This is a genomic window from Burkholderia sp. 3C, from assembly GCF_054589155.1.
Genome location: NZ_BAAILN010000112.1, coordinates 30,402 through 71,225, shown reverse-complemented (window position 1 = coordinate 71,225; position 40,824 = coordinate 30,402). Strand labels below are relative to the sequence as shown.

Genomic DNA, 40,824 nt, shown 5'->3' with positions numbered 1-40,824 from the left:
GTCGAGAACCCGGCGGCGCTGTACGGCTTCGCGGCGGACTGAACGCCGCCGCGACGGGGCTGCGGTCAGTCGGCCTGACGACCCGCCACCATCGGATACAGCACGCCCGCGATCGCCGCGCCGATCAGCGGCGCGACCCAGAACAGCCAGAGCTGCCCGATCGCCTCGCCGCCGACGAACAGCGCCGGGCCGGTCGAGCGAGCCGGGTTGACCGAAGTGTTGGTCACCGGGATCGAGATCAGGTGGATCAGCGTCAGGCACAGGCCGATCGCGATCGGCGCGAAGCCGGCCGGCGCACGCTTGTCGGTCGCGCCGAGGATCACGAACAGGAACATGCCCGTCATCACCACCTCGCAGACGAACGCCGCCGCCAGCGAGTAATGGCCCGGCGAGCGCTCGCCATAGCCGTTGGTGGCGAAGCCGCTGCCCACCACGTCGAAGCCGGGCTTGCCGGTGGCGATCAGATACAGCACGAACGCGCCGAGCGAAGCGCCCACCACCTGCGCGATCACGTAGGGCAGCAGGTCGCGCGCCGGGAAGCGGCCCGCCACGGTCAGCCCGAGGCTGACCGCCGGATTCAGATGGCAGCCCGAGACATGCCCGATCGCGAACGCCATGGTCAGCACCGTCAGGCCGAACGCGAGCGCGACGCCCGCGAAGCCGATGCCGAGCCCGGGAAACGCCGCCGCCAGCACGGCGCTGCCGCAGCCGCCGAGCACCAGCCAGAACGTGCCGAACACCTCGGCTGCGAGACGATTGGAAAGCTTCATTGAAATAACCCCTGATTTGAATCGAAAATCTTTAAACAAAATCAAATACCGCGCCAATTCGATTGATCGAATCGGGCAGGATTATAGGGCTCACGGAAAGGCAGAGCGTTAATGATTGTCAGGCGAAAGCGCCTTTGATATGCGCTGGATCACGCTTCCTGCATACGCGCGATGATTTGACATGAATTAACGTAATTCGATGAAATCCAATTCAATCAGATTTAACCTAATTTCACTTATTTGAATCTGATTGATCTGAATCGATTCGGCTGAATTCCACTCGATGCAATCGAATGCGATTGAATCGGGCCGCCTGCGCGCTTGCCCGGGCCAAGCATGCATTTGCCCGACGAAATGCTGTCGAACCGCTTCAGTTGTCATAATTTAACCGTATGGTTCACGCTCCTCGTCACTCCCCGGAGCCTTGCAGTGTCCGTCTCGTTCTTCAGCCGCCCCCGCACGCACGCCTTCGCGTTCGCCGCCTCGATGTCGTTCCTGCTCGCCGCGTGCGGCGGCGACGATTCCACCGGCAACGCGCCGGCCGCCGTCGTCTCGCAAGTGCCGGCCGCCCCGGCCGATCAAGGCTTCACGGACAGCGCGCCGGCGCCCTCGGTGGCAGCGTTCGTCGACAACGCTTACACCAACCAACGCGGCGACGCGCGCTACGCCACCCTGAGCACCAATGCCGGCGTGCGCGTGCTGGCGGGCTTCCGCGACCTGTGGCAGCCGCTGACCGACATCGTCGATGCCGGCGTGAGCGCGCCCGCCGTGACGGGCTTCCCGGCCGTGGTCGCCTCCACCTGGACCGGCCTGCCAAACGACGGCACCGCCAACGGCACCGCGCTGAACGCCGCCGTGCTCAACGCCAACGTGCAATACGTGGTGACCGCCACCACCACGCGCACCGCCGCGCAGGCCGACGCCGCCTATTACGACGACCGCCGCGGCAAGGGCTACAGCGTGACCGACGGCATGGGGCCGCTGACCTCGCTCTGGCGCACCGCCGCGCAGCAGACCACCACCATCACCACGATTCCGGCCGACGCCACCACCGTCGCCTACAACGACGGCGGCAACAACACCGGCGTGGGCGGCACCGCCAACGCCGGCTTCGGCGGCGTGGTCGATTTCATCAACACGATGGGCAACAACGCGTCGACCGAGCCGGCCAAGCGCTTCTACAAGTACGAACGGCCGTTCCGCTGGAGCAGCAGCGTGGCGGTCGTGCCCGCGCTGGTGCCGGCCGAGAGCACCACGCCCGCCACCGATGGCGGCTTCCCGAGCGGCCACTCCGCCGAAGCGATGCGCGATGCCGTGGCAATGGCATACGTGCTGCCCGAGCGCTTCCAGGAGATGCTGAGCCGCGGCCTCGAACTCGGCGAGAACCGCATCCTGGCCGGCATGCATTCGCCGCTCGACGTGATCGGTGGCCGGATTCTCGGCGAGGCCTCGGTGGCCGCCAACCTGGCCGACGCCGCCAATGCCACGCTGAAGGCCACCGCCGTGACGCAGGCGCACACCGCCCTGTACGCCGCCACCAACACCACGTCGGCCGGCTTCCTGGCGCTCGCGCACTCCGGCACCACCGCCACCGACCGCTTCGCCGACTACGCCACCAACAAGGCGAACTACCTGCGCCGCCTGACGTTCGGCTTCGCCCCGATCGCCTCCACCGCGAGCCCTGCCGTCGTGCCCAAGGGCGCCGAGGCGCTGCTGGAAACGCGCCTGCCGTACCTGAGCGCCGACCAGCGCCGCGTGGTGCTGAAGACCACCGCGCTCGCGTCCGGCTACCCGGTGCTCGACGACGCCGAAGGCTGGGGCCGCCTGAACCTGTTCTCCGCCGCCGACGGCTACGGCCAGTTCAACGGCAACGTCGCGATTTCGATGGACGCCAGCCAGGGCGGCTTCCAGGCCGCCGACACCTGGCGCAACGACATCGGCGGCACCGGCCGGCTGAACTTCGCCGGCACCGGCAAGCTGACGCTGGCCGGCAAGAACAGCTACAGCGGCGGCACGCTGGTTGCCGGCGGCACGCTCGCGGCTGGCTCGGCGAACGCGTTCGGCAACGGCGACGTGTATGTGAGCGGCGGCACCGTGGCAATCGCCGCCGCCGCGCGCGCCAGCATCGCGGGCAAGTACACGCAATTGAAGGGCGGTACGCTCGAACTCGATCGCGGCGCGGGCGACGCCGGCCGCGTTGCCGTGACGGGCGCGGTGTCGATCGTCGGCGGCACGCTGCATGTGGCGTTCGCGCCGGGGTTCGCGCCGAAGGTGGGGGATACCGTCGCGTTGCTCGATTGCAGCCAGCTGGCCGGGCGCTTCGATTCCGTGGTGGTGGACGGGTTCAAGGCGACGGCGGTTTACGGGAATACGGGCGTGCAGGTCCGGATCGACGGGTGAGGCTTTTTACGTGACGCGATGCGCGGCGGGTCGAGGCCGCGCACCGCGTATCGAGCCTTCCGAAAAACAAAAAACGCGCCCCGGTAACACCCGGCGCGCGCCCTGCTTCCGCAACCCGACCGACAGCGCTACGAACGACTGTCGGCCGCATCCGATCTCACTCCGGCACCCCGTCGACGATCGAAATGTGCGCCTCGCTGACCCCATCCCGCGCCCGCTTCGCCTTCGCCGCCTGATACTCGGGCGAGTGATAGCACGCCAGCGCGGTCGCCATATCCGCGAAGCGGATCACCACATGCCGCTTGTAATCCGCGCCTTCGAGCACCTGTGCCTCGCCCCCACGTGCAAGAAACACCGCGCCGTATTGCTTGAGCGCTTCGGGCGCCAGCTCCGTATAGCCCTTGTATTGTTCGGGGTCCAGAACGTTGACGTGGGCAATCCAATACGCACTCATTTATTCACCTTTTCGTTTGCCAAAGCCTTCTGCGCGATGCCGGCCGCTTCGCGGATATGTTCGGCCACCGCCTCCTTCGCTGCCGCCGCATCGCGCTGCCTGAAGATCGCCAGGCAGATCTTCTCGATGCGCTGATAGCCGGTGCGGCTGCGTTCGGTCGATTTCATCGTCATCGCGCGCAGCCGGTTGATCCGGCCGTTCAGGCGCTGCACGACTTCCCACGCCACGCTGTGGCCGGCCACCGAGAAGATCTTCTCGTACAGCTTCGACGACACGCTGATGATCAGGTTGACGTCGTCGCCATCGAAGGCGCGCTTGAAATCGGCCAGCGCGGCCTCGATCTCGGCGGCCGTTTCGGGCGTCAGGTTCGCGGTGCAATCGGCCACCGCGCTCTGCTCCAGCAGCAGGCGGATCTCGTAGATCTGCGCGGCCACGCTCCAGGTCAGCGTCGCGACCGTCGGGCCTTTGCCCGACACCGTCTCCACCAGCCCTTCCGCTTCCAGGTAGCGAATCACTTCCCGCACCACCGACCGGCTCACGCCCATTTCTTCGCACAACGTACGTTCGATCAACCGCGTGCCGCCCGGGAAGTAGCCGCTGATGATCGCGTTGCGCAGCTTCTCGTGCGACAGCTCCCGTAACGTCACCGGTGGATTTTCAATAGTCAGATTCATGGATCTTCAATTTTGGTCAGTCGCGGGAACGGGTGCGTTCCGGCGGTTGGCGACGGTACATCGGCCCGGCCGGCTCGCGATGGCCATCGCGATGTCAACCGCTGCCGCATGCTCGCCGGGCAAGCGGAGAACGGCGTGCCACTGCTGCAGGCGGCGCCTCGGATGGCGGCCATTATACGGCCACCGATACGGGCACGAACTCAGCCACGACTTGCGCCAAAGCCTTGCCCACCGTAGCGCTGCGCGCCTCGCCGCGATTGCCTCCACGCCTTCGGAACCGCTCCCGTCGATCTGATTCAGGGTTAACTCTTATGGAGTACCGTAAGATGGTATACCACAATGAATCACGCTATCAATATCCGAAAGGAAATGCCCATGAGCCTCATCCGCAAGTCGATCCTGCATGTCGAGAACGTGTTCGTGGACGGCGCGAAAGCCGCCGCGAAACCGCTGAAAATGATCGGCGCCGTCGCCGTGATCAAGAACCCGTGGGCCGGCCGCGGTTATGTGGACAACCTCTCGCCGGAAATCCGCGAGCTGGCGCCGCAACTGAGCGCGCACCTGACGAAGCTGATCATCGACGAAGCCGGTTCGGGCGAAGCGATCGAAGCGTTCGGCAAGGCCGCGATCGTCGGCCTCGATGGCGAGCTGGAGCACGCCTCGGCGCTGATCCACACGCTGCACTTCGGCAACACGTACCGCCACGCGGTTGGCGCGAAGTCGTACCTCGCGTTCAACAACACGCGCGGCCCGGCAAACGCCCCGCTGCTGATCCCGATGATGGACAAGAACGACGAAGGCCGTCGTTCGCACTACTTGACGCTGCAATTCGCGATTCCCGACGCACCGGCCGCGGACGAACTGGTCATCGCCATCGGCGGCGCGACCGGCGGCCGGCCGCATCACCGCATTGGCGATCGCTATCAAGACCTCGCAGAGCTCGGAAATGACGTCAAGAACCCTGCAGCTGTCAAGTAAGCGCGTCGCGCACTACCTCGAGCAAGGCGCCGGCGAGCCGCTGGTGCTGATTCACGGCGTGGGCATGCAGGCGCACGCGTGGTATCCGCAGATCGAAGCGCTGTCGCCCGAGTTCCATGTGATCTCGGTCGACATGCCGGGCCACGGCCACAGCGATCCGCTCGACGCCGGCGCGGGGCTGCAGCAGTTCGTGGCCTGGGCGATCGAGTTCATCGAGGCGCTGGCGCTCGGCCCGGTGAACCTGGCCGGCCATTCGATGGGCTCGCTGATCGCCGCCGGCGTGGCCGCCACGCGGCCCGACCTGGTCAAACGCGTGGCAGTCCTGAACGGTGTGTACCGGCGTACCGAAGCGGCCCGCGAAGCGGTGCTGCAACGCGCCGCCGAACTGCGCTCCGGCACGATCGACGTGGACACGCCGCTGCGCCGCTGGTTCAACAGCGAGGAAGCGCAGCAAGTGGCGGCGAGCAAGGTGGCGTCGTGGCTGCAATCGGTCAGCCTGCCCGGCTACGCCACGGCCTACACGGCCTTCGCCGGCGGCGACGCGGTGTATGCGGACCGCTGGCCCGCCATCGCGTGCCCGGCGCTGGTGCTGACCGGCTCGGACGATCCGAACTCCACCGCGACGATGGCGCAACAGATGGCCGAAGCCGCGCAGAACGGCCGGGCCGTCGTGATCGAGAACGAGCGCCACATGGTGAACCTGACGGCGCCCGAACGCGTCAACCGCGCCCTGCGCGACTGGCTGCAGACCACCACGCAAGCCGGCGCGCCGGCCGCGGCGCAGGCATAACCCCCAAGAACACGGAAGTGTGACATGAGCCAAGAGACAGCCCAGATCAACACGCGAGAGCTTCGCGACGCGTTCGGCGCCTTCATGACGGGCGTGACGATCGTCACCACCACCCGCGACGAAGACGGCAAGCCGCTCGGCTTCACCGCGAACTCGTTTTCGTCGGTGTCGCTCGACCCGGCGCTGCTGCTGGTCAGCATCGCCAAGACCTCCAGCAACTACGCCAGCTTTTCGACCGTCAAGCATTTCGCGATCAACATCCTCGCGGAAGGCCAGAAGGATCTGTCGAACACCTTCGCGCGCCCCAGCGAGGATCGTTTCGCCAACGTCGCCTGGCGCATGAGCGAGCGCCGCAACCCGCTGATCGACGACGTCAGCGCCTGGTTCGACTGCACCGTGCACGCGGTGATCGACGCGGGCGACCACGCGCTGCTGGTGGGCAAGGTGGAAGCATTCCACTCGGCAGGCTACGCGGGTCTCGGCTACTATCGCGGCGGCTATTTCACGCCGGCCAAGGTGTCGACCGACGTGATCGCGGGCCCGAAGGTGATCGTCAGCGCGATCATCGCCCGCGAAAACAAGGTACTCCTGACCAAAACGGCAGACGACAAATGGGGGCTGCCGTCGAAGGAAATCGGCAAGGAAGGCGCGGACAAGGCGCTGGTCGAGCTGTTCGACCAGTACCAGCCCGGTGCATCGGCCAACTTCATCTACTCGGCGTACAACAACACCGAGACGCACTATCAGTACATTTCGTTCCTGTGCAGCGTGCCGGAAGATACGGCCGCCGCGGGCGAGTTCGTCAGCCTCGACGAGATCGGCACCGATGATTTTCAGGACCGTGCGCTGGCCAGCATGCTCGATCGCTATCGCAAGGAAAGCCAATTGAAAAGTTATGGCATGTACTTCGGCGACCATAGCAACGGCACCGTCCGCCCGCTTCATTCTTGAAAGGTCACATCATGCGTTTTTCGCTTTTCGTTCACATGGAGCGCGTCTCCGACGGTACCAGCCAGAAGCAGCTTTACGACGAGATGGTCGAGCTGTGCAAGATTGCAGATCGCGGCGGCATGCACGCCGTCTGGACCGGCGAGCACCACGGCATGGATTTCACGATCGCGCCGAACCCGTTCCTGAACCTGGCCGACCTCGCCAACAAGCTGCCGAACGTGCGGCTCGGCACCGGCACGGTGGTCGCGCCGTTCTGGCACCCGATCAAGCTGGCCGGCGAAGCGGCGATGACCGACATCATCACCAACGGCCGCCTCGAACTCGGCATCGCGCGCGGCGCCTACTCGTTCGAATACGAGCGCCTCTCGCCCGGCCTCGACGCCTGGCATGCGGGCCAGAAGATGCGCGAGCTGATTCCGGCCGTGAAGAAGCTCTGGGAAGGCGATTACGCGCACCAGGGCGAGTTCTGGTCGTTCCCCGCCACCACCTCGTCGCCGCTGCCGCTGCAGCAGCCGCATCCGCCGATCTGGGTGGCCGCGCGCGATCCGAACAGCCACGAATTCGCCGTGTCCAACGGCTGCAACGTGCAGGTCACGCCGCTGCACATGGGCGACGAGGAAGTGGAAAAGCTGGTGGGCCACTTCAACGCCGCCTGCGAGAAGTTCAGCAACGTACCGCGCCCGCAGATCATGCTGCTGCGCCACACCTACGTGGCCAGCGGCGAGGACGACGCGCAACTGGCCGCCGACGAGATCAACACGTTCTACAACTACTTCGGCGCGTGGTTCAAGAACGAGCGCCCGATCAGCCGCGGCATGATCAAGCCGCTGAGCCCGGAGGAAATCGCGGCGCACCCGTTCTACACGCCCGAGGCGATGCGCAGGAACAATGTGATCGGTACACCTGAAGAAGTGATCGCGCGCCTGAAGGCCTATGAGGCGCTCGGTTTCGACGAATACTCCTTCTGGATCGATACCGGCATGAGCTTCGAGCGCAAGAAGGCCTCGCTCGAACGGATGATCCGCGACGTGATGCCTGCTTTTCAGTGAGGTACTGATTCCATGAACGGCGATTTTCAGCTGTATATCGACGGGCAGTTCGAAGCCGGCGCGGCGACGTTCGGCAGCGTCAACCCGGCCACCGGCCAAGTGTGGACGCAGATGCCCGAAGCCCGCACCGAGCAGGTCGAGCGCGCCGTGGAGGCCGCCAGCCGTGCGCTGTCGGATGCCGCGTGGGCCGGCCTGACGGCCTCGGCGCGCGGCAAGCTGCTGCATCGGCTGGCCGATCTGGTCGAGAAAGCCGCGCCGCGGCTGGCCGAAATCGAGACCACCGATACCGGCAAGATCATCCGCGAAACGGCCAGCCAGATCGCGTACGTGGCGGAGTACTACCGCTACTACGCGGGCCTGGCCGACAAGCTCGAAGGCGCAACCATCCCGGTGGACAAGCCCGACATGCAGGTCTGGCTCGAACGCCAGCCGGTGGGCGTGGTGGCCGCGATCGTGCCCTGGAACAGCCAGTTGTTCCTGTCGGCGGTCAAGGTCGGCCCGGCGCTGGCCGCCGGTTGCACGGTAGTCCTGAAGGCTTCCGAGGAAGCGCCCGGCCCGCTGCTCGAATTCGCGCGGCTGGTGCACGAGGCCGGCTTCCCGGCCGGCGTGGTCAACGTGATCACCGGCTTCGGCCCGGAATGCGGCGCGGTGTTGAGCAGCCACCCCAAGGTGGCCAAGGTCGCCTTCACCGGCGGCCCGGAAACCGCCCGGCATATCGTCTCGAACACCGCGAACAATCTGGCCAGGGTGTCGCTGGAACTGGGCGGCAAATCGCCGTTCGTCGTGTTCGCCGACACCGACCTCCAGAGCGCGGTGAACGCCCAGGTGGCCGCAATCTTCGCGGCAAGCGGCCAGAGCTGCGTGGCCGGCTCGCGGCTGCTGGTGGAAGCCTCGGTCAAGGAACGCTTCCTTGCCATGCTGATCGAGCGCCTCGGCCGAATTCGAATCGGCTCGCCGAACGAGATGACCACCGAATACGGCCCGCTCTGCACCGAGCGCCAGCGCCGCCACATCGAAACCGTGGTGGCCGAATCCGTGCGTCAGGGGGCCAAGGTGCTGACCGGCGGCCATGCGCTCGATCGCGATGGCTACTTTTACGCGCCCACCATCCTCGATTGCACGGGCGTCGATCGTCCGGACTGCATAACGAAAGAGCTGTTCGGGCCGGTGTTGTCGGTCGACACGTTCGGCACCGAGGCCGAGGCGATCGAGAAGGCGAACAGCACGGCCTACGGCCTCGCGGCGGGCATCTTCACGAGCAACCTGACGCGTGCGCATCGTGTTTCGAAGCGGATCCGCTCGGGCATCGTCTGGATCAACACCTATCGCGCGGTGTCGCCGCTCGCGCCGTTCGGCGGCTTCGGCCTGTCGGGCCACGGCCGCGAAGGCGGCCTGAGCGCGGCGCTCGAATACACCACGACGCGCACCGTCTGGTTGCGCACCTCGGACGAGCCGATCAGCGACCCGTTCGTGATGCGCTGAGTGCGGGCGGCCCGGGGGCCGCCACTTCGCTAACCCGCTGTACGCCGTAGCGGTGGCCCCTCGCCTCGCGCATCCCGCGCGCGGCACGGTGCTGCCTGCCCATAAAGCTGGAGATGGAGACACCATGAAAAACTCGGAGAACGACAACAGCGTTCTTGCCATAGAAAGCAATTCGATCGAGTACGTCGCGCCGGAGAACCGGCACGGCAAACCCGGAGACCTCTTCACCCTGTGGTTCTGCACCAATGTCGCGCCGCTGGCCGTGATCTCGGGCGCGACCTCCGTGCTGGTGTTCCATCTCGATCTCGTCAGCGCGATTCTCGCGATCGCGGCGGGGCAATTCTTCGGCGCGCTGTTCCATGCGCTGACCTCGGCGCAAGGCCCGCTGGTCGGCGTGCCGCAGATGATCCAGAGCCGCGCGCAGTTCGGCCGATACGGCTCGCTGCTGGTGGTGGGCTTCACCACGCTGATCTACCTCGGCTTCTTCGTTTCCAACATCATCCTGGCCGGCAAGACGCTGCACACCGCGGCGCCGGACATTCCGGTGCAGGTGGGCACGGTGCTCGGCGCGGCGCTGGCCACGCTGGTCGGCGTGATCGGCTACAACTTCATCCACCGCTTCAACAAGATCGGCGCGTGGTTCATGGGCGCGGCGCTGGTGGTGGGCATCGCGATGATCGTGCCGGGGCTCGATGCCGGCGTGCTGCATCGCGGGAAGTTCGAGATCGGCAACTGGTTCGCGATGTTCGGGCTGTGCGCCGTATGGCAGATCAGCTTTGCGCCTTATACCTCGGACTACTCACGATACATGCCGATCACGGCAGGCTTCGGCAAGACCTTCGCCTGCACGTTCTTCGGCACCTCGCTCGGCACCATCTTCGCGTTCATCTTCGGCGTGCTGGCCGTCAGCGCCGGCAACGGCGCCACCGATGCAATGGAAGCGGTGCGTTCGCAAACGGGCGTGTTCGGTTACGTGCTGATCGTGCTGTTCCTGATCAACATCATCGGCCACAACGGCATGAACCTGTACGGCGCGGTGCTCTCGATGATCACTGCCGCGCAGACGTTCCGCCCGAACTGGGTGCCGGGCCGGCAGGTGCGCGTGATCGTCTCGGCGGTGCTGCTGATCGCCTCGACCGTCACCGCGTTGTGGGCGTCGAAGAACTTCATCGGCATCTTCCTCACGGCGATCTTCGCGATGCGAATCGTGCTGGCGCCGTGGGTGGCGATCAACCTGGTGGATTTCTACCTGATCAGCGGCAAGCATTATCAGGTCAACGAAATCATCAGCAGCAACGGCGGCACGTACGGTGCGTTCAACACGAAGGCCGTGGGCATCTACCTGCTGGGCATCGCGGTGCAGGTGCCGTTCTTCGAGGAAAGCTTCTTCCGCGGCCCGTGGGCCGGCATCATGGGCGGTGCAGACATCTCGTGGATGGTCGGGCTGGTGGCGACGGCAGTGGTGTATTACGTGCTGGCGTCGAAGCGCAAGGGCGTGAGTGCCTCGCGCAACGCGGCGGTGGGGGTGCACGCGTCGGAGTGAGGGGTGCCCTTCCCTGTTGTCCGCATGCAAAAAAGCCGGCTTTCGAGCCGGCTTTTTTGCATGTGCGTCATCGGTCGATGTCGTTCAGCCTTGATGTCAACAGTGCGTATTGTTGTTGCGAGGTATCGGCCGGTGTCGTCGTACGGAGCGTGAGCGCGGCAGAATTGTTAGCCAAGATCAAATTCCGCCTCGGATCATGCCGCTACGATTGACGCCCCGTCAGACAACAGTACGAGGCAGATACGCCGATGTACAACACGCTTTATGTTCCGCTGAATATCGGCACATCGGGAAATCCGACGGACGAACGCAATGACAAATATCGAAAAATACGAATCGTTTCACGACTGGTATCTACTCGGCTTGGCCGCCGACATGGACAAGCAGGTGGTCGAGCTTCACTTGATGTTCGACGACAAGAAAGACCAGGCTCATCTGATGTTTAAAGGCGCGACACGATGCTGGTGCAACGACTTCCTGATACAGAACATCATCTCTTCGATCAAGGTGCTAACCGACTGCAACTCCGACGAGTACAGACAGGCGTTGGCCGCGCTGGACAAGTCGTACTCCTGGGGAAAGGGCAAGCCACTGAAAAGCATCGCTTCCGTTCAGGCCACGCTCGGCGCCGAACTGTTCGTGGAGTTTGATTCTCTGGAGATCAAGCCTGAATGATGAAAATGCCGTTCGGTTTCCTGACTGAACGGCATTTCGATTTTCAATCTGGTTTTTTAAGCGTGCGTCACCTGCCGACCTCGTTCAACCGCGCCGTCAGCAATGCGTATTTTTCATGCGAGGTATCGCCCAACGCCGTCTCGCGCGTGGACGGCGTGTCGTCGTACGGAATCGGTTCGGAAAACTGACCAACCGTCAAATCCCAGCGCCTGCCGTCGATAAGGTTATAGAAGTGCGTGCCGCCCTGCGTACGCGTGGAAAGAATCTCGCCGCCGAAGCAATCCTGCACGACCAGCGCGGTGACGCTGCAATGATTCAGCGCGGGATTCGACGCCGACCAGGCATGCGCAGGGCTCGACGTATCCGCCGCCCAGACGCGTGAAATCGCCCGGTACAGGTCGAGGGGGGTCGCAAAGGTTTTCGATGCTGACATCATCGGTCTGGCTCTCTCGTTGAGCCGGCCATCGACGGAGTGTCACCCAACAAAAAGCCCCGTCGCTACCGGCGGGGCTTCGAAGCGGGTATCGCTCGAATATCTGGCCTAGGCACGCCCCATTGGCAATTCCGCATGGAAATGCCAATGATGATGGATCGCGAGGGCGAGGGACGTGAAGGCGTTCATGGGGAAGGAGTCTGCCATCCGCAGGCGAAACCTGTCAACGGATCTCGCCTTGCTGACCGATGGCGTGCGCCGAGCGCAGCAACTGATCACGTACCCAGACATGCGCGGGCGTGCCCGCATGCCGGGTGTGCTGATAGAGCTTCAGCGTGTAGCGCGGCACGTCGAACGGCGCCGGATAGATCGTGACCGGCGCGGCATCGCGCAAAATCAGCGCCGCGTGACGCGGCACGGTCATCAGCAGGTTCGAGCGCGCGACGATGAACGGTGCGACGAGCACGGCCGGCAACTGCACGGCGACGTGCCGCACCACGCCCAACCGGTCGAGCACGCGATCGATCGCGCCGCGCGAATCGTCCCAGGGCGTAACCACCACATGCTGCGCGGCGAGATATTGAGCCATGCTCAGCCTGCGTCGGATCGTCGGATGCTGCCGGCTCGCGATCACCACGTAATCGTCGGAGAACCCATCGACGCTTTCGACGCCGGCCGGCAACGCCAAGGCCTCCTCTTCATATCCGAGCGCGAAATCGATCCGGCCCGACGCCAGCTCCTCCGCCGATTCCCGGCCGCGCGACGCGACGATCCTGAACCGCAGCGAAGGCGCCACCTCCTGCATCCGCGCGATGAACGCGGGCAGCATCGCGAACGCCGTGTAATCCGTCGCGGCGAACGTAAAGGTGCGTTCGCTGCTGGCCGGATCGAAACGGCGAGCCGGGGCCAGCCCGGCGTGCAACAAGTCGAGCGCGTCGCCAACCGGGCGCATGATGCGCTCGGCGGCAGCGGTCGGCCGCATTTCATTGCCGATGCGCACGAACAACTCGTCGGCAAGCGCATCGCGCAGCCGCGCAAGCGCGTGGCTGACCGCCGACGCGCTCATGGCCAGCTCGTCCGCCGCCAGCGTGACCGAGCGGTGACGCACCAATGCATCGAATACCGGCAGCAGGTTCAGGTCGAGGCGGCGCAGGTCGTAATGCATGACATTCAATTCGTGATGAACAGAATGCAGTATATGCATGCCACTGGTCGGCTACCATCGGAATCCCGTTACCGCTTCACTGCTCTGGAACCGCTCACGCTCATGGCACTGACCATCCGGCCCGCCACCGCCGACGACGCCCCGCTCATCCTGCGTTTCATCATCGAACTCGCCATCTACGAAAAGGCCGAGGATCAGGTGGCCGCGACGGCCGACACCATCCGGGCGTCGCTGTTCGGCGCGCCGTCGCCGGCAAAGGCATTGATTTGCGAACTCGATGGCCGCCCCGTCGGTTACGCCGTGTATTTCTTCTCGTACTCGACGTGGCAGGCGAAATCCGGGCTGTATCTGGAGGATGTGTACGTGTCGCCCGACGCGCGCGGCGTGGGCGCCGGCAAGCGCCTGTTGCAATATCTCGCGGGCGTGGCCCTGGAAAATGGCTGCGGGCGCTTCGAATGGAGCGTGCTCGACTGGAACGAACCGGCCATCGCGTTCTATAGTTCGATCGGCGCCGAGCCACAAGACGAATGGGTTCGCTATCGGCTTGAGGGCGACGGGATTCGGGCGCTGGCGAAAGGCTAACGGCGGTTCAGCACCTGCGCCAGATCGCCGAGCAACCGGTCGATCGCTGCACCGTCGGGCCGGTAGTACACCCAATTCTTGATTTTCTTCGACGTCACCAGCCCCGCTTTCGCCAACGCCTGCATATGCGTGGTGACGGTGGGCTGGCTCAAGTCGAGCTTCTCGGTGATGAAGCTGACGCACACCCCGTCCTCGACCAAATCAGCATCCTGCTGCTTCGGGAAATGCTTTTCGGGATCCGTCAGCCAGATCAATACTCTCAGGCGATGAGGGTTCGACAGCGCGTTCAGCGCTTCGTGCAACTGACTCTCACGCGCATTGCCCGGTTTCGGCATGGTTCAGGTGTCCTTGACATATTCGGCAATTCTACATAGAAATACATCTATATAGAATTTTATCGATACAGGATACTATCATGACGCCTCACAGCATGGCCTCGTCCGACACGCACGATCTCGCGCGCACGATCGGCATTGCCTCCGTGTTTACGCTGTTCACGGCCGTTGCTTTCGGCTTCGGGATCTATCTCTTCCCGCTGGTCGTCACCGTGATGCGAGAAAACCTCGGGCTTGCGTATGGAACCATCGGCATCGTGACCGGCGTGGCGCAAATCGCCTATCTCTCCGCCGCGTTCGCGTGCCCGGTGCTCGTCAGCCGGTTCGGCGGCGGACAAGTCGTGGTGGCCGCTGTTGCGACTGCCGCCCTGCTGCTGGTTTTCCTGGCAGGAGTCCGAACCGTTTTTCAAGTCGGCGCGATACTTGCCGGCCTCGGCGCGACTGCGGCGTTCATGATGATTCCCACTGTCGGCGTCATTTCGCGAAGCGTTCCATTTCGCTATCGGTCGCGCGTCAATGGGCTCGTTTCGAGCGGCACGGCTTACGGGCAGTTCGCCAACGGCATGCTTGTGCCATGGCTATTGCCGAGCCACGGCTGGCGGACGGTCTGGATCGCAGCCGGTTCCGCGTCGCTCGTCATCGCGTTGGTCGGATGCCTGATGCTGCGCCGGTTTGCGCCCGATGCGTTCGTTCGCGTCGCCGCGCCTGACCTCGCACGCGAAGCGGCTCGCCCCGCCCACGGATGGCGAAACATCGTAACCGCCCAAAACATGACGGTCTGGACATTACTCGCGTTGAGCGGCATGGCATGCGGCCCGTGGCAGAACTATCTGTCGAGCTTTCTGGCGGACGAACGGGGGCGTTCGCTCGTGATGATCGGGCAACTGTGGTCGATCATCGGCATGCTGGGGCTGGTCAGCGGATTCGCAGCCGGCATGGCGGCCGACAAGGTCGGCGTGCGAATCAGTCTCGCGCTGTCGTATGCCACGCTTGCCGGCTCGGCGCTGTTGATCGCTTTCCACTCCGAAACATGGCAACTGCAAGCGGCGGCCGTCTGCTTCGGTTTGTCGTTCTATGCCGTTTATGGCCTGATTCCGGCCTATATCAGCAAGACCGCCGATCCCGCTTCGGCCACCACGGTATTCGCCATCGCGAACGTGTTTCTCGGCGTGGGGACGATGGCGGGCAACCTCGGCGGCGGCAATGTTCCCCGCGTGACGGGATCGCTTCAAGGCGTGTTCATGGTTGCCGCCGCGCTGGCATGTGCCGGCACGGCGCTCACGTTCGCACTTCACCGCGAACGCAGGGAAGCCGAATGACGACACGATCAGGCCGTCATTCAGCCAGCTACCTTCGAACGACGCTTACGACGCGGCGCTCGGCACCACCACGACCCCGCGCAGAAGCTGACCGAACGGCGCCGTCTGCATGACGGAGAAACCGCTACCGGCCGCCGTCACCGTCGAGCCGTTGACCGTTACCGTGATCTTTACCAACTGGTTCGAATCGGCGCCCGGATCGAATGCCGAACCGAGGCTGTTGCCGATCGTCGAGGTGGTGGCGTAAAGCGTGTATGTGCCGTCGCCGTTGAGCTGGCCCGTGACGTGGCGCAGGCCGTCCGGTGCGGTGGTGTAGCTCGCGCCGGCCGTGCCGTAGGTGCCGGCGGCGTCGGTCACGGTGTATGCCGTGCCGAGGTTCAGGCCGGCCGTCAGATGCGCGATCGGCGTCCAGGTGCCGCCCTGGTTCTGGTACACCCACAGGCCGCCGCTGCCGTTCGGTGCATACGACACGGTGCCGCTGTCGTCGTAGTCGCCTTCGTCGGCCACGAACATCAGGTTCGTGTTGTTCTTCGGCACCCAGACGTCGGACGGGAAGCCCACGCCCTTGGCGAGCGTCCACGGGTTCGGGAACGACGATTCCGATTGCGCGGCCGTCGAGGTCGAGGTCGGAAAGCCGGCCGCGATGGTGACGGCGGTGTTCTGCGGCAACGGCGCGCCATTGGCCAGCGCACCCACCGCGCCGACCTGGTACACCGTATCCACGCCGTTGCTGCCGCTGTCCTTGGTCACGTACATCGTGCCGTTCGCATCGACGAACACGCTGCGGAAGTTGTCGTCCTTGCTGGTCTTGTCGAAGGTCTGGCCACTCAGCGAGGCGAGCGAGAAGCCGAACTGGTTGCCGCCCATGCTGGTTTTCTTCGCGTAGGTCTGGCTCGACAGCGCGTCGGTCACGGTGCCGAGCGCGCAGCTGCCGGCGGCGGCCGGCGTGTAGGTGCTGCCGTTGCCCGACTGGAACGCGCCGATCACCTGCGTGAACGCGCAAGCGCTGCCCGGCGTAATGCTCTGCAGGCCGGTATCCATCGACAGCATGTCGAGCGCGCCATAGGTGGGATTCGGGCTGGAGCCCGAGTTGCCCGAGCCGCCTACCATGTAGTACTGACCATTGACGAGCACGGCCGCGCGCGCGTCGTCGCCGCTGTAGGCGTTGGTGTGCGTGAACGCCACCTGGCCGGTGGCGAGGCTCACCTGGCCGACCGTGCGATAGGTGCTCGTCTGAATGTCGGTGTTGCTCGCATCCACCGCGCCCGGCGTGTTCGTGTTGGTGATGTCGAGCTTGTTCGGCGCTGCGTTGTAGCCCATGAACGTCAGCGTCTTGCCGTCGGGCGAGACGTTCAGCCCCATCCCCGATTGCGAGGCGAAGCTCACCGAGAAAATCTCGGGCGTGGCCAGCGCGGCGGCGGCGGCCGTGATGTTGGTGCTCGATGCGGCGCTGGCGGCGGCAGCCGGCCACTGATCGAGATACATGTTGGTCATGACGCTGAAGGCGGCGTCGTTCGTGTCGTTCGTGAACACGTTCGGGAACGTGCCGGGCGTGACCGCGTTCACGGTCGACACGGGCGGATTGGTCGCCTCCGGCGTGGCGTCGAACGGCAGCGCGCCGCTCACCACGAGCGCGGGGTCGTACACGGTGCGCGCCACCACCAGATTGCCGGCGGCAAATGCACTGCTGGGCGTCGAGGTAACGGGCGGCGGCGTGGACGTGGTCGACGAGGAAGCCGGCGACGACGAATCGGAACCGCCGCACGCGGCCAGCGCGCACGCCGCGGCGATGATCGTCAGGCCGAGCACGGCACGGCTGTTGGAATGAGAATGCATGTCGTTGGCTTTCTGATGGGAAACCGGCATTCTTTTCCCCCGGCGTGTCACAAACGTTACACGGCCTTGCCTTACAGATTACTCAAATTTACAGGGCCGCCCGCCGGCATTCCACGGGCTTTCCGTGGCATTACATTCGCATTCCGTAACGATATGCGGGTCAGCCACCCGCCATCGTCATGACCGCCTCAACCCGGCTCACAACGCAAACCGGAACCCTGCCCCATACACCGACTGGATCACATCCTCGTCCGGCTCCACCGCCTCGAACTTGCGCCGGATCTTCTTCACATGGCTGTCGATGGTGCGATCCTCGACAATGCGGCCGTCGGGATACAGCCGCTCCATCAGCGCATCGCGCGAAAACACCCGGCCCGGCCACTGCGCGAGCGTCTTCAGCAACCGGAACTCGATCGCGGTGAAATCGATCGGCACGCCACGAAACGTGGCTTGCAGGCGATCGTCGTCGAACGTCAGCGGCTCGCTTTCCGCCGAGCGTTCCACGCGCGCGCGGCGCAGGATGGCCTTCACGCGCGCCACCAGTTCCAGCAAGCTGAACGGCTTGCAGATGTAATCGTCTGCGCCGAGTTCGAGGCCGATCAGGCGATCCACCTCCTCGACCTGCGCCGTCACCATGATGATCGGCACGTCGCTATGGGCGCGCAGGTCGCGGCACACATCGCGCCCGTCGCGGCCAGGCAGCATCAGGTCGAGCACGATCAGCGACGGCATCTGCCGCGCCACCTCGTTCGCCACGGCGCTGCCGTCGGCGAGGCAGCGCGTGGTGTAGCCGGCCGCCTGCAGGAAGTCGGCCATCACGCTGGCCAGCTTGGGTTCGTCCTCGACGATCAGGATGTCGAAGGCTGTGTCCTTATTCATGCTCGTTTCGTTCCATGACCGATTCCCGAATGCGCGGCAGATCGATCGCGATGCGCAAGCCGCCTTGCGGCGCACGCGACGCCTCGATCCGGCCGTCGTGCGCCTCGACGATGCCCCGGCAGATCGGCAGGCCCAGCCCCGCTCCGCCGGTCGCGCGGCTGCGCGACGCCTCGACGCGATAAAACCGCTGGAACAACGACGGCAGGACGGCGTCGGGCACACCCGCGCCGCTGTCGTCGAACGCGATCCGCACCGTGCCGGCGCTCTGGCTCGCCGTCACGCAGACCGTTGCGCCCGCATCCACATAGCGCAGCGTGTTCTCGATGATGTTGGTAAACACCTGATGCAGGCGCCGATCGTCGCCGCGCACCCAGAGCGGGCCATCGGGCAACGCGGTGTTCAGCACCAGCCCCGCATCGGCGAAACGGCGTGCGGCACGGCGCAGTGCGGCGCGCAGCGTTTCGCACACGTCGAGTGACGCATGGTGATAGCGCAGCGCGCCCACGTCGGCGAGCGAGAGGTCGTACAGATCGTCGACCAGCCGGCGCAGGCGCTTGACCTCCACGCCGAGCGAGCTGACCGCCTCCACGCTGACGGGCCGCACGCCCACCTCGATCGCCTCGATCTCGCCGCTCATCACGGCCAGCGGCGTGCGCAGTTCGTGCGAGATGTCGGCCACCAGCGCGGACCGCATGCGCTCGGTGCTTTCCAGCGTCTGCGCGAGATGATTGAAATCGTGTTCGAGCTGGCCGATGTCGCCGCTCGATACGGTCGGCACGCGCGTGCCGAGTTCGCCTCGCGCGAGCATGTGCGTGGCGCTCGCGATCCGGCGCAACGGCGACGCAAGTGTGCGCACCATCCATAGCGTCGTGAGGATGGCGAGCAAGGTCGCCACGATCGCGATGATCCAGCTCGATTCGCGCTGGGTTTTCTGGAAGCGCAAATCACCGGCCTCGGTGGCCCGCTCGAATGGCACCATCAGCAACCATCCCACCGTCTTGCCGTTCACGACGATGGGCCGCCGCGGCGACTCCGCCGCGAACGACGGATTGCCGAATACGTAGGTGCCCTGAGCATCGATCAGCGTGAAGCGCGTGTTGGTGCCGATCAGCGACGAGAGCGGCAGGCGCGGCAGCGGCCGGTGGCTCGACACCGGGTAGGAAGCCGGCCCGAACGGCCGCATGATCTCGTGCCAGAGGCTGCGGTTCTGTTGCAGGAAATCCCAACTGCCGTGATCGCGATACGCCGTCGCGAGCGGCTGCACGCTCGATTCGAGCCGCTTGACCTCCTGCCGCTCCAGGTAGCCGAGGAAGCCGCGCTCGAAGCTCAGTTGCGCGCCCGCGGCCATCGCGCCGATCACGAGGATATTGACGATCAGCATCGCGGCAAACAGCTTGCCGGTCAGGCTTTCGCGGCGAATGCCGCGCATCACGCGCGTCAGCACGCCGGGCATGGCATCGATTCCGGGCACATGGCCTTGTTCACTCATCTTTTCTTTCGGAAACCTTCCTATCCAACGGGAACGATGCGCCGCTCCCGAAGCGGCCGCCCATCATACCCGCTCGATACCGGGCCACTCAGGGCCTGCCCACCGCTGCGGGGGTCGCCGCCGCGTTACCGGCGGGCTTGTTTTCTGCATCGACGCCGCCGCCCAGCGCCGCATACAAGGTGATCAGGCTGGTTTGCGCCGAAAGCTGCGTCGCCACCAGCGATTGCTGCGCCGAGTACAGCAGGCGCTGCTCGGTCAGCGCATCGAGCAGGCTCTCGCTGCCCTGCTGGTAGAGCGCCATCGTCAAATCGTAGGCGTGCTGATCGGCCTGCACGGTGCGCGTTTGCGCGTCGAGTTGCTCGCCGATGGTCGCGCGCGTGGCCAGCGCGTTCGCCACTTCCTCGAAAGCGGTTTGAATGGTTTTCTCGTAGGTCGCCACGTCGATCTTGAACGTCGCCTTGGAGGCGTCAAGCGTGGCGCGATTCGCGCCGGCATCGAAGATCGGCAAGGTCGCCGACGGCTCCACCGACCAGCTCCGGTTGCCGCCCGTGAACAGATGCGCCAGCGCCGGGCTCTCGAAACCGAGCGCGGCGGTCAAGCTGATGGTCGGGAAGAAGTTCGCACGCGCGGCGCCGATGTTCGCGTTGTCGGCCTTCAGCGTGTGCTCGGCCGCCAGCACGTCGGGGCGGCGCTGCAACACGGCCGATGGAATGCCGGCCGGAATCGCCGTGATGCTGGCGACGGGATCGACCTGCGCATCGGGCAGATCGGCATCGGGCACGCGCGTGCCGGCCACGAGGTCCAGCGCGTTGCGGGCCTGCTCGGCGGTGGTTTGCGCCTGCGCGGCGCTGTTGCGCGCGGCCTGGAGGCTGGCCTGCGCCTGCGCCAGGTCGAGCGCGCTGGCCGCGCCGAGCGCATGCTCGCGGCTCACCAGGTCGAAGGTGCGCTGCTGGCTGGCCTGGGTCGCCTGTGCGATTGCCAGCAGGCGCTGGTCCGAAGCCAGCGTCAGCCAGTCGCTCGCCACGTCCGATACGAGGCTGATCTGCGTGCTGCGGCGCGTCTCGATCGTCGACAAGTACGTTTCCAGCGCCGCCTTGCTCAGGTTGCGCACGCGCCCGAACAGGTCGAGTTCGTAGGACGTGAAGCCCAGGTTGGCGCTGTAGACATGCGAGATCTCGCCGCTCTGGCCGTTCGTCGCCGAGGCCGAGCCCGTTTGCGCGCTGCGCACCGAGGTGGGCGTGCGCTCGGCGTCTTCATTGCCGCCGAGATCGATTTCCGGAAACAGCGAGGCACGCTGAATGCGGTATTCCGCACGCTCCTTCTCGATGTTCAGGATGGCGATACGAAGGTCGCGGTTGTTCGACAGGGTCAACGCGATCGTGTTCTGCAAGCGCGCATCGACGAAGAACGTGCGCCAGCCGATGTCGGCGGCCAGCACGTCCGGCGCCTGTGCGGCCGACGCCGACGCCGCATCAGGCCATGCGGCCGCCACCGGCGCGGCCGGCCTCTGATAGGTGGGCGACAAGTCGATGCACGCACTCAGCGCCGTGGCGGCCGCACCGGCCAGCATCCAATGAATCGCGCGCTTCATGCGGCACCTCCTTGTTCCGGCGAGCCGGCCGGCGCATCGGCGCCACCGCCGCCGCCCGGGCCATCGGGCTTGCGACGCTTGCCGCCCAGCTTGCGCACCATGAAATACGACAGCGGCGTGAAGAAGATCGCCAGCACGGTACCCACCAGCGTGCCGCCGAACACGCCGGTGCCGATCGATTGCCGCGCGGCCGCACCCGCCCCGCTCGCGATGACGAGCGGCGCGACGCCGAGCAGGAATGCCAACGAGGTCATGACGATCGGGCGTATGCGCAACGCCACCGCCTGCTCGATCGCCTTCAGCGTGCCGGCACCCTGCTTCTCGAGCATCGTTGCGAACTCGACGATCAGGATGGCGTTCTTCGACGACAAGCCCACCGTGACGAGCAAGCCCACCTGGAAATAGACGTCGTTCGACAGGCCGCGCAAGCTCGTGCCGAGCGCCGCGCCGAACACGCCGAGCGGCACGATCAGCAGCACCGCGAGCGGCACCGACCAGCTTTCATAGAGCGCCGCGAGGCACATGAACACGAACAGCACCGACACGGCATACAGATATGGCGCCTGCCCGCCCGACAATTGCTCCTGATACGACAGGCCTGTCCACGCATAACTGATGCCCTTCGGCAACTGGCCGACCAGCTTCACCATGGTATCCATCGCCTGCCCCGAACTGACGCCCGGCGCCGGGTCGCCCACGATCTCGAACGAGGATTGCGCGTTGTAGCGATCCAGCTCGGGCGGCCCGTACGTCCAGTGCGACGTGGCGAACGCCGAGAACGGCACCATCGTGCCCGAGGCATTGCGCACATACCACTGCTCGAGCGATTCGGGCGTCATGCGGAATTGCGCATCGCCCTGCACGTACACCTTCTTGATGCGCTGGTTGTCGAGGAATTCGTCGACATACTCGCCGCCGAGCGCGTCCTCGATGGTGGTGTTGACATCGCCGGGCGCCAGCCCCATCGCGTTCGCCTTGCGGTCGTCGATGTCGAGCGACAGTTGCGGCGTGTCGCTGAGGCCGTTGAAGCGCACCTGGCGCACGATGCCGCTGCGGTTCGCCAGCGCGATCAGCTTGTCGCGCGCGGCGGCCAGCGCCGTGTGGCCGAGGTTGCCTTCGTCCACGAGCTGCATGTCGAAGCCCGAGCTGATGCCGAGGCCGCGCACGGTGGGCGGCTGCAACACGAATACCTTCGCATCCCGAACCTGTTGCGCGAGATCGCGCGACGCCTTGACGACGAAGCCCTGCGCCGTGTCGCTGGCGGCAGTGCGCTGGCTCCAGTCCTTCAGCTTCACCCACATCATGCCGACGTTCTGGCCGTTGCTGCCCACGGCGAAGCCCGCCACGTTGAACACCTCGGACACGGCAGGCTGCTTGAGCAGATAGTTCTCGACCGTCGCCATGGTCGCTTCCGTGCGCTCGCGCGTGGCGCCCACCGGCGCCGTGACGGTCACCATCAGCACGCCCTGATCCTCGGTCGGCAGGAACGAGGTGGGCAGGCGCATGAACAGGAAGCCCGCGCCCACCACCAGCACCACGTACACGAGCATCGCCGGCTTGCGGTGGTGGAGGATCCTGTCGACGGTGCGCCGGTACTTGCTGGTGGATGCATCGAAGCCGCGATTGAAACCGCTGAAGAAACGGCCCTTCGGCTTTTCGTGGTCGTCGCGCAGGATCGTCGCGCACAAGGCCGGCGTGAAGGTCAGCGCCACCACCACCGACAGCGCCATCGCGGACACCACCGACACCGAGAACTGCCGGTAGATGATGCCGGTGGAGCCGCCGAAGAACGCCATCGGCAGCAGCACCGCCGACAGCACCATCGCGATCGCCACCAGCGCGCTGCTGATTTCCGTCATCGATTTGCGGGTGGCCTCGCGCGGCGACAGATGTTCTTCGGACATCAAGCGTTCGACGTTCTCGACCACCACGATCGCGTCGTCCACCAGCAGCCCGATCGCCAGCACCACGCCGAACATCGTCAGCATGTTGATCGAGTAGCCGAACACATCGAGGATGCCGAACGTTCCGAGCAGCACCACCGGCACCGCGATCGCCGGAATCAGCGTGGTGCGCAGGTTCTGCAGGAACAGGAACATGATCGCCACCACCAGCACGATCGCCTCGATCAGCGTCTTCACCACCTCCGAGATCGAGGTCTTGATGAACGGCACCATCTCGTACGGATACTCGACCTTCAGCCCGCCCGGGAAGCTCGCCGCGCGCTTGTTCAGGAAGTCGTGCACGGCCTGGTCCACCTGCACTTCGTTCGCGCCCGGCGCGAGTTGCAGGCCCAGCCCCGAGGCAGGCTTGTTGTTGAAGTTGGTTTCGACCGTGTAGGCCTGCGGGCCGAGATCGACGCGCGCCACGTCGCCCAGCAGCACCTGCGAGCCGTTCGTCTGCGTCTTCAGCACGATGTCGCGGAACTGTTGCGCGGTGGTCAGGCGGCTGCGCGCCGTGATCGTCGCGTCGAGTTCCTGGCCCTTGACCGCGGGTGCGGCGCCCACCTCGCCGGCGGCCACGTCGTTGTTCTGCGCGTCGATCGCCGTGACCACATCGGACGGCATCAGCGCGTATTTCTGCAGCTTGTTCGGATCGAGCCAGATCCGCATCGCGTATTCATAGCCGAACTGCTGCGCCTGCCCCACGCCGGGCAAGCGTTCGATCTGCTCCTCCAGGTTGCTGTACAGATAATCGGCGATCGCGGCCTTGCTCATCTTGCCGTCTTCCGACACCAGGTTGAACACCAGGAACGTATCGGGCGAGGCCTTGCGCACGGTGACGCCGCTTTGCTGCACCTCGGTCGGCAGCAGCGCGTTGGCGGCCTGCAACTGGTCCTGCACCTGCACCTGCGCCGTGTTCGGATTGGTGCCCGCCCCGAACGTCAGCTTGATCGAGATATTGCCCTCGGAGTTCGCCGACGAGGACATGTACATCAGGTTGTCGAGGCCCACCATCTGCTGCTCGATCACCTGTACTACGGCATCCTGATTGGTTTGCGCCGACGCGCCGTTGTACGACGCCGTGATCTGGATGGTGGGCGGCGCGATGTCGGGATACTGATCGAGCGGCAATTGCGTGATGGCGAAGGCGCCCGACAGCGACACCAGCAACGCGAGCACCCAGGCGAAAACGGGGCGGTCGATAAAGAAGTGTGCGATACGCATGCAGCCGCCCTCAGTTCGACGCGGGCGACGTGGCCGCCTGAGCCGATGCATCCGAAGCGTCCGAAGCGTCCGACCCATCGGCCGCCGCCGGCTGGCTCGCGGCCTGGGCCTCGACCGGCTTCACCGTGTCGCCCACGCTCGCGAACTGCGAGCCGGCCACCACGATGCGCTCGCCCGCCGCCAGCCCGCCCGTCACGACCCACTGGTTGTTGTTCGCCGTGCCGCCGAGCGTCAGCGTGCGCTGCTCGACCTTGTTCTGCGCATCGACCACCAGCGCCGTGGCCTCGCCGCGCTGATCGTGCGCGACCGACTGCTGCGGCACGAGGATCGCCGTCTCGTTGATGCCCTGATCGATGACCGCATGCAGATATTCGCCGGGCAGCAGCAGCTTTTCCGGGTTCGGCACGATGACGCGCAGCGTGATGGTGCCGGTGGTCGGATCGACGCCCACGCCCGCGAATTGCAGCGTGCCTTGGTGGGCGTAGGTCGTGCCGTCTTCCAGCGTGATCTTGACCTTCGCGTTGCCGTTGGCGTCCGTCTTGTAGGCGCCGCTCGCCAGCTTCTTGCGCAGCGCGAGCACGTCGGTGCTCGATTCCGTCACGTCCAGATACATCGGATCGTAGGCATAGATCGTGGCGAGCGCGGTGGTCTGATCGGCCGTGACGAGCGCGCCCGGCGTGTAGGCCGAGGCGCTGATGGTGCCCGTCACCGGCGCCCTGACGCGCGTGTAGCCGAGGTTGATGCGTGCGCTTTCGAGCGCGGCCTGGTCCGCATCGATGGTGGCCTCGTCCTGCTTGAGCGTGGCTTCGGCGGTTTCGAGCGTTTCCTTGCTGATCGCGTCGATCGCCGCGAGCGAGCGGTCGCGCTCGGCGATCGGCTGGGCCGACAGCAGCGCGGCCCGGGCCTTTTCCAGCTCGGCGCGATCGGCGTCGTAGGTGGCCTGATAAGGCGCCGGGTCGATCTGATAGAGCACCTGCCCTTCATGCACCACGCCGCCTTCGTTGAACAGGCGCTTCTGGATCACGCCGGTGACTTGGGGCGTGACGGGCGAGGTCAGGAACGACGTGGCGCGGCCGGGCAAGGACACGGATTGCGCGAACGGAACGATCCTGACCGTTTCCACGTTCACCGTCTGCACCTTCTTTTGCGTGCTCTTCTGATCGTGCGAGCACGCCGCCAACGTGCAGGCCAGCAGCACGATGCCCGTGCGACGCGGTGCGGAAAGCCGAATTTGCATGATGAAAGCCCCAATGCCGAGGGCGCGGTCCACGCCCGATGGGCCGAGTATGGGAAGCAAATTCGCAAGAAATTAGGAATGCCGGGCGCGGGCGATGGCCGCGCATTACGCGGGATTACTGGCGAAATCGTCATCCGCCGCGATGGATGGAGAACGGCGGGGCGGGGATCGTTCGCAAGTCCGCTTCGGTCTACTGATCAAACCACGCCTTGTCTTGCCACGGCTGCGGCGTCCGTCTCCCGCTGCCGCGCCCGATCCGCCTGCGTCCGCCCGTCATAGCCCCAATCGCTGCCGGCCACTTCCTTGATCACGACGTAGGTGGCGGCATCGAGTTGCGCGATGGTTTCGCGCAGCAAGGCCATCGCGGCGGCAATGAAGGCGCGCTTCTGCGCCTCGGTGTTGGTGCCGGCGGTCACGCACACTTCGAGATGCGCCGCCGTGTGCCGCAGGCTCGCGCCGATGGTCCAGCGGTTCGAGATCGGCGTCTCGATCAGCACCGAGGTCAGTTCGTGCTGCTTCGCCAGTTCGTCGGCAATCAGCCGGGTCAACTCGGTGGACAGGTATTGGGCGTCGTCGGCGGACGGGGTTTGCGACAACGTCAAGCGGGCAAAGGGCATGGTGTTGCTCCTCAAAAGATGGTGCTGTCATATTATTTGAGGAATTCGCAAGCTTGCTTGCGTTCCATACCGGCCCAGATTTGAGTTTTTCTCATGATTCCCGACATCCCCTCCCCCTTGCTGCGCACCTTCGTGGCCGTGGTCGATTGCGGCTCGCTGGCGGCGGCGGCCCAGCGCATCGCGCGCAGCGAATCGGCGGTCAGCCTGCAGATCTCGCGTCTCGAAGCGATCGTCGGGCAGGCGCTGTTCGATCGCGACGGCCGCGCGCTGCGGCTCAATGGGTTCGGCGGCCTGCTGTTGTGGCATTCGCGCGCGATCCTCGGGCGCATCGACGCGGCGCGCGCCGAACTGGCGCCCGATGCGGTGGCGCCGGTGCGAATCGGCGTGGTGCAGGATTTCGTGCCGGGCGTGCTGCGGCCGACGCTGGCCGAGGTGCGCGCGCTCACGCCCGAGGCGGCGTTCACGATCGTGATCGGCAGCACGGCGGAATTGCTGCAGGCGATGAGCGAGGACCGCATCGACGTGGCGCTGTGCGCCGGCGAGCCGTTCGGCGGCAGCGTGGTCGCACGCCTGCCGATGCAGTGGTTCGGCGATGCGAACCTGCTCGACGGCGAGGTGGTGCCGCTGATCAGCATCGCGCCGCCGTGCCCGTTCCTGCTGGCGGCGCAACGCGTGCTCGATGCGGTGGGCCGGCCCTGGCGCGTGGCGCTGACCACGCCGAGCCTCGACGGGCTGCGCGCAGCCTGCGAAGCCGGCATCGGCATCGCCTGCCGCACCGCGCCGGGGTTGGGGCTGCCGGTGTTGGCGGGCACCGCGCTGCCGCCGTTGCCCGAGATCGCGTATTCGACCATCGAGCGCCGTCACGACGGCGCCGAGCCGGGGCCGGCCGCGCGTGCGATGACGGCGCATCTGGGCGCGCTGGTCGCGGGGATTTGAGATTTGAGCGGCGATCGGAACGCCGATCTTATTCGACCACCGAGCGCCGCCACGACAGCGCCGAGCCGGGGCCGCCCGCGCGTGCGATGACGGCGCATCTGGCCGTGCTGGTTGCGCCAATCCAAGCGCCAACCTCAACGCAAAGCCTCACGCGCTCAAAACCAAACACCCCAGTCACCAACGCTCAACGCCCCGCGTCGCCCTGCCGGTACACCGCCGTCAATTCATCGAGCTGCACCTTGAGCGCAGGCTCCAACGCGTAATCGGCGGCGGCCAGCGTATCGGCCAATTGTTCGCGGCGGCTCGCCCCGAGAATCACCGACGTGATCGCCGGGTTCGCCAGAATCCACGCCACGCCAAGCGTGGGCAACGCCACGCCGGCCGCCTGCGCCATCGCCTGCACCTGCTCGACCGTGCCGAACTCGCGGTCGCGCCAATAGCGGTTCTTGTACATCGCGCCGAACTGGCCCATCTCCGGCGAGAAGCGGCCCGCGCCCGGATCGTCGCTCTGCCGGTAGCGGCCGGTCAGCAGGCCGCCCGCCAGCGGGTTGAACGGATTGACGGCCAGCCCTTCCTCGCGCGCCAGCGGCAGCAGTTCGCGCTCGATCTCGCGAAACAGCAGGTTGTAGCGCGGCTGCACCGAAACAAACCGCGTCAGCCGCAGCAGCTCCTGCCGGCCGATCGCGCGCGCGAGCCGATACGCGAGGTAATTCGACACGCCGATATAGCGCGCCTTGCCCGAGCGCACGATGGCGTCCATTGCCTCGACCGTCTCGTCCAGCGGCGTGGTCGCGTCGTCCACATGCAACTGGTAGAGATCGACGTAATCGGTATTCAGGCGGCGCAGCGACGCGTCCACCGCATCGAGCAGATGCTTGCGCGAGCCGCCCCGGTCCCACGGCAGCGGCCCCATCGGCGCGCCGCCCTTGGTCGCCAGGATGAAGCGCTGGCGCTTGTCCTTGAGCCAGCGCCCGGTGATCTCCTCCGAACTGCCCACCTCGTGCGGCAACGCCCCGCCCGGGTACATGTTCGCGGTATCGATGAAGTTCACGCCGGCTTCGGCCGCCGCGTCGAAGATGCGAAACGATTCGGCCTCGTCGGTCTGGTGCCCGAACGTGCCGGTACCCAGACACAGCCGCGACACCGACAAACCCGTACGTCCCAGTTGCGTGAACTGCATGACCACCTCCATGAGGAAACCCGCGAATCCCCCATGGATTCGCAAATATATCGATCACTATATTTCGAGCGTGAAGCCGTCGTCAAACGTTTTATATTGAATGCTATATTTGAGCCCGACGCCCGCAAACGAAAGGAAACGCATGATCCGGCCACGCATATTCGATGTCGACGCCGCGGTGGACACCGCCACCGACCTGTTCTGGCGGCAGGGCTACGAAGGCACCTCGCTGTCCGACCTGACGGGCGCGCTCGGCATCACACCGCCGAGCTTCTATCACGCGTTCGGCAGCAAGGAGGCGTTGTTTCGCACCGTGCTGGAGCGCTACGGCGCGACGCGCCTGCAATACGCGGAAGACGCGGTGCAATGCGCGACGGCCCGCGAAGTGGCCGAGCAGATGCTGACGCGCTGGGCCGAGCTGTACACCGAGCCGGGCTTTCCGGCCGGCTGCCTGGCGTTCAATTGCTCGCTGGCGGGCGGTGGCCCGGAAAGCCTGATGGCGCAGGAGTTGGTCAGGCATCGCGACGCGCGGCGCGCGCGCCTGCGCGCGCGTTTCGAGCAGGCGCGGCAGGCGGGCGACCTGGCCGCCGACGCGAACCCGGAAGCGCTGGCGCGCTATCTGATGGTGCTGGGCTGGGGCATGGCCTCGGACGCCCGCACCGGCGCGAGCCGCCAGGCTCTGCTCGAGATGGTGGCGGTGGCCATGCAGGCGTGGCCGGCCTGACGGGTCGAACGGGTCGAACGGGTCGAACGGGTCGAACGGGTCGAACGGGTCGAACGGGTCGAAAGGCCCCCGCCATCGCGTAGGTCACCTGATTACATTTCTCCCCCGTACGTCCGTACATCCATTGGATCGAGGATCGATTCCTGCTTAACCGACCGCCTCGCCGCGCTGCCGCCGCCGAGGAAAGGAACGGTCACGCAAACGCCGCACATTCCCCTGAACTTTGCGCACGCCGCTCGCTCAGGTCCATGTACGCGCAACCAATTTCCCTCGTGCAAGCACGCTGCAAGCCGTTTGCAATGCCTGCGTTGCGCGTCGTCTCGTGGCACCGTCCGCCATCGTGCCCGGCGGCATTCTCCCGGCCGCCCCGTCAATCCCGCATCGGCTGCCCGATGCGCCAACCGGAGGGTTTCCCATGCGAATCCTGACACTTCCCCTCGCCGCGCTTTGCATCTCGCTGACAGGCTGCGCCGCTTATCGCACTCACGAAGCACGCGAAGTCCAGGACGGCAAACTGGTCGGCGCCAACATCCTCGACCTCGTGCAATCGGTCGGCATTCCCGACAAGACGATGAAGCTCGTCAGCACCGGCGGCGCCGACGACCGCATGACCGCGCAATGGAATTTCTCGAACGCCGACGCCGCGCTCGACCTCAACGTCGTGCTGCTCGACCTGAAGGTGGGCGGCGCGGGCAAATGCACCATGACGGCCACGGTCGACCGCTGGGGCGGCAAGGTGATGGCCGTGAATTTCCCGCAGGCGCACAGCGACAGCATCGGTTCGGACTACGGCGCCTGCGAGCCGCTCGTCGAGGAAGCGCTCAACCACATGCCGCACACGCCGATCAATCCGAAGTACGACGCGTTCGCGCTGGTGGGCGCGGCGAAGTAGCCCGGCCGCGCGCTCGCGCTCAGGCGGGCGCCGCTCCCTCCTCGATGCCGAGCGCCGTCAGCAGCCACGCCTTGAACGTCTCGAAGGCCTCGTGGCGATGCGGGCGGCGCGGATGCACGAGGTAATGCCCGATGTCGTTCACCTCGCGCGTGGTGCGCTGGAACAGCCGGTGCCCGAGCAAATCCTCCATCTTGCGCACCGCGTGGCTGATCGCGCTCGGCGATGCGGCTTCGGAGCAGCGCTACGCGGCTTGAGTTTCGTCGGGATGTTGCTTCGTGGAAAACCGCCTTTCGGGGCGGTTTTTTATTGCAGCCGTCATGGCCGTTGATCAAAATCTCGACGCGCGTTTTCCACCGCGTCCAGATTGTTGGCCGCCCACACCCAGACTCCGCAAAATGCAGCGCCCAATGTGATCCCGAGGTCGGTGAGTTTGTATTCGACCTTCGGTGGCACGACCGGATACACCGTCCGTATCACCAGGCCATCGCGTTCCATCGCGCGTAGGGTTTGCGTGAGCATTTTCTGGCTGATTCCCTCAACCAATTCGCCAAGTCGGCTGAAACGCAGCGGCGACTTTTCCGCGAGCGTGTCGAGGATCAGCATTGTCCATTTGTCGGCAACGCGGCCGATGAGATCTCTGACCAACGAAGCGATGCGAGGATCAAGATCGATCGGCGGTGTCAGGCTCGCGTAATACTGCGCGGCGGCGATCTGTTCCTTGGTGAACTCCGGGACTCGTTCCACTTTCACACTCTCTTTTTGGTACGTATAGAACTTTCAGGTGCCTTCTTTCTTTTGAAGAGTGTACCGGGCAGACTACGCTCGTGCTCGACAAAACAGGGAGTGACATCATGAAAATGACAGGAAGAACCGTATTGATTACCGGCGGAACAAGCGGGATCGGCATGGAGTTGGCACGGCAACTCATCGCCAAGGGCAATGCGGTGATCGTCACCGGAAGGGACCCGGGCAAGCTGAAAGATGCACAGCGTGCCGTGCCGGGGCTGCATGCTTTTCAAAGCGACGTCAGCGATCCGGCGGATATCGCGTCGATATACAAAATCGTATCCGAGCAGTTCCCGGCGTTGGACACCCTGGTGAACAACGCGGGAACGATGCGCAACATCGGGCTGGATCGGCAGTATCCGTTGAGTGACCTGACCACTGAAATCGATGGAAACTTGAAGGGCCCGATGTGGATGGTTCAAACTTTCCTGCCCTTGCTCATGAGGCGGAAAAACAGCTTGATCGTGAATGTTTCATCGGGTCTGGCATTTATTCCCTTCCCCGCGGCGCCGATATACAGCGCGTCAAAAGCCGCACTCCATGCCTATACACAGTGCCTGCGGGCGCAGTTGGCCGGCACCGGTGTGTCCGTAGTCGAATTGGCGCCCCCGGGCACCGAAACGCCGCTGTTTCGAGGCGAGTTTGCCGAGGCGATGAAAAATGAAAAAGGCATGAATGTCGGCGTGCTCGCGAAACGCGCCATTGCAGGTATCGAAGCCGGGAAACTCGAGATTCGCCCTGGTGTGAGCAATGTCCTGAAGATCGCCAGCCGCGTTGCGCCGCAGTTCATGTTTCGGCAAATGGTCAAGCTCGGCCGTCCGAAACCATCCGGAGCCTGAGACGAGTGGCTTCGGCAATCGATGTTGCGCCTGCGCGTACGCCGAATCCGATACAAGAGATGTCGTTGTGGCGAAAGGGCAGGAACGGGAGCAACGGATCGAAAGCCGAAAGCCCGGATTGGTCGGATTGGCGGCTTCGACCCGGGGCGGCCGTTCGCAGAAAGCAAAAAATCAAAGATCCCCCCGAACCTCCCCCGTCCCCAACGCAGTCCGTTGCCGATTGACCTCATCCCACAGCGCATCGCTATCGTCATCGCGCAACACGATCACCCAATCCAGTTGTTCCTCGGTCACGCCGAAGTACTCCAGGATTTCCTTGCGCGCGCCGTCCATGAACTGCGCGTATTCCGGCGTCGTCTGCGCTTCGGCATGCAGTGCGTCGTACTCCGAATCGTCCTCGCCGCCGCCGGCCTCGTCGATAAAGCGCGAGATCCACTGATCGCGTTCGTAGTCGTAATCGGCTTCGGCGCGCATCGTTTGCGCAGCCGTTTCGAAGTCCAGTTGAGCAAACGCGGCGATCGCCGCCATCGTTGCTTCGTCGAATGTCGTTGTCATTTCATCTCTCACAGTCGTCACGCCGCATCATCGCGCAGCACGTTTCCAATCCCGCACGGCGCCTCCGCGCCACTCGCTCAACGCTTCCCCCGCCCGCCACCCGGTTTCCCCTGCGGCTTCCCGGCCGAAGGTTTGCCTGCCGCAGAAGGCTTCCTCGCAGAAGGTTTCCCCGCCACCTTCGCACGCGGCTTCTGCGTACTGAACGGGCTGCCGACCAACAACCGCCAGTCATACGCCTCGTCCGCATCCCCTTGCGCGCCGGAGCCGGTACCCGGCGCCACACCCGCCGCCTGCCCGCCCTTCGGCTTCTTCGGTTTCTTGGGCTTCTTGATAAGCTGCCCCGCCGCGCTGGTTTCCGGCACGCGATGCTCGGCCAAAAACCCCGGCTCCTCCTCGCGCGGCAGCGTCTTCCCGATCAGCGCTTCGATCGCGGCCAGATACGGCGCTTCATCCGCGCACACCAGCGACACCGCCACGCCACTCGCGCCCGCGCGGCCGGTGCGGCCGATGCGGTGCACATAGTCCTGCGCCACGATCGGCAGATCGACGTTGATCACGAGCGGCAGATCGTCGATGTCGAGCCCGCGTGCCGCCACGTCGGTGGCCACCAGCATCTGCACCTCGCCGGTCTTGAAGCGCTCCAACGCACGCAGGCGCGCGGGCTGCGGCTTGTCGCCGTGAATGGTGTCGACCGCATAACCAGCCTCGTCGAGCATGCCGGCCAGGTAATCGACACCGTTGCGCGTCTTGACGAACACCAGCGCGTGCTTCCATTTGTTCCTGGCCACGAGGTGCATGAACAGGTCGGGCTTGTTGCGCTTGTCCACGGTCACCACCCATTGCTTGATCCGGGTAGCGGTGGTGTTCGGCGGGCTGACGCTGATGTCGACGGGGTTGCGCAGAATGCTCGCGGCCATCGCGCGGATGTCGTCGGTGAACGTGGCGGAGAACAGCAAGGTCTGGCGCTGCGCAGGCAAGGCCGCGAACACCGCGTTCAGTTCGCGCGAGAAGCCGAGATCGAGCATGCGGTCGGCTTCGTCGAGCACCAGCGCCTGCACCTGATCGAACTGCACGGCGTTCTGGCGATTCAGATCGAGCAAGCGGCCCGGGGTGGCGACCAGCACGTCCACGCCCTTGCGCAGCTTCATCATCTGCGGGTTGATGCTCACGCCGCCGTAGGCGGCCAGGAAGCGCAGGTCGAGCCCCTTGCCGTAATCGGCGAAGCTCTGCAGCAGTTGTTCGGCCAGTTCGCGCGTGGGCACCAGCACCAGAACGCGCACACGGTTGCTGGACACGGCCGGGCCGTTTTGCACGAGCCGCTGCAGCAGCGGCAGCGCGAAACCGGCCGTCTTGCCGGTGCCGGTGTGCGCCGCGGCCATGACGTCCTTGCCGCCGAGCACGGCGGGAATCGCCTTGGCCTGCACCGGGGTGGGCGTCTGGTAATTGAGATCCTGCACATTACGCAGCAACGGTGCGATCAGGCCGAGCGAGGCAAAAGACATGGGGGGTGTTCCGGGCGAAAACCGCAATTCTAGCGGTTGCCGCGCCGGCAGCGGCAGGCGTGCCGCGAATCCGCCCGCCGAAGGCGGAAGGCCGGGGCCGCCCGGCCGCTCAATCGTTGCGGCCGCCGAATGCCCTGGCGATCTTCCGATCGGTGTTGTATTGGCTCAATGCATACACCGACCAGATCGCGGCCGGCAGCCAGCCGATGATAGTGATCTGCAGCAGCAGGCAGATGATCCCGGCGAACGGCCGGCCGATCGTGAAGAACTGAAACCACGGCAACAGAATGGCAAGGACGAGGCGCATCGATTCGCTCCAGAGTGAAGTGCATCGATGTTACGTCAACCGCCTCGGGCCGGCCCGGAATCCGCCATCGCTTCGTGATCCGATGCTTCGCAATCAGAAGCGATCGGTCATCACCACCTTCACCACCGGATAGAAGCGCAGGTCGTGCGCCTTGTCGCGCAGTTGCTGCTCGGCCGCCGCCACGTTGTTCGCGCCGGCCGCGGTCGCGACCAGCGGGGGCACGTCGAAGCTGACGTGCGGCGTGCCATAGGCCACGCCGATGTCGGCAGCCACCGACAACCCGGCCTTGCCGGTCGGGCTATGGCCGAAACCGAAGCCGATGTAAGGCCGCACGGTCGGCCACTTGAGCTTGGCGGAAACCGTCTGGCCGAAGCCCGGCACGGTCACGCCGTTGAGGCGGTAGGTGCCGTTGGCGCCCGGCTCGGCCTCGCCCGTTATCTGGTCGCCGCCGATCAGCGCGCCCACCGTCAGGTGCAGCGGCACGTGCGTGGGGAACGGGAACACGTCGGCGAACACGCCGCCATGAATCAGCCGCACATGCGCGTTGTAGTCCTGCCCGTCCGACGAGAACTTGTGCGACAGCGCGAAGCCGCCCACTTCACCGCGCAGCGCGGTGTACGAGTTGAACGCGTGGCCGACGCCGACGCTGACGCCGTCGGTGCCGACGCCGCCATACACCTCGTTGGATTGGGCGCGCGCAGCCTGGCAGCCGAACGCTAAGGCGGCCAGCGCAGCAAGCGCGCACAGCCGGTTGAAACGCGGGACATTCATCGGATCATTCCTCAACGGGGCGAATCGAACTGGATTTATTTCGCAGTTCACAACAATCGGCGAGACTATAGCCGCCGATCCATTGACCGATTGCCCCGGTATGGAGGAGAAAACCCGCGCATTTCATCGAATGGTTTGACATTTCGGTGTCGTACGATCCGGCACGGCGAAGCTGCCTCCGCGAGCGTCAGCCGCGCCGCACCAACGCCACCAGCAGCGCGCCGCCGATCAGCGCGGTGATCACGCCGATCGGCAGGTCGTCGGGCGCAATCAGCGTGCGCGCCAGCACGTCGGCCCACACCAGCGCGATCGCGCCGCCCAGCCCCGCCAGCGGCAGCAGCCGCCCGTGCTCGGCGCCGAACAGGCGGCGGCACACGTGCGGCACCACCAGCCCGACAAAGCCGATCGCCCCGCTGACGGCCACCGTGGCGGCGGTCAGCAGCGAGCAGACCACGAACAGCTCGCGCCGCCGCGCCGAGACATCCACGCCGAGCGCGGCGGCGGCCACGTCGCCGCTGGTCAGCGCGTTCAGCTCGCGCCGCCGTCCGATCAGCAACAACGCACCCGCCGCGAGGCACACGGCCGGCACGGCCAGCAATGCCCAACGCGCGAGGCCAAGACCGCCGAGCATCCAGAACAGCACCGACTGCGCCGCGCGCGGGTCGCCGAGATAGATCAGCAGATTGGCCATCGCCATCATCGCGAACGACACGGCCACGCCCGACAACAACAGCCGCGACGAATCGAGCCGCCCGGCCCGCGCGCCCAGCACGATCACCAGCGCGGTGGCGGCCAGCGCACCGGCAAACGCGAACACCGACAGCGTGAGCCAGCCGAACGCCGCGCCGAACCAGACGGTGGCCGCCACCGCCCCGAGCGACGCGCCGGAACTGACGCCGAGCAGATGCGGATCGACCATCCGGTTGCCGGTGGCGGCCTGCAGCGCCACGCCGACCATCGCCAGCGTGGCGCCCACCAGCGCGCCGAGCAGCACGCGCGGCAGCCGGATCAACCAGACGATCGTATCGATGCCGGGCGCGACACCGGCCGCCGCATGACCGCCGACGTGGGCGAGCAGCACGCGCGCCACCGTGCCGGGCGCGATCGCCACCGGCCCGAGGCCGGTGGCGATCAGCATCGACGCGAGCAGCAACACCCCGCCGATCCAGCCCACGGCCCGCATGCGCCCCGCCGCGCCCATCGTCGCCTGTCGCGTCATCGCTTACTTCCCGCCCGGCGCCGCGAACGCGGCAGGATGCAGGCCGCGCGCGAGCGTGTCGACGGCCTCCGCGTTGCGCACGCCGGGCGTGGCCTCGTCGTACGGCAGCACGACGAACCTTCGCGCGCGAATCGCGGCGACGTTCGCCAGCGCCGGGTTGCCAGTGAGATAGGCGATCTTCTGGGCGGCCGTCTGCGCGCCGTAATCGACGATCACGATCGCCTGCGGATCGCGCGCCACCACGCTTTCCCAGCCGACCGCCGCCCAGCTTTGCGCGAGGTCGTCCATCACGTTGACGCCGCCTGCCGCGCGGATCAACGCGTCGGGCATGGCGTAGCGGCCGGCGGTGAAGGGCTTGTCGCCGCCGCTGTCGTAGACGAACACGCGCACCGGCTCGACGCGCGGCCCGAGCACATGCGCCACCGCGGCCACGCGCGCCTGCATCGCGGCGATCGCCTGCGCGGCGCGCGGCGCGACGTCGAAGATCGCGCCGAGATTGCGCAGGTCGGCATACACGTCGTCGAACGATGCGGGCGGGCGCGGCATGATGTGCGAGCACGATTCGGTCAACTCGTAGGACGCGATGCCGAAGCGCGCCAGCGAATCGGGCGTGACCGGCCCACCCACCCGCATCCCGTAGTTCCAACCGGCTACGTACAGATCGGCACCGGCCGCGAGCAACGTCTCCAGCGCCGGGTACTGGCGCGCCAATTCGGGCAGCCCGGCCAGTTGCGCGCGCAGCGCGGGCGTGGCGGTCTTCCAGCCGCCGATGCCGGTGTAGCCCGCCATCCGGTCGCGCAGGCCGAGCGCGAGCATCATCTCGGTCAGGTTTACGTCGTTGCTGACGGCATGCGCGGGCGCCTGCGTGAACGTCACGCTGCGGTTGCAGCTGTGCACGGTCACCGGGTAATGGCCGGCCGCGAACGCGGGCAGGCTCGTCAGCAGCGCGGCAGTACAAACGGCATGGGCGGCATGGCGAATCCGCCGGGCGCGCGGCCTCATCGGCGCGGTCTTCATTTCGTCAGTTTTCCTCATCGATGATCAACGTGACGCGCGGGTAGCCGCCGCGCGGATGCCGGTCCACCAGCGCATCCACGCCGTACACGGCCTTCAGCAGCGGCGCGGTCAGCACCGCCTCGGGCGTGCCCTGCGCGACGATCTCGCCGTCGGCCAGCACGAACAGCCGGTCGCAGAACGCGGCGGCGAGGTTCAGGTCGTGAAGGGTGGCCAGCGTGGTGATGCGCAGCCGCTTCACGAGCGCGAGCAGCGCGATCTGGTGGCGCGGGTCGAGGTGGTTGGTCGGCTCGTCGAGCATCAGCAACTCGGGCGACTGCACCAGCGCGCGCGCCAGCAACGCGCGCTGCCGCTCGCCGCCCGACAGCGTGGCGAACGCGCGCGCCTGCGCATCGGCCAGCCCGACGTCGGCCAGCGCCCGCGCGATGCGCGCGACATCCTCGGCCGTATCGCCGTCGAGCATGCGCTTGTGCGGCGTGCGCCCCATCGCCACCACCTGCCCGACCGTCAGCCCGAACTCGTCGGGCGGGTCCTGCAGCACCACGGCGATGCGCCGCGCGGCCTGGCGGGCGCTCAAGGCCCACACGTCCTCGCCGCCCACCGTCACGCGGCCCGCGTGCGGGCGCTCGTAGCGGAACGCGCAGCGCAGCACGCTGGTCTTGCCGCTGCCGTTCGGGCCGATCAGCCCGACCAGTTCGCCGGGCCGCGCATCGAGCGCGATCCGCCGCAGCAGCGCGCGCGCCGCCCCGGCCGCGCCGTCGGGCGTCCAGCTCAGGCCATCGATGCGCAGCTCGCTCATCACGCGTCCTCGTTCAGAATTTCAGCGTGGCGGTCACGCCGCCCGAGCGCGGCGCGCCGAGCAGCCATTCGCCGCCGTCGTTCTGGCTGGTTTCCGCGTAGACGCGGTTGGTCAGGTTGTGCAGATACAGCGACACGGTCAGGTCCTTGGTGGCGCGCCACGACGCCGAGGCGTCGAGCAGCGTGTACGACGGCAGATGCACGCTGTTGGCGGTGTCGCCGTAGCGACGGCCGACATAGCGCAGGCCCGCGCCCGCGCGCCAGCCCGGCGTGAAGGCCCAGTCCACCCAGAGGTTGGCGGTCTGCTGCGGGATGTTGATCGGCACGTTGCCGGCGCGCGATACGCTCGCGCCGCCCACCGATTCGTCGAAGTTGTCGTAGCGCGCGCGCAGGAACGTCGCGTTCGCATCGATCGACAGGCCGTGCGGCAATCGCAGCGCGCCGGTCCATTCCACGCCGCGCGACGATTGCTTGCCCACCTGGATCGTCTGCCCCGGGTTTTGCGGATCGGCGCTCAGGAGGTTGCGCTTGACGATCTGGTAGAACGCCAGCGTCCACGACCCACGCCCGCCCGCGAACGCCTGCTTGAGCCCCGCCTCCCACTGCTCGCCGGTCGACAGGTTGAACGCGCTGCTCGACTTCGACAGCGTGATCAGCGAGCCGACGCCGTCGGTGCCGGTGGTGTACTGGCCGTACAGCGAGACGTCGGGCGTCAGCGAGAATACCAGCCCGGTGCGCCAGCTCGTGTGGCCGAAGGTCTTGTCGAACGACGACGCGCCGGCCGTGGCGGTGGCGAACGTGTCGCGGTGGAAATCGATGTAGTCGTAGCGCAGGCCCGAGATCCACGACAGCCGGTCGCTCAGTTCCACGCGATCCTCGGCGAACACGCCGGCCTGGCGCGTGTGCGTGCGGAACACCGGCACGGTGGCGTCAGGGCTGGCGAACACGCCCGGATCGAAGCCGAACGCGGGCACCACCGATTGCCCGCTGAACGGCGTGTTGCTGCCATCCACGAACGTCACGTCGTTGAACTCCGCGCCCACCACCAGCCGGTTCTGGCGGCCCGCCAGATGGCCGTCGAACGTGGCGTCGAGCCGGTCGCCCACCTGCCGCTCGTGGTGCGTGATCTCGATGTAGTCGCTGCGCAGCACCGAGCCGTCGTTCTGCAACGCGTAGCTTTCCGAATCGTGCCAGTGGCGGTCGGTCAGCATGCCGTACAGGCTGTTGCGCACCGTCACGCCGGGCGCGGCGCGCCAGGTGGCGCCCAGGCGCGCCCAGCGGTCGAAATACGAAATCGATGCGTCGCCGACGTTGTAGTTCTGCCGCGCGAACGCCGGGTTCAGCGCGCCGCCCTCGGTCGGCACGCCGAAATAGGTCATCGGTTTCTGGCGCGCGAAATCGTAGTCGAGCGAAAACGACAGCGCCGGATCGACGTCGAGCTTGAGCGCGCCGCCCACCGACGTGATGTGCGATTCGCCGCGCGGCACCCAGCCGTTCTGGCGGTCGTCGTTGACGTAGAAGCGGTACGACAGCATCGGCCCGAGCGCACCGGTGGTGTCGAGCGCCACGCGTTTCTCGCCGTAGCTGCCCGCGCCCACCAGCACGGTGGTCGAGCGCTCGCGCTGCGGCGCCTTCGGCACCACGTTGATCACGCCGCCGATGCCGCCCTCGCCGTACAGCACCGAGGCCGGCCCGCGCAACACCTCGATGCGATCCACCTGCCAGGTGTCGGCCGGGAACGTCACGGTGCCCGCGCCGACCATCATGCGCGTGCCGTCGTACAGCGTCGTGACCGATTCGGGGCCGCTGAAGCCGCGCACCGACATCGCCGTGCCGCCGTTGCCGGGCGCGCCGTCGGCGGCGAAGCCGGCCGCGCGCGTGACGGCGTCGAGCACGGTGGTGTCGCCGCGTTCGCGCACGCGGTCGCCGGACAGCGTCTCGACGCTGGCGGGCGTGTCGAGGCTCGACAGCCCGAGCCGGCTGCCGGCGGCGACCGGCGTGCCGAGATCGGACCCGGCGGTGGCCGCGCGCGACGCGCCCACGGTGACGGCCGGCAAGGCGGTGGCGCCGTCGCGCCGCGCGGACGCGGCCGACGATGCCGACGAAGGCTGCGCCGGGGCGGCCTCGTCGGCCAGCACGACGCGCGGCGCGCCGAGCAGCGAGGCGACGGCGACCACGCCGGCGCAGGCGTGACGGGAGGCCGCGCGCGGCGCGTGGGTGGAATGGATGCGGAACGTGCGTTTCATGGTTGTCGGGGTGTCGGCGTGTAGCGGGCGCACCGGAGCCGGGCTGCGCGCATCGAGGCGCGGCCGCCGGCCGGTGCGAAAGGTGACGGAACGGGCATGGCGATTCGCCTCCGTCATCGCAGGCGATACGACGCGATGACGACGAATCCGGCTGATCGGCTAGACCGCCGAGCCACCATGCCTCGCACGGCGGCCAAGGCCATCGGCCCGGCTGGCCGGCACGCACACACGGGAAACACGCGACACGACAGGAAACACATCGGCGCGGCGCGCGCACGAAGGGCGGGCGTCGCGATATCGGACAGCTTGGATCACGCGGAAATCTCCTGGGGTTTCGCGCCCCGTTGGACAAACGAATGGACAAGGCGAAGCTCAGGTCTGACTTCCGGCACGGCCGTCGGGCGACGGCACGACCGGTCACAGTGGCGCGACCGCGCGGGATTTGCACCCGCTTCCAAGCTAGGCGGCCGCCATTCTGGGGGAACAGAAACGGGGCCGCAAGCGCCGACAATCGGCGGACGTGGCGAAAAACCACCATTGCGCGCGAGATCAATTGTTAAATCGAGGGATTTCGCGGCGTTTTCGTTTTCTATGGCCCCGAATCGGCGCAAGCAACAGCTATGATGCTGCACTCGCAAT

Annotated in this window: 38 protein-coding genes; 14 read left to right on the top strand and 24 right to left on the bottom strand. The window is 66.1% G+C overall.

Translation table 11 applies throughout. The annotated features are described in order from the left end of the window. Positions 1-65 precede the first annotated feature (65 nt). On the bottom strand, positions 66-770 hold the full coding sequence (gene aqpZ, locus ACYP33_RS22835) for an aquaporin Z (RefSeq protein ID WP_414447984.1): 705 nt from the start codon (positions 768-770) through the stop codon (positions 66-68). Positions 771-1,256: 486 nt separating this feature from the next. Between aqpZ and ACYP33_RS22830 the strand changes: the two genes are divergently transcribed. Further along, positions 1,257-3,170 carry a phosphatase PAP2 family protein gene (locus ACYP33_RS22830; RefSeq protein ID WP_459624078.1) on the top strand — a complete coding sequence of 638 codons (1,914 nt, stop codon included), beginning with the start codon at positions 1,257-1,259 and terminating at the stop codon, positions 3,168-3,170. A 157-nt stretch (positions 3,171-3,327) separates the two neighbouring features. Here ACYP33_RS22830 and ACYP33_RS22825 read toward each other — a convergent pair whose 3' ends face one another. Both ACYP33_RS22825 and ACYP33_RS22820 read right to left on the bottom strand, forming a co-directional pair. After that, positions 3,328-3,624, bottom strand: a complete 297-nt coding sequence (locus tag ACYP33_RS22825; protein ID WP_459624036.1) for a DUF1330 domain-containing protein — start codon at positions 3,622-3,624, stop codon at positions 3,328-3,330. Continuing rightward, positions 3,621-4,298, bottom strand: a complete 678-nt coding sequence (locus tag ACYP33_RS22820; RefSeq protein WP_459624035.1) for a GntR family transcriptional regulator — start codon at positions 4,296-4,298, stop codon at positions 3,621-3,623. The genes ACYP33_RS22825 and ACYP33_RS22820 overlap by 4 nt, the downstream gene beginning before the upstream one ends. 375 nt (positions 4,299-4,673) lie before the next feature. Here ACYP33_RS22820 and ACYP33_RS22815 point away from each other — a divergent pair, with 375 nt between their 5' ends. The 7 genes from ACYP33_RS22815 (at position 4,674) to ACYP33_RS22785 (ending at position 11,766) form a co-directional block, all read left to right on the top strand. Next, positions 4,674-5,276 (top strand): amino acid synthesis family protein, encoded by a 603-nt coding sequence (locus ACYP33_RS22815; protein ID WP_206126448.1) that lies wholly within the window; start codon positions 4,674-4,676, stop codon positions 5,274-5,276. Further along, the gene (locus tag ACYP33_RS22810) at positions 5,245-6,066 is read left to right on the top strand and encodes an alpha/beta fold hydrolase (protein ID WP_459624034.1); all 822 of its coding nucleotides are present in this window, start codon (positions 5,245-5,247) and stop codon (positions 6,064-6,066) included. The genes ACYP33_RS22815 and ACYP33_RS22810 overlap by 32 nt, the downstream gene beginning before the upstream one ends. Positions 6,067-6,090: 24 nt before the next feature. Further along, a complete protein-coding gene (locus ACYP33_RS22805; protein ID WP_459624033.1) occupies positions 6,091-7,017 on the top strand; it encodes a flavin reductase in 927 nt (308 codons plus the stop codon). An 11-nt stretch (positions 7,018-7,028) separates the two neighbouring features. Then, positions 7,029-8,066, top strand: coding sequence for an LLM class flavin-dependent oxidoreductase (locus ACYP33_RS22800; RefSeq protein WP_459624032.1), 1,038 nt, complete (start codon positions 7,029-7,031; stop codon positions 8,064-8,066). Between the two features lie 12 nt (positions 8,067-8,078). Continuing rightward, entirely contained in the window at positions 8,079-9,548 is a 1,470-nt protein-coding gene (locus tag ACYP33_RS22795) for an aldehyde dehydrogenase (RefSeq protein WP_459624031.1), read from the top strand. Positions 9,549-9,672: 124 nt separating this feature from the next. After that, complete coding sequence (locus tag ACYP33_RS22790) at positions 9,673-11,091, top strand: purine-cytosine permease family protein (RefSeq protein ID WP_459624030.1); 1,419 nt, start codon at positions 9,673-9,675, stop codon at positions 11,089-11,091. A 312-nt stretch (positions 11,092-11,403) separates the two neighbouring features. After that, positions 11,404-11,766: a hypothetical protein gene (locus ACYP33_RS22785; RefSeq protein WP_459624029.1), complete on the top strand. Its 363-nt coding sequence runs from the start codon at positions 11,404-11,406 to the stop codon at positions 11,764-11,766. Between the two features lie 67 nt (positions 11,767-11,833). On the opposite strand, the gene ACYP33_RS22780 is transcribed toward ACYP33_RS22785, so the two are convergent. Beyond that, positions 11,834-12,202 (bottom strand): YunG family protein, encoded by a 369-nt coding sequence (locus ACYP33_RS22780; RefSeq protein WP_459624028.1) that lies wholly within the window; start codon positions 12,200-12,202, stop codon positions 11,834-11,836. Between the two features lie 220 nt (positions 12,203-12,422). Beyond that, positions 12,423-13,364 carry a LysR family transcriptional regulator gene (locus ACYP33_RS22775; protein ID WP_459624027.1) on the bottom strand — a complete coding sequence of 314 codons (942 nt, stop codon included), beginning with the start codon at positions 13,362-13,364 and terminating at the stop codon, positions 12,423-12,425. A gap of 102 nt (positions 13,365-13,466) precedes the next feature. Here ACYP33_RS22775 and ACYP33_RS22770 point away from each other — a divergent pair, with 102 nt between their 5' ends. Further along, entirely contained in the window at positions 13,467-13,946 is a 480-nt protein-coding gene (locus ACYP33_RS22770; protein WP_459624077.1) for an N-acetyltransferase family protein, read from the top strand. Here the strand turns inward: ACYP33_RS22770 and ACYP33_RS22765 are convergent. Beyond that, positions 13,943-14,281, bottom strand: a complete 339-nt coding sequence (locus tag ACYP33_RS22765) for an ArsR/SmtB family transcription factor (RefSeq protein WP_459624026.1) — start codon at positions 14,279-14,281, stop codon at positions 13,943-13,945. The two genes, ACYP33_RS22770 and ACYP33_RS22765, sit on opposite strands and share 4 nt — an antisense overlap. A 95-nt stretch (positions 14,282-14,376) precedes the next feature. Between ACYP33_RS22765 and ACYP33_RS22760 the strand changes: the two genes are divergently transcribed. Next, the gene (locus ACYP33_RS22760) at positions 14,377-15,600 is read left to right on the top strand and encodes an MFS transporter (protein ID WP_459624025.1); all 1,224 of its coding nucleotides are present in this window, start codon (positions 14,377-14,379) and stop codon (positions 15,598-15,600) included. A gap of 45 nt (positions 15,601-15,645) precedes the next feature. On the opposite strand, the gene ACYP33_RS22755 is transcribed toward ACYP33_RS22760, so the two are convergent. The 7 genes from ACYP33_RS22755 to ACYP33_RS22725 all read right to left on the bottom strand — a co-directional run bounded on the left by ACYP33_RS22755 (position 15,646) and on the right by ACYP33_RS22725 (position 26,416). Beyond that, positions 15,646-17,436 (bottom strand): autotransporter outer membrane beta-barrel domain-containing protein, encoded by a 1,791-nt coding sequence (locus tag ACYP33_RS22755; protein ID WP_459624024.1) that lies wholly within the window; start codon positions 17,434-17,436, stop codon positions 15,646-15,648. Between the two features lie 198 nt (positions 17,437-17,634). After that, positions 17,635-18,315: a response regulator gene (locus ACYP33_RS22750; protein WP_414447995.1), complete on the bottom strand. Its 681-nt coding sequence runs from the start codon at positions 18,313-18,315 to the stop codon at positions 17,635-17,637. Beyond that, the gene (locus ACYP33_RS22745; protein WP_459624023.1) at positions 18,308-19,804 is read right to left on the bottom strand and encodes an ATP-binding protein; all 1,497 of its coding nucleotides are present in this window, start codon (positions 19,802-19,804) and stop codon (positions 18,308-18,310) included. The genes ACYP33_RS22750 and ACYP33_RS22745 overlap by 8 nt, the downstream gene beginning before the upstream one ends. Positions 19,805-19,892: 88 nt before the next feature. Then, positions 19,893-21,395, bottom strand: a complete 1,503-nt coding sequence (locus ACYP33_RS22740) for an efflux transporter outer membrane subunit (RefSeq protein WP_459624022.1) — start codon at positions 21,393-21,395, stop codon at positions 19,893-19,895. Continuing rightward, positions 21,392-24,556: an efflux RND transporter permease subunit gene (locus ACYP33_RS22735; RefSeq protein WP_459624076.1), complete on the bottom strand. Its 3,165-nt coding sequence runs from the start codon at positions 24,554-24,556 to the stop codon at positions 21,392-21,394. The genes ACYP33_RS22740 and ACYP33_RS22735 overlap by 4 nt, the downstream gene beginning before the upstream one ends. Positions 24,557-24,572: 16 nt before the next feature. Next, positions 24,573-25,799: an efflux RND transporter periplasmic adaptor subunit gene (locus ACYP33_RS22730; RefSeq protein WP_459624021.1), complete on the bottom strand. Its 1,227-nt coding sequence runs from the start codon at positions 25,797-25,799 to the stop codon at positions 24,573-24,575. Between the two features lie 197 nt (positions 25,800-25,996). After that, on the bottom strand, positions 25,997-26,416 hold the full coding sequence (locus tag ACYP33_RS22725; RefSeq protein ID WP_459624020.1) for a tautomerase family protein: 420 nt from the start codon (positions 26,414-26,416) through the stop codon (positions 25,997-25,999). 93 nt (positions 26,417-26,509) lie between these two features. On the opposite strand from ACYP33_RS22725, the gene ACYP33_RS22720 reads away from it, so the two are divergent. Then, positions 26,510-27,352, top strand: coding sequence for a LysR family transcriptional regulator (locus ACYP33_RS22720; protein ID WP_459624019.1), 843 nt, complete (start codon positions 26,510-26,512; stop codon positions 27,350-27,352). 184 nt (positions 27,353-27,536) lie between these two features. On the opposite strand, the gene ACYP33_RS22715 is transcribed toward ACYP33_RS22720, so the two are convergent. After that, entirely contained in the window at positions 27,537-28,532 is a 996-nt protein-coding gene (locus tag ACYP33_RS22715; protein WP_414448001.1) for an aldo/keto reductase, read from the bottom strand. Between the two features lie 142 nt (positions 28,533-28,674). On the opposite strand from ACYP33_RS22715, the gene ACYP33_RS22710 reads away from it, so the two are divergent. Further along, positions 28,675-29,256: a TetR/AcrR family transcriptional regulator gene (locus tag ACYP33_RS22710; protein ID WP_459624018.1), complete on the top strand. Its 582-nt coding sequence runs from the start codon at positions 28,675-28,677 to the stop codon at positions 29,254-29,256. A gap of 415 nt (positions 29,257-29,671) precedes the next feature. Next, the gene (locus ACYP33_RS22705; protein WP_414441465.1) at positions 29,672-30,148 is read left to right on the top strand and encodes a hypothetical protein; all 477 of its coding nucleotides are present in this window, start codon (positions 29,672-29,674) and stop codon (positions 30,146-30,148) included. A gap of 19 nt (positions 30,149-30,167) precedes the next feature. Here the strand turns inward: ACYP33_RS22705 and ACYP33_RS22700 are convergent, their stop codons facing one another. Both ACYP33_RS22700 and ACYP33_RS22695 read right to left on the bottom strand, forming a co-directional pair. Next, positions 30,168-30,359, bottom strand: a complete 192-nt coding sequence (locus tag ACYP33_RS22700; RefSeq protein ID WP_459624075.1) for a helix-turn-helix domain-containing protein — start codon at positions 30,357-30,359, stop codon at positions 30,168-30,170. Between the two features lie 104 nt (positions 30,360-30,463). Further along, positions 30,464-30,892, bottom strand: a complete 429-nt coding sequence (locus ACYP33_RS22695; protein ID WP_459624017.1) for a winged helix-turn-helix transcriptional regulator — start codon at positions 30,890-30,892, stop codon at positions 30,464-30,466. Positions 30,893-30,999: 107 nt separating this feature from the next. Here ACYP33_RS22695 and ACYP33_RS22690 point away from each other — a divergent pair, with 107 nt between their 5' ends. Next, on the top strand, positions 31,000-31,773 hold the full coding sequence (locus ACYP33_RS22690; RefSeq protein WP_459624016.1) for an SDR family oxidoreductase: 774 nt from the start codon (positions 31,000-31,002) through the stop codon (positions 31,771-31,773). A 171-nt stretch (positions 31,774-31,944) separates the two neighbouring features. On the opposite strand, the gene ACYP33_RS22685 is transcribed toward ACYP33_RS22690, so the two are convergent. The 8 genes from ACYP33_RS22685 to ACYP33_RS22650 all read right to left on the bottom strand — a co-directional run bounded on the left by ACYP33_RS22685 (position 31,945) and on the right by ACYP33_RS22650 (position 40,185). Then, positions 31,945-32,328, bottom strand: coding sequence for an ATP-dependent protease (locus ACYP33_RS22685; RefSeq protein ID WP_459624015.1), 384 nt, complete (start codon positions 32,326-32,328; stop codon positions 31,945-31,947). Between the two features lie 77 nt (positions 32,329-32,405). Next, on the bottom strand, positions 32,406-33,830 hold the full coding sequence (locus ACYP33_RS22680) for a DEAD/DEAH box helicase (RefSeq protein ID WP_414448006.1): 1,425 nt from the start codon (positions 33,828-33,830) through the stop codon (positions 32,406-32,408). Between the two features lie 109 nt (positions 33,831-33,939). After that, complete coding sequence (locus tag ACYP33_RS22675) at positions 33,940-34,137, bottom strand: YqaE/Pmp3 family membrane protein (protein ID WP_414441459.1); 198 nt, start codon at positions 34,135-34,137, stop codon at positions 33,940-33,942. A gap of 93 nt (positions 34,138-34,230) precedes the next feature. After that, positions 34,231-34,908, bottom strand: coding sequence for a hypothetical protein (locus ACYP33_RS22670; RefSeq protein ID WP_414441458.1), 678 nt, complete (start codon positions 34,906-34,908; stop codon positions 34,231-34,233). Between the two features lie 187 nt (positions 34,909-35,095). Next, positions 35,096-36,127, bottom strand: coding sequence for a FecCD family ABC transporter permease (locus tag ACYP33_RS22665; protein WP_459624014.1), 1,032 nt, complete (start codon positions 36,125-36,127; stop codon positions 35,096-35,098). A gap of 3 nt (positions 36,128-36,130) precedes the next feature. Next, positions 36,131-37,144, bottom strand: coding sequence for an ABC transporter substrate-binding protein (locus tag ACYP33_RS22660; RefSeq protein WP_459624013.1), 1,014 nt, complete (start codon positions 37,142-37,144; stop codon positions 36,131-36,133). A 4-nt stretch (positions 37,145-37,148) separates the two neighbouring features. Next, positions 37,149-37,940, bottom strand: coding sequence for an ABC transporter ATP-binding protein (locus ACYP33_RS22655; RefSeq protein ID WP_459624012.1), 792 nt, complete (start codon positions 37,938-37,940; stop codon positions 37,149-37,151). Between the two features lie 13 nt (positions 37,941-37,953). After that, positions 37,954-40,185, bottom strand: a complete 2,232-nt coding sequence (locus tag ACYP33_RS22650) for a TonB-dependent receptor (RefSeq protein WP_459624011.1) — start codon at positions 40,183-40,185, stop codon at positions 37,954-37,956. Positions 40,186-40,824 lie beyond the last annotated feature (639 nt).

Bases quoted from the DNA above. Each gene is read 5' to 3' on its own strand.
- aqpZ (WP_414447984.1), bottom strand. From the start codon at position 770: ATGAAGCTTTCCAATCGTCTCGCAGCCGAGGTGTTCGGCACGTTCTGG.
- ACYP33_RS22830 (WP_459624078.1), top strand. From the start codon at position 1,257: ATGTCGTTCCTGCTCGCCGCGTGCGGCGGCGACGATTCCACCGGCAAC.
- ACYP33_RS22825 (WP_459624036.1), bottom strand. From the start codon at position 3,624: ATGAGTGCGTATTGGATTGCCCACGTCAACGTTCTGGACCCCGAACAA.
- ACYP33_RS22820 (WP_459624035.1), bottom strand. From the start codon at position 4,298: ATGAATCTGACTATTGAAAATCCACCGGTGACGTTACGGGAGCTGTCG.
- ACYP33_RS22815 (WP_206126448.1), top strand. From the start codon at position 4,674: ATGAGCCTCATCCGCAAGTCGATCCTGCATGTCGAGAACGTGTTCGTG.
- ACYP33_RS22810 (WP_459624034.1), top strand. From the start codon at position 5,245: ATGACGTCAAGAACCCTGCAGCTGTCAAGTAAGCGCGTCGCGCACTAC.
- ACYP33_RS22805 (WP_459624033.1), top strand. From the start codon at position 6,091: ATGAGCCAAGAGACAGCCCAGATCAACACGCGAGAGCTTCGCGACGCG.
- ACYP33_RS22800 (WP_459624032.1), top strand. From the start codon at position 7,029: ATGCGTTTTTCGCTTTTCGTTCACATGGAGCGCGTCTCCGACGGTACC.
- ACYP33_RS22795 (WP_459624031.1), top strand. From the start codon at position 8,079: ATGAACGGCGATTTTCAGCTGTATATCGACGGGCAGTTCGAAGCCGGC.
- ACYP33_RS22790 (WP_459624030.1), top strand. From the start codon at position 9,673: ATGAAAAACTCGGAGAACGACAACAGCGTTCTTGCCATAGAAAGCAAT.
- ACYP33_RS22785 (WP_459624029.1), top strand. From the start codon at position 11,404: ATGACAAATATCGAAAAATACGAATCGTTTCACGACTGGTATCTACTC.
- ACYP33_RS22780 (WP_459624028.1), bottom strand. From the start codon at position 12,202: ATGATGTCAGCATCGAAAACCTTTGCGACCCCCCTCGACCTGTACCGG.
- ACYP33_RS22775 (WP_459624027.1), bottom strand. From the start codon at position 13,364: ATGCATTACGACCTGCGCCGCCTCGACCTGAACCTGCTGCCGGTATTC.
- ACYP33_RS22770 (WP_459624077.1), top strand. From the start codon at position 13,467: ATGGCACTGACCATCCGGCCCGCCACCGCCGACGACGCCCCGCTCATC.
- ACYP33_RS22765 (WP_459624026.1), bottom strand. From the start codon at position 14,281: ATGCCGAAACCGGGCAATGCGCGTGAGAGTCAGTTGCACGAAGCGCTG.
- ACYP33_RS22760 (WP_459624025.1), top strand. From the start codon at position 14,377: ATGGCCTCGTCCGACACGCACGATCTCGCGCGCACGATCGGCATTGCC.
- ACYP33_RS22755 (WP_459624024.1), bottom strand. From the start codon at position 17,436: ATGCATTCTCATTCCAACAGCCGTGCCGTGCTCGGCCTGACGATCATC.
- ACYP33_RS22750 (WP_414447995.1), bottom strand. From the start codon at position 18,315: ATGAATAAGGACACAGCCTTCGACATCCTGATCGTCGAGGACGAACCC.
- ACYP33_RS22745 (WP_459624023.1), bottom strand. From the start codon at position 19,804: ATGAGTGAACAAGGCCATGTGCCCGGAATCGATGCCATGCCCGGCGTG.
- ACYP33_RS22740 (WP_459624022.1), bottom strand. From the start codon at position 21,395: ATGAAGCGCGCGATTCATTGGATGCTGGCCGGTGCGGCCGCCACGGCG.
- ACYP33_RS22730 (WP_459624021.1), bottom strand. From the start codon at position 25,799: ATGCAAATTCGGCTTTCCGCACCGCGTCGCACGGGCATCGTGCTGCTG.
- ACYP33_RS22725 (WP_459624020.1), bottom strand. From the start codon at position 26,416: ATGCCCTTTGCCCGCTTGACGTTGTCGCAAACCCCGTCCGCCGACGAC.
- ACYP33_RS22720 (WP_459624019.1), top strand. From the start codon at position 26,510: ATGATTCCCGACATCCCCTCCCCCTTGCTGCGCACCTTCGTGGCCGTG.
- ACYP33_RS22715 (WP_414448001.1), bottom strand. From the start codon at position 28,532: ATGCAGTTCACGCAACTGGGACGTACGGGTTTGTCGGTGTCGCGGCTG.
- ACYP33_RS22710 (WP_459624018.1), top strand. From the start codon at position 28,675: ATGATCCGGCCACGCATATTCGATGTCGACGCCGCGGTGGACACCGCC.
- ACYP33_RS22705 (WP_414441465.1), top strand. From the start codon at position 29,672: ATGCGAATCCTGACACTTCCCCTCGCCGCGCTTTGCATCTCGCTGACA.
- ACYP33_RS22690 (WP_459624016.1), top strand. From the start codon at position 31,000: ATGAAAATGACAGGAAGAACCGTATTGATTACCGGCGGAACAAGCGGG.
- ACYP33_RS22685 (WP_459624015.1), bottom strand. From the start codon at position 32,328: ATGACAACGACATTCGACGAAGCAACGATGGCGGCGATCGCCGCGTTT.
- ACYP33_RS22680 (WP_414448006.1), bottom strand. From the start codon at position 33,830: ATGTCTTTTGCCTCGCTCGGCCTGATCGCACCGTTGCTGCGTAATGTG.
- ACYP33_RS22675 (WP_414441459.1), bottom strand. From the start codon at position 34,137: ATGCGCCTCGTCCTTGCCATTCTGTTGCCGTGGTTTCAGTTCTTCACG.
- ACYP33_RS22670 (WP_414441458.1), bottom strand. From the start codon at position 34,908: ATGAATGTCCCGCGTTTCAACCGGCTGTGCGCGCTTGCTGCGCTGGCC.
- ACYP33_RS22665 (WP_459624014.1), bottom strand. From the start codon at position 36,127: ATGACGCGACAGGCGACGATGGGCGCGGCGGGGCGCATGCGGGCCGTG.
- ACYP33_RS22660 (WP_459624013.1), bottom strand. From the start codon at position 37,144: ATGAAGACCGCGCCGATGAGGCCGCGCGCCCGGCGGATTCGCCATGCC.
- ACYP33_RS22655 (WP_459624012.1), bottom strand. From the start codon at position 37,940: ATGAGCGAGCTGCGCATCGATGGCCTGAGCTGGACGCCCGACGGCGCG.
- ACYP33_RS22650 (WP_459624011.1), bottom strand. From the start codon at position 40,185: ATGAAACGCACGTTCCGCATCCATTCCACCCACGCGCCGCGCGCGGCC.